48 protein-coding genes and 3 pseudogenes (1 of these 51 cut by a window edge) are annotated in these 57671 nt (G+C 43.5%); 37 read left to right on the plus strand and 14 right to left on the minus strand.

The features are described from left to right. The 8 genes and pseudogenes from QMK20_RS07870 to QMK20_RS07900 all read left to right on the plus strand — a co-directional run. On the plus strand, positions 1-689 hold the 3' portion of the coding sequence (locus tag QMK20_RS07870; protein WP_283655281.1) for a Cof-type HAD-IIB family hydrolase. The gene continues 133 nt to the left of window position 1, outside the view; only the last 689 of its 822 coding nucleotides appear in the window; its start codon lies off the left edge, out of view; its stop codon occupies positions 687-689. Between the two features lie 49 nt (positions 690-738). Further along, positions 739-3519 carry a sigma-54-dependent transcriptional regulator gene (locus QMK20_RS07875; protein ID WP_283655282.1) on the plus strand — a complete coding sequence of 927 codons (2781 nt, stop codon included), beginning with the start codon at positions 739-741 and terminating at the stop codon, positions 3517-3519. 200 nt (positions 3520-3719) lie between these two features. Next, entirely contained in the window at positions 3720-4139 is a 420-nt protein-coding gene (locus tag QMK20_RS07880; protein WP_283655283.1) for a PTS sugar transporter subunit IIA, read from the plus strand. A gap of 1 nt (position 4140) precedes the next feature. Beyond that, positions 4141-4623: a mannose/fructose/sorbose PTS transporter subunit IIB gene (locus QMK20_RS07885; protein WP_044647966.1), complete on the plus strand. Its 483-nt coding sequence runs from the start codon at positions 4141-4143 to the stop codon at positions 4621-4623. A 39-nt stretch (positions 4624-4662) separates the two neighbouring features. Continuing rightward, on the plus strand, positions 4663-5433 hold the full coding sequence (locus QMK20_RS07890; protein ID WP_044647965.1) for a PTS mannose/fructose/sorbose transporter subunit IIC: 771 nt from the start codon (positions 4663-4665) through the stop codon (positions 5431-5433). A gap of 28 nt (positions 5434-5461) precedes the next feature. Further along, complete coding sequence (gene manZ / locus QMK20_RS07895; protein WP_283655284.1) at positions 5462-6286, plus strand: PTS mannose transporter subunit IID; 825 nt, start codon at positions 5462-5464, stop codon at positions 6284-6286. A gap of 159 nt (positions 6287-6445) precedes the next feature. After that, positions 6446-7087 (plus strand): annotated as a pseudogene (locus QMK20_RS27605) (glycoside hydrolase family 32 protein); the annotation flags it as partial. A gap of 482 nt (positions 7088-7569) precedes the next feature. Continuing rightward, positions 7570-10056, plus strand: a complete 2487-nt coding sequence (locus QMK20_RS07900; protein WP_283657763.1) for a glycoside hydrolase family 32 protein — start codon at positions 7570-7572, stop codon at positions 10054-10056. Between the two features lie 496 nt (positions 10057-10552). Here QMK20_RS07900 and QMK20_RS07905 read toward each other — a convergent pair. The 3 genes and pseudogenes from QMK20_RS07905 to QMK20_RS07915 all read right to left on the minus strand — a co-directional run. Next, positions 10553-10678 (minus strand): annotated as a pseudogene (locus QMK20_RS07905) (transposase); the annotation flags it as partial. Then, complete coding sequence (locus QMK20_RS07910) at positions 10627-10845, minus strand: hypothetical protein (RefSeq protein WP_283655285.1); 219 nt, start codon at positions 10843-10845, stop codon at positions 10627-10629. The gene QMK20_RS07910 and the pseudogene QMK20_RS07905, both read right to left, overlap by 52 nt. Before the next feature lie 168 nt (positions 10846-11013). Further along, positions 11014-11577: a TetR/AcrR family transcriptional regulator gene (locus tag QMK20_RS07915; protein ID WP_283655286.1), complete on the minus strand. Its 564-nt coding sequence runs from the start codon at positions 11575-11577 to the stop codon at positions 11014-11016. Positions 11578-11796: 219 nt separating this feature from the next. Here QMK20_RS07915 and QMK20_RS07920 point away from each other — a divergent pair, with 219 nt between their 5' ends. Together QMK20_RS07920 and QMK20_RS07925 are read left to right on the plus strand one after the other, a co-directional pair. Continuing rightward, positions 11797-12444, plus strand: coding sequence for an NAD(P)-dependent oxidoreductase (locus tag QMK20_RS07920; protein WP_283655287.1), 648 nt, complete (start codon positions 11797-11799; stop codon positions 12442-12444). A gap of 43 nt (positions 12445-12487) precedes the next feature. After that, positions 12488-13210 carry a DsbA family oxidoreductase gene (locus QMK20_RS07925; RefSeq protein ID WP_044647961.1) on the plus strand — a complete coding sequence of 241 codons (723 nt, stop codon included), beginning with the start codon at positions 12488-12490 and terminating at the stop codon, positions 13208-13210. Between the two features lie 79 nt (positions 13211-13289). Here the strand turns inward: QMK20_RS07925 and QMK20_RS07930 are convergent, their stop codons facing one another. Together QMK20_RS07930 and QMK20_RS07935 are read right to left on the minus strand one after the other, a co-directional pair. Next, the gene (locus QMK20_RS07930; RefSeq protein ID WP_283655288.1) at positions 13290-13880 is read right to left on the minus strand and encodes a TetR/AcrR family transcriptional regulator; all 591 of its coding nucleotides are present in this window, start codon (positions 13878-13880) and stop codon (positions 13290-13292) included. A 146-nt stretch (positions 13881-14026) separates the two neighbouring features. Then, on the minus strand, positions 14027-14935 hold the full coding sequence (locus QMK20_RS07935) for an arginase family protein (RefSeq protein WP_283655289.1): 909 nt from the start codon (positions 14933-14935) through the stop codon (positions 14027-14029). Between the two features lie 1573 nt (positions 14936-16508). On the opposite strand from QMK20_RS07935, the gene QMK20_RS07940 reads away from it, so the two are divergent. From QMK20_RS07940 to QMK20_RS07980, 10 genes are all read left to right on the plus strand, one after another. Continuing rightward, positions 16509-16811 carry a PTS sugar transporter subunit IIB gene (locus QMK20_RS07940; RefSeq protein WP_049828419.1) on the plus strand — a complete coding sequence of 101 codons (303 nt, stop codon included), beginning with the start codon at positions 16509-16511 and terminating at the stop codon, positions 16809-16811. 14 nt (positions 16812-16825) lie between these two features. Then, a complete protein-coding gene (locus QMK20_RS07945; RefSeq protein WP_283655290.1) occupies positions 16826-18079 on the plus strand; it encodes a PTS transporter subunit IIC in 1254 nt (417 codons plus the stop codon). Between the two features lie 22 nt (positions 18080-18101). Further along, positions 18102-18767: a ribulose-phosphate 3-epimerase gene (gene rpe, locus QMK20_RS07950; protein ID WP_023988789.1), complete on the plus strand. Its 666-nt coding sequence runs from the start codon at positions 18102-18104 to the stop codon at positions 18765-18767. After that, complete coding sequence (locus QMK20_RS07955; RefSeq protein WP_023988788.1) at positions 18764-19816, plus strand: galactitol-1-phosphate 5-dehydrogenase; 1053 nt, start codon at positions 18764-18766, stop codon at positions 19814-19816. Before rpe ends, QMK20_RS07955 begins: the two co-directional genes overlap by 4 nt. A 10-nt stretch (positions 19817-19826) precedes the next feature. Beyond that, a complete protein-coding gene (locus QMK20_RS07960) occupies positions 19827-20201 on the plus strand; it encodes an SIS domain-containing protein (RefSeq protein WP_283655291.1) in 375 nt (124 codons plus the stop codon). 4 nt (positions 20202-20205) lie between these two features. Further along, a complete protein-coding gene (locus tag QMK20_RS07965) occupies positions 20206-20391 on the plus strand; it encodes a phosphoheptose isomerase family protein (protein WP_283655292.1) in 186 nt (61 codons plus the stop codon). Positions 20392-20553: 162 nt separating this feature from the next. Next, complete coding sequence (locus QMK20_RS27340; protein ID WP_349362250.1) at positions 20554-21039, plus strand: helix-turn-helix domain-containing protein; 486 nt, start codon at positions 20554-20556, stop codon at positions 21037-21039. Beyond that, entirely contained in the window at positions 21036-22610 is a 1575-nt protein-coding gene (locus QMK20_RS07970) for a BglG family transcription antiterminator (RefSeq protein WP_349361929.1), read from the plus strand. The genes QMK20_RS27340 and QMK20_RS07970 overlap by 4 nt, the downstream gene beginning before the upstream one ends. A gap of 48 nt (positions 22611-22658) precedes the next feature. Further along, a complete protein-coding gene (locus QMK20_RS07975) occupies positions 22659-23132 on the plus strand; it encodes a PTS sugar transporter subunit IIA (protein WP_044647955.1) in 474 nt (157 codons plus the stop codon). 327 nt (positions 23133-23459) lie between these two features. Next, positions 23460-23717 (plus strand): hypothetical protein, encoded by a 258-nt coding sequence (locus QMK20_RS07980; protein WP_283655293.1) that lies wholly within the window; start codon positions 23460-23462, stop codon positions 23715-23717. A gap of 252 nt (positions 23718-23969) precedes the next feature. Here the strand turns inward: QMK20_RS07980 and QMK20_RS07985 are convergent, their stop codons facing one another. Continuing rightward, complete coding sequence (locus QMK20_RS07985; RefSeq protein ID WP_349362251.1) at positions 23970-26297, minus strand: GH36-type glycosyl hydrolase domain-containing protein; 2328 nt, start codon at positions 26295-26297, stop codon at positions 23970-23972. Positions 26298-26810: 513 nt separating this feature from the next. On the opposite strand from QMK20_RS07985, the gene QMK20_RS07990 reads away from it, so the two are divergent. The 9 genes from QMK20_RS07990 to QMK20_RS08030 all read left to right on the plus strand — a co-directional run bounded on the left by QMK20_RS07990 (position 26811) and on the right by QMK20_RS08030 (position 40877). Next, positions 26811-28406: a response regulator transcription factor gene (locus QMK20_RS07990; RefSeq protein ID WP_283655295.1), complete on the plus strand. Its 1596-nt coding sequence runs from the start codon at positions 26811-26813 to the stop codon at positions 28404-28406. Next, positions 28403-30193: a sensor histidine kinase gene (locus tag QMK20_RS07995; protein WP_283655296.1), complete on the plus strand. Its 1791-nt coding sequence runs from the start codon at positions 28403-28405 to the stop codon at positions 30191-30193. Before QMK20_RS07990 ends, QMK20_RS07995 begins: the two co-directional genes overlap by 4 nt. Positions 30194-30304: 111 nt before the next feature. Then, the gene (locus tag QMK20_RS08000; RefSeq protein ID WP_283655297.1) at positions 30305-31270 is read left to right on the plus strand and encodes an ABC transporter permease; all 966 of its coding nucleotides are present in this window, start codon (positions 30305-30307) and stop codon (positions 31268-31270) included. Between the two features lie 28 nt (positions 31271-31298). After that, entirely contained in the window at positions 31299-32183 is an 885-nt protein-coding gene (locus tag QMK20_RS08005) for a carbohydrate ABC transporter permease (RefSeq protein ID WP_283655298.1), read from the plus strand. A 91-nt stretch (positions 32184-32274) separates the two neighbouring features. Then, complete coding sequence (locus QMK20_RS08010) at positions 32275-33867, plus strand: DUF3502 domain-containing protein (RefSeq protein WP_283655299.1); 1593 nt, start codon at positions 32275-32277, stop codon at positions 33865-33867. A 322-nt stretch (positions 33868-34189) separates the two neighbouring features. Next, the gene (gene bglX / locus QMK20_RS08015; protein WP_283655300.1) at positions 34190-36742 is read left to right on the plus strand and encodes a beta-glucosidase BglX; all 2553 of its coding nucleotides are present in this window, start codon (positions 34190-34192) and stop codon (positions 36740-36742) included. Further along, on the plus strand, positions 36739-39207 hold the full coding sequence (locus QMK20_RS08020; protein WP_283655301.1) for a glycoside hydrolase family 3 N-terminal domain-containing protein: 2469 nt from the start codon (positions 36739-36741) through the stop codon (positions 39205-39207). Before bglX ends, QMK20_RS08020 begins: the two co-directional genes overlap by 4 nt. Before the next feature lie 261 nt (positions 39208-39468). Further along, on the plus strand, positions 39469-39756 hold the full coding sequence (locus QMK20_RS08025; protein ID WP_283656228.1) for a glycoside hydrolase family protein: 288 nt from the start codon (positions 39469-39471) through the stop codon (positions 39754-39756). Beyond that, a complete protein-coding gene (locus QMK20_RS08030; protein WP_283656229.1) occupies positions 39753-40877 on the plus strand; it encodes a glycoside hydrolase family 32 protein in 1125 nt (374 codons plus the stop codon). The genes QMK20_RS08025 and QMK20_RS08030 overlap by 4 nt, the downstream gene beginning before the upstream one ends. 180 nt (positions 40878-41057) lie before the next feature. Here the strand turns inward: QMK20_RS08030 and QMK20_RS08035 are convergent. Further along, a pseudogene (locus QMK20_RS08035) lies at positions 41058-41256 on the minus strand (AraC family transcriptional regulator); the annotation flags it as partial. 158 nt (positions 41257-41414) lie between these two features. On the opposite strand from QMK20_RS08035, the gene QMK20_RS08040 reads away from it, so the two are divergent. From QMK20_RS08040 to QMK20_RS08060, 5 genes are all read left to right on the plus strand, one after another. Further along, positions 41415-42308 (plus strand): DMT family transporter, encoded by an 894-nt coding sequence (locus tag QMK20_RS08040; RefSeq protein ID WP_283655276.1) that lies wholly within the window; start codon positions 41415-41417, stop codon positions 42306-42308. 57 nt (positions 42309-42365) lie between these two features. After that, entirely contained in the window at positions 42366-42698 is a 333-nt protein-coding gene (csaA, locus tag QMK20_RS08045) for a chaperone CsaA (RefSeq protein WP_283655302.1), read from the plus strand. Positions 42699-43218: 520 nt separating this feature from the next. Continuing rightward, positions 43219-43767, plus strand: coding sequence for a helix-turn-helix domain-containing protein (locus tag QMK20_RS08050; RefSeq protein ID WP_283655303.1), 549 nt, complete (start codon positions 43219-43221; stop codon positions 43765-43767). A gap of 81 nt (positions 43768-43848) precedes the next feature. Beyond that, positions 43849-44364, plus strand: a complete 516-nt coding sequence (locus QMK20_RS08055; protein WP_014280639.1) for an acyl-CoA thioesterase — start codon at positions 43849-43851, stop codon at positions 44362-44364. Between the two features lie 125 nt (positions 44365-44489). After that, positions 44490-45806, plus strand: a complete 1317-nt coding sequence (locus tag QMK20_RS08060; RefSeq protein ID WP_283655304.1) for an MFS transporter — start codon at positions 44490-44492, stop codon at positions 45804-45806. A gap of 157 nt (positions 45807-45963) precedes the next feature. Here the strand turns inward: QMK20_RS08060 and QMK20_RS08065 are convergent, their stop codons facing one another. Beyond that, on the minus strand, positions 45964-47430 hold the full coding sequence (locus QMK20_RS08065; RefSeq protein WP_283655305.1) for an RICIN domain-containing protein: 1467 nt from the start codon (positions 47428-47430) through the stop codon (positions 45964-45966). Between the two features lie 264 nt (positions 47431-47694). On the opposite strand from QMK20_RS08065, the gene QMK20_RS08070 reads away from it, so the two are divergent. Both QMK20_RS08070 and QMK20_RS08075 read left to right on the plus strand, forming a co-directional pair. Continuing rightward, positions 47695-48393 (plus strand): 4'-phosphopantetheinyl transferase family protein, encoded by a 699-nt coding sequence (locus tag QMK20_RS08070; RefSeq protein WP_283655306.1) that lies wholly within the window; start codon positions 47695-47697, stop codon positions 48391-48393. Between the two features lie 60 nt (positions 48394-48453). Further along, positions 48454-50043, plus strand: a complete 1590-nt coding sequence (locus QMK20_RS08075; RefSeq protein WP_283655307.1) for an amidohydrolase — start codon at positions 48454-48456, stop codon at positions 50041-50043. A 70-nt stretch (positions 50044-50113) separates the two neighbouring features. On the opposite strand, the gene QMK20_RS08080 is transcribed toward QMK20_RS08075, so the two are convergent. From QMK20_RS08080 to QMK20_RS08090, 3 genes are all read right to left on the minus strand, one after another. Continuing rightward, on the minus strand, positions 50114-51736 hold the full coding sequence (locus QMK20_RS08080) for an S-layer homology domain-containing protein (protein WP_283655308.1): 1623 nt from the start codon (positions 51734-51736) through the stop codon (positions 50114-50116). A gap of 156 nt (positions 51737-51892) precedes the next feature. Continuing rightward, a complete protein-coding gene (locus tag QMK20_RS08085; protein ID WP_283655309.1) occupies positions 51893-52744 on the minus strand; it encodes a DegV family protein in 852 nt (283 codons plus the stop codon). Positions 52745-52776: 32 nt separating this feature from the next. Continuing rightward, complete coding sequence (locus QMK20_RS08090; RefSeq protein ID WP_283655310.1) at positions 52777-53250, minus strand: hypothetical protein; 474 nt, start codon at positions 53248-53250, stop codon at positions 52777-52779. Positions 53251-53469: 219 nt separating this feature from the next. On the opposite strand from QMK20_RS08090, the gene QMK20_RS08095 reads away from it, so the two are divergent. Next, positions 53470-53853 carry a DUF423 domain-containing protein gene (locus QMK20_RS08095; protein WP_283655311.1) on the plus strand — a complete coding sequence of 128 codons (384 nt, stop codon included), beginning with the start codon at positions 53470-53472 and terminating at the stop codon, positions 53851-53853. A 109-nt stretch (positions 53854-53962) separates the two neighbouring features. Here the strand turns inward: QMK20_RS08095 and QMK20_RS08100 are convergent, their stop codons facing one another. The 3 genes from QMK20_RS08100 to QMK20_RS08110 all read right to left on the minus strand — a co-directional run bounded on the left by QMK20_RS08100 (position 53963) and on the right by QMK20_RS08110 (position 57411). Continuing rightward, positions 53963-54514, minus strand: coding sequence for a hypothetical protein (locus QMK20_RS08100; RefSeq protein WP_283655312.1), 552 nt, complete (start codon positions 54512-54514; stop codon positions 53963-53965). A 738-nt stretch (positions 54515-55252) separates the two neighbouring features. Beyond that, complete coding sequence (nudK, locus tag QMK20_RS08105; RefSeq protein ID WP_283655313.1) at positions 55253-56224, minus strand: GDP-mannose pyrophosphatase NudK; 972 nt, start codon at positions 56222-56224, stop codon at positions 55253-55255. A 2-nt stretch (positions 56225-56226) separates the two neighbouring features. Continuing rightward, the gene (locus tag QMK20_RS08110) at positions 56227-57411 is read right to left on the minus strand and encodes a MerR family transcriptional regulator (protein ID WP_283655314.1); all 1185 of its coding nucleotides are present in this window, start codon (positions 57409-57411) and stop codon (positions 56227-56229) included. Between the last annotated feature and the right edge of the window lie 260 nt (positions 57412-57671).

A 57671-nucleotide genomic window follows, 5' to 3' on the forward strand; every position in this document is an offset into this window, starting at 1 on the left:
CTGCGCGAATGCCAAAAGGAATTATTCCATTGCAGAAGCATCTTGGTATTTCTGAGCCTCTCATATGCTACAGTGGGGCACTTGTTATAGATAGGCACGGGAACAAGCTGAACACCCGTTATATAGATACGAAAATGACACAGTGTTTGCTTGACAGCCTGGCTGCATATGATCTTCATGTAAGCCTGTATAAGGATGATGAGTGGTATATTGAGCAATTGGATGCATGGGCGCTTCAAGAACGTGACATCACCAATATCGAGCCTCGCATTTATAGTTTTTCTAAACTTACCAATGGTTGGAGGGAAGAGACTGATGGAACCAGTAAAATTTTGTGCATGGGTGATCCCGAAGAGATCAGCCGCGTCCTTCAAGTATTGCGACCCGTATACGGCGAAGAAGTAAATCTCTACTTATCCAAGCCTACGTATCTGGAAATCATGTCAAAAAAGGCTTCCAAAACCGCAGCCATTCAAATTCTGCTAAAAGAGTACCAACTGAAACAAAGCGATTGTCTGGCTATTGGTGACAACTACAATGATATGGACATGCTGGCCTTTGCGGGACTTGGCATTGCCATGGAAAATGCTCCCCTTGAGGTCAAAGCTGCTGCCAACACCGTTACTCTTTCGAATGACGAGGATGGAGTAGCTTATGCGCTGAAAAACAATATTCTGTTCCCTAAATAAGCAGGTTGAAATCAATTTCCAATGACTGATTCTGGCTGGAGGAATACAGATGAAACGAATAGATAAGATTTTAGAGTATATTGCCGAAAGCACCAAGAAAATTTCCAAAGAGGCTTTACTTGGGGGGAAAGGGATTACGGTTGCGGAAATTGCTGATGATCAAAAGATGCTGAGAAACAATGTGAGCAAAGAGTTGAATAATCTGCTGCGTGACGATCTAATCCTTAAAATCAAAGGAAGACCGGTCAGGTTTCTGCACAAGCAGATTATCGAGGACACCTTTCGGGTTCGGCTGAAAGAGAAACAAATTGAGGTCAAAAGTATCAAAGAGGTACTGCTGCCTGACGAACAGGTCGATCCGTTCCATGCCTTGATCGGTTTCAGGGGCAGCATGCGTAACCAGGTTGAGCAGGGGAAGGCAGCGATTCTGTATCCTCCTAGAGGTCTGCATACACTGATAGTCGGGCAGACTGGTGTTGGAAAAACTATGTTTGCCAGGTTGATGTACCATTATGGCAAGTATATGAAGCGGTTTTCAGAGCATGCGCCATTTATCGTTTTTAACTGCGCTGATTATTTCAATAACCCCCACTTGCTACTTTCCCACATCTTTGGTCACGTTAAAGGGGCGTTTACAGGCGCTGATCATGAAAAAGCAGGGCTGGTGGAGAAAGCTGACGGAGGCATCCTGTTTTTGGATGAGATTCACCGTTTACCCCCGGAAGGCCAGGAAATGATTTTCTATTTCATGGATACTCACACCTATAACAAATTGGGCGAAACGGATCGAAAAAGAGACGCGAGTGTGTTATTGATTGGAGCTACGACGGAGGATCCCGGATCATCCATGCTGAAAACCTTCATTAGGCGCATACCCATCACGATCAATATCCCTTCCCTTCAGGAACGTGCTATTGAGGAGCAAATGCTGATTTTGAAGCATTTGTTTGCTAACGAGGCCAATAGGGTAAACAAGCCGATTAGGATTGAACCAGAGGTAGTAAGAGCACTGATCGGCAGCGTCACTTACGGCAATATCGGCCAGTTAAAGTCGAACATCCAGCTGGTATGCGCTAAAGGGTTTTTAAACAGCATACATGAAAACAAAGAAGAAATAGGACTTGATTTTAAAAACCTGCCGGGAAATATCCGAGATGGTTTGTTTAATATTGATAAAACGCAATATAAGATGAAGGAAATGGGATGTATTTCCTCGTGCCTATACATTACTCCAGAAGGAAGAAAAGCTTTGGATGAAGAGGTTGTTTCCGAGCTGCCGTTTAACCTTTACAAACTAATTGAAGACAAGATTGGCATGCTGAAGGAAGAAGGGCTCGACGACGTCTACATCCACAGATTTATTGCTACGGATGTCAATATCCATATTAAAAGCTTTTATAACCGTTTTTATAACACCAAGGGGAGCAGGGAACGAATTCTGAAAATTGTGGACAAAGACATCCTTGAATTCTCCGAGCAGATTAAGGATATGGCCAAAAAAGAACTAAACCGAATTTACAGCGAGAGATTCGTGTATGCTTTCAGTCTTCATTTAAGCGCCTTTTTCAAGCGCACCAGAGAGAAAAAATACGGTGATGCACGAATCTATGAACCGATGAATGACCATGATGAAGAGTACAGACTGGCCCAGACTATCAAAAGTTTGATCGAGTCTAAGTTCGGTGTACATGTACCGGAGGCCGAAATAACTTATATGGCGATTCTTCTGAAATCTGTTGAGGAGGAACGACAGGGTAGTGTGGGAATTATTGTGGCGGCACACGGCACCAGTACAGCGAGCAGCATCGTCGGCGTCGTAGACAGCTTGCTGGGCAGTTCTAATCTTTGCGCTGTTGATATGCCCCTCGATGTCAGTCCTAGGGAAATTTTGGAGCTTATTATCGATAAAGTAAAGAGTATTGACCGTGGTAGAGGCGTGTTGCTGCTGGTTGATATGGGCTCTTTGCTCAATTTTGAAGAAACTATTATGGAACGTGTTGGAATCAATGTAAAGACCATTGATATGGTTTCAACTCCGCTCACGCTTGAGGCTGTCCGAAAGGCCAGCGTTTTTGACATGGGGATAGAGGAGATATACCAATCGCTAAAGGATTTCAGGGGATATAACAATAGCAGCGCCGCAGTGAAAGTAGTTCATAAGGCAATTGTGACGGTTTGCTCCTCTGGCAAAGGTGCAGCAGTCAAATTGAAAGAGTTTGTGGAGAAAATTGTCTGCGATTTGACGGATGAGGAAATACTGGTTGTCCCGGCAAACGTAAGGGAGTTGGATAAAGTGGTCCAGGATATGCGGTCTAAGCGAACAATTCTTGCCGTGATTGGAGTAAAACGGCCAAGCGAGCCGGAAATCCCGTTTATTCCCTTGGAAAAGCTGATTGAAGCAAGCGGTGAGCAGACATTGAGAGAGCTACTGCTGAATAACAAACAGATCCCTGCTGTGGATCAAAGCGTAGTCGTCAGGGAGTTATGCGAGGAAAGTCTGAAAGAATTTATGACTTATTTGAATCCCCACAAAATTCTGGGAATGGTGATGAGATTTGTGCAAGAGCTGGAACTTGGATTGGAAGTCAAATTTGATTATGCAACAAAAGTCCAAATTTCTACTCACACAGCTTATGCGCTGGAACGCATGGTTATTCGCGATGGACTTGTTTATCAGGGGGAAGTGAAACAGCTCGACCAGCGCATATTCGAGGTGGTAAACCGTTCATGCAGCATATTTGTTTCTGGTATGAATCTTATACTTTCTGATGACGAAAAATATTATATTTGCGATATGTTGAGCGAAGTATATAACTTTATTCCACAGTAATGACCAAAGAGTATAAAACGCTTTCATATGTGTATGAAAGCAGCGAGGATTGATAAATAATGATCTGTTCAGACTGGAAAAGACCTCCGACGCAACGGGGGTTTTTTGTTGTTTACAAAATTTCCTCTGATCTATACAGATGTTTGGCACAGAACTTGCATTATAGATATATATGGAGAGAAACAAAGGGGGTGAGACAGATGATCGGTGTAATTGTTGGGACACATGGGAAATTTTCTGAAGAAATACTGAGGTCAACGGAAATGGTTTTCGGCCAATTGGATAATGTGGCAGGTGTTACGTTTGAACCAGGTGAAAGTGTCAGCGGACTTGTAGAGAAATATAAGGCTGCGTTGGCATCGCTGGATTGGACGGACGGTGTTATCTTCCTTGTTGATCTATTCGGTGGCAGTCCTTATAATGCTGCCAGCCGAATTGTGGTTAACCATGAAAAAATGGATATTGTGACAGGAGTCAACCTGCCAATGATCGTTGACCTTCTTGCAAACAGAGGGATTGAACAAGTGGAGAATTTGGTAAATCTAGCGATCCATGCGGGGCACGATTCCATGATGTCTTTTCGTGCTATTCGAAACAGTCAATCAGAGGAGGAATTATAGAATGCAAATTGCATTAGTTCGTGTTGATGACCGTCTGATTCACGGTCAGGTGGCGACCGTTTGGGTGAAAGAAGCGAAGTGCAACAAGATCATCGCCGTTAGCGATGAAGTCGCAGCGGATACACTACGCAAAACCTTATTGCTTCAGGTGTCGCCGCCTGGAATTAAGGCGTATGTCGTAACGATTAACAAAGCGATAGAGGCTTATAATAACCCCAAATACAGTGATTTTAAAACATTGTTCCTCTTTACCAACCCTACGGATGTACTGCGGGTTGTGGAAGGGGGAGTACCCATCCGCTCGGTGAATGTAGGCGGAATGTGTTTTAAGGAAGGGAAGACACAGATTACCGGGGCGGTCTCCGTAAACCAACAGGATGTACACGCATTTCGTAAGCTGCATGAAAAAGGCATTGAGCTGGAAATCAGAAAAGTAGCCAGTGATCCGAAAATCAACTTAATTACCAAACTGCAGGATCTATGATCGTAAATACCAGGCGGCAACAAGAGAGGAGTTATAGAAATGACTGTTTTTCAAATTGTGATGGTAACACTGGTAGCGGCCATATGTGGCATGGGCAGCGTTCTGGATGAAGGGCAAACCCATCGTCCTCTGATTGCGTGTACGTTGATTGGCCTTGTCCTTGGCGATCTCAAAACTGGCATTATACTTGGCGGTACTCTGGAATTAATGGCTTTGGGATGGATGAATGTAGGAGCATCCATAGCACCAGACGCTGCTCTAGCCAGCGTAGTTTCCACCATTTTGGTCATCGTCGGCCATCAATCGATCGGCGCCGGAATTGCCGTTGCGATTCCAATTGCAGCCGCCGGACAAGTGCTTACCATTTTTGTCAGGACGATTACTGTCTTCTTCCAGCATTTAGCTGATAAGTATGCGGAATCTGCAAATTTCAAAGGAATTGAGCTATGTCACTTTACTGCCTTACTTTTGCAAGGTCTGCGCGTCGCTCTGCCCGCTGTTCTGGTGGCAGTTGCTGCAGAAACGGGTCTGGTGACTGCAATGCTTGACGCAATTCCGGAGGTTATCACAAGAGGACTACAAATTGCGGGCGGCTTTATCGTAGTCGTAGGGTATGCGATGGTCATTAATATGATGGCAGCCAAATACCTGATGCCATTCTTCTTTCTGGGCTTTGTCATTGCAGCTTTTACAAACATTAATCTGGTTGGTTTTGGGGTCATTGGCGCGGTTCTGGCTCTGCTTTACATCCAGTTGAGTCCAAAATACAACCAGCGTAATGAGAATATGGAAGAAATTGAAGAGTTATAGTAAATACCTGACGGAAGAGGAGAGCATTATGAAAGAAAAGAAGCTGACTAAAAGTGATTTAAATAAAATGTTTGTACGTTCATGCTTCCTGTTAGGCTCGTTCAATTTTGAGCGAATGCAGTCGATTGGTTTCTGTGTCACCTTGATCCCGGCGATTAAGCGGCTGTACAGCAAGAAAGAAGATCAAAAAGAGGCATTGAAAAGACATCTGGAATTTTTCAATACTCAACCGTTTATCTCGGCGCCTATTATGGGTGTAACGGCTGCGATGGAAGAACAGAAAGCGAGCGGCCAGCCGATTGACAATGCTACCATCAGTGGAGTCAAAGTCGGTCTAATGGGACCTCTTGCGGGAGTGGGTGACCCAATTTACTGGGGGACTTTACGTCCGGTTCTGGCTGCGCTGGGAGCCTCAATCGCCTTATCCGGCAGCCTTATCGGACCGTTTATTTTCTTCCTGCTCTTTAACATTGTACGCTTGGCAACGAAATGGTACGGTCTGAAATACGGTTATCACAAAGGTACGGAGATTGTCTCCGATATGTCGGGAAACCGGTTGCAAAAACTCACGGAGTCAGCCTCCATACTGGGGCTTTTCGTTATGGGCGCACTTGTTTCCAAATGGACCACCCTGAATGTGCCGCTGGTGGTATCAAGATATGTGGGGACGGATGGAAAAGAGGTTATTACGACCGTTCAGATGATTTTGGATCAATTGATGCCCGGACTTTTACCACTATTATTGACCTTTTTATGTATGAGGCTACTGAAAAAGAAAGTGAACGCAATCGCTCTGATTTTTGCTTTATTCGCAGTAGGCATTATTGGGTACGCATTTGGTGTTTTGGCCTAAAACGTGCCGGTCAGGGAGTCATCCTTGGCCGGACTTTGTCGGATTTTTGTGACCAAAACAGCGTAAACATATTGAGCTAAAGAGATAAATGTAAACGCTTTATTTGTAATGTTAAGAAATAACACTTGGTGTTCAAAATATTAAAAGAGGATGTGAAAGATGGTGAAGAGGAAGTTAAGTATGCTGCTTATTTGCTTTATGGTATTTAGTTTACCGTTAACTCCCGCCTTTGCAGCGGATCTTGGTTATTACGATGAAACTTACCGTAATCAGATTCATTTTTCGCCTGAGGCTAACTGGATGAACGACCCGAATGGAATGGTTTATTATAAGGGTGAATATCATCTTTTTTACCAGTATCATCCTTATGGAACGAAATGGGGACCGATTCATTGGGGGCATGCGGTGAGCAAAGATCTTATTCACTGGGAACATTTACCGATTGCATTATATCCAGATGAAAACGGTCAGATTTTCTCGGGAAGTGCCGTGATCGATTGGAACAATACAGCAGGGTTCGGAAAAGAAGCGATGGTTGCGATCTTTACTCATTCCGGGGATAACGGCCAGGTTCAAAGCATTGCGTACAGCTTAGATAGAGGCAGAACCTGGACTAAGTATGAAGGAAATCCGGTAATGCCGGATCCCCCGATATCGGATTGGCGAGACCCTAAAGTATTCTGGCATGAAGACTCCAGACAATGGGTGATGTCTTTGGCCGCAGCGAATAAAGTAATGTTTTATACTTCCCCCAATTTAAAACAGTGGACCTATGCAAGTGAATTTGGTGAAGATAACGGAATACAGGCCAACAGTCTGGATACCACTTCGTACGCTATGTCTTCACAGGAAGGCGGTTCATTCACCTATGAGGGAGATATTACCCTTAATAAAAAGAATGGCAGGGAAGGCTCAGGAGGTCTGGTTTTTCGTGCTGACAAGAATGCGAAAAACGGTTATGTCGTCAGCCTGGACGCCAAAAATGATGTCGTTACTTTAAATAAGAATGTCGATGGATCGATAACAGAAATTGCAAGCAAGTCTTTAACCCTGAGAACCTCATCAACTTACAACGTGCAGGTGGACGTATATGGTCATGACATTCATGTGTTTGTAGATAATCAGTCTGTAATTAAAGAAACGGATACTGAATTTGATTATGGTTATTACGGTCTGACCGCCTGGAATTCAACAGCTTCCGAAATGTAAATTTCAAGAACACCTCTAACTTTGCAACCAACCTATCTAATTGGGCGGCTGTAACCGGCCGGTGGGAAGATACCTTGGAGGGGAAAAGCGGTACATCAGCAGATGATGCTTTTATCATAAGTGGTAAGACTGGGGATAACTTTATATATAATGCGATTATTGATTTGTCAGAGGGAGGAGATGAAACAGGATCACTTATTTTCCGAGCGGATGCTGATGCGGAAAATGGATATATGGCGAATATCGATGCTTTAAACGATAAAGTGAAAATCGTGAAAATGGAAGACGGGAATAGAACGGTTCTGGCCGAAACCACAGTAACGCTGGATACTTATCAAAGCCATGATTTAAAAGTGAGCACATTAGGAACAAATATAAAGATGTATCTGGACGGAAATCTCATTCATGATATCGATGATGCAACCTTCCTGTCCGGCCATTTTGGATTACATCTTTTGCACTCTTCTGCGATATTTCAGGATGTTCAATTGGGTAGAAATATCATGACCGATGAGAAAGAAATCACCAATCATGATTTTGAAACAGGCGATTTAACCGGATGGACTGTGACCCAGGGTGATACTCTTTCGGATGATCATGTATCCAGTGAAGCGACTTATTGGGGTGGATCCTTCGGACATGAAGGGAATTATCACTTGTGGGGATATTCCAAGCTTCACGAGGGAGATGAAGCAACGGGTGAACTGCATTCCTCCTATTTTAAACTAGGCGGTTCCGGTGAAATCAATCTATTATTAGGAGCAGGCGATGATGGCGACAATACCTATGTATCATTGGTCAGAGCAGCCGACGATCAAGAATTGATCCGCCAGGCCAATATAAAATTTAATGAGGAAAAATATTCAAAATACGTATGGGACGCGTCCAAATATATTGGTGAAGTGTTATATATCAAGGTAGTAGACCATGCAAAAGATGGTTACGGTCATATAAATGTTGATGATGTTAATGTTTATAATGAAGGGATCATATCGGATAAAGTTGACCAGGTTGCAAAAGAGCCGGAGAAAACAGATATGAAACAAAGCGGACTCCTCACAGATTGGTCCGCTGTTTCTGGACAGTGGATTCCTTCCACAAACGGCAGCATCGGAGGAGTATGGGAATGTCCTACGTTAGTCGAATTGCCGGTTGATGGCGACCCTTCAAAAAGAAAGTGGGTCCTACAGGTAAGTATAAATGATGGTGCTCCGGCAGGCGGATCGGGCATGCAGTATTTTGTAGGCAGCTTTGACGGTAAAACGTTTAAAAATGAAAATACTTCCGATAAAGTGTTATGGACTGACTATGGCGCTGATTTTTATGCTGCTGTGGATTGGAGTGGAGTAGAAGGGAAGAAGGGTGAGAAATATTGGCTCGGCTGGATGAGTAATTGGAAGTATGCCAACGATACACCCACCTCAACGTGGAGAAGTTCAACAACACTGCCGCGGAAGATGGAGCTCACTCAAACCGCAAAGGGTCTACGTTTAAAACAAACCCCTATTTCGCTAAAAAGCATTCGTGACAGAGGGGATCGTATATCGTATACCAATAAAATGATAACGGGTAACAGCCATCTTCTTTCTAATTTATCAGAAGATACATTTGAACTGATCGCTTTGTTTGATGTATCGGATACTAAGGCAACAGAATTTGGCTTCAAGATCCGTGAAGGAAGTGAGCAATATACTACTGTCGGTTACGATGTCTACAACGAACAATTATTCGTAGACCGAACTCATTCAGGAGATTTCGATTACGGAAGTAATGTAGTTGGCAAGCATGAGGGACCATTACAGGCAAAAAACGGTACGGTTAAATTGCAGGTTATTGTTGATAGATCAGCTGTAGAGGTGTTCGGCAATGATGGTACGACAGTGATTACCGATCAGATATTTGCGGATTCTGCAAGCAAAGGACTAAAGATCTATAGTAAGGGCGGAAATGTAAAGCTGAAATCTTTGGACCTATATCCTCTAAAGAGTGTATGGAAAGAAAAGAACTCTTCTTTTAAATCCAACTTATCAGGTTGGACCACCGTTAACGGGAAGTGGGCGGACACCATTCATGGAAAACAGGGACAGAGTAAGGGAGATGCTTTTATAGTATCAAAAGTGACCGGCAGGAATTTTGTATATGAAGCCAATATAAACGTGCCAGATACAGATTCCCACCCCGGTAATTCTGAAAAAGATTTGATAGATAACTCCATTGGAGCGGGTTCATTGGTTTTTCGTTCTGACTTAACAGCAAAGAATTCGTATGCAGCAAATGTTGATATAAAAAATAATATTGTAAAATTAATTAAATTTGTTGATGGGACCGGATATGAAATTGCGACATATAACAATGATGGAAAACTGGATTTACAGCCAAATACAGATTATCATCTCAAAGTAGAAGCTCAAGGCAATATCACTAAGGTTTATTTGAACAATAAATTAGTTATCGACACAAAAGATCAAACTTATAAAGAAGGATACTTTGGTCTCAATGTATGGGATACAACGGCTTTTTTTAAAGAAGTTAAAGTGAAACTAAAACATAAAGATGAATGATTAAGAAAAGTTAGATAATGATATTTGTATCTCTATGGATTTAGTTTGTGTCGCCGCACAGCGATACAAACTTTTTTTAATTATTTGGTCCATTTTCAGAGACAGAATACTTAATCCTGTTTGGTTCAATGTACATCGACACAAAGTTTCCAATCAAAACTACCCTATGTTTGGTTTGTTCAATTCGATTAAATACGAACAAAAATTGCTCTTCCAACTTTATGCCTTTCCCACTTGATATTTTGCTTACAATGTATTCTTCAACCCATATATAGAAGGTATCGTCTTCAATCATAACCGCTTCTGCAAATTTCCTGCTTAAGCTTGGATTTTATAACTTAATGATGGGGGCATTATCAATGAATAAGGATGATGAGAAATTACTGCAATATTATCTGGAACTCAAAGGTCCGAATGCGGGAGAATGGAACTCCTCTCCACAGTGCATTCACACACAGTTGGTGACAAGGGATTACGTAGAGAAGACATTCGATATTTTTGTCACGACCAGCGGCTCCAATTCACCCAACCGGTCCCGAGGGACGCTGAGCTCCTGTTCGCCGTATTCACTCACCACCGTTTTCTTGCTTTTTCCGTTACGGCTGTTGCGGTCGTTTTGGCTTGGACTTCATGTTTCTCATAGCCCAGATGGGTATCCAGCTCGGCCTCCAACATCTCTTGCAAAGTTTCAGCAAATAACTCTTTTAAAGCCTTCTGTGCATCTTGAGCCGTCACCAGCTTATTCTCTTTGATGAACGCTCTCAGTTGCTGTTTCGTCCAAAGTCCCATGTGCGCTCCCCCAACCTTTCTTGATTACCAGTTTAATGGTTTGGGGAGTTTACACAATCTATTTTACAGACTCAATTTTTCATACTCGTTGAGAACATCGTGTAATACATGATGTTCTCAAATAACTTGTTTTCGCTAATCTATAAGTTAAAGAACGGGTTATCTCGCTTATGAAGGGGATACCTGATTCCTTTTAAACAATCCCCATACCTGTTCGGCCATGTATTTCGGTGAATGTGGCATGTTATTTATAATCCACCATTCGATTACCCCAATGAATGCAAAGGCCATAAAGTGCGTGATCAATAGCTTGTCATACCCCTTATTAAGGTCCTCCATATTGACTTGGTCTTTTATGTTCCCTGTCACGATCTCTAACATATGCTCCCGAAATGCAGGGATTCCTTTATTCGAAAGCATGGAAGCGAAAAACGTATGGTTCTGCTCAAAGTATTGAAAAACAGGTAACAAAGAATGAATAAAATCAACCTTTCCCTGATTTGGATCGATGCAAACGGAGATCATTCTGCTCAAATGCTCATCGATGCATTTGTTAAGAAGATCGTATTTATCGGTGTAGTGAAAATAAATGGTTCCCCTGTTAACATTCGCCCGATCCGCAATCTCATTAATAGTTATTTCTTCAAAATCCTTCTCCGAGATCAAACCTATAAATGCATTAAATATGGCTGCCTTTGTTTTTAGGATTCTACGATCAATTTTAACTCCCATAATGTATAGCCTCCAGAAGATATTTAACAAATTATTTGAATCCGTTGAATATAAAACAAAAATCACTTTTTTAGCGATTGAAGAAATCAACATAATCCATATAATAATAACCAACGAACGTTATATATTCAACGAAAGTTCGATTAAGTTTTGTTATAACCTAAATGCTCATTGAGTTATCAGCACATTCTTGCAATATAATATCGAGGTGATCGACTAATGAACATAACGCTTTTTGGTGGTAGTGGTGCAATTGGGAAAATTTTGACTGAGGTAGCAATTCAAAACGGGGATAACGTTACCCTTTATGCTAGAAATGCGGGGAAAATTGGACAGAAACATGAGAAGCTAAATGTTGTCGAGGGTCAATTATCTAATCAAGACTTGGTGGAACAAGCAATATCGAATGCTGATGTCGTCATTAGCACATTGGGACCCGCACTCGATACGTCCAGAAAATTAAAAGGTACCCCTGTTGCAGATGGTCATGAGGTTATTGTAAATGCGATGAGGAAGTTAAATAAGAAACGACTCATTACACTTGCTACTCCAACCTTGAAATCTGATAAGGATCGGAATTCGATTGCCACAGTTGTACCAGGAATTATGGCCAAGGTGATGTTTCCGAATGGTTATCACGAAATGAAAAAGCTTGAGAAAATCATCAAGCGATCTTCTTTAGACTGGACAGTAGTTCGGATTATTAATCCAAATGTAAGGCATAAGGAAAACGTTCATTATGCTTACTCGCTAGGCGATCAGCCAGCCAAGATGGGGGTATCCCGAGAAAATATCGCTAAATTTATGTATCATGCAGCTTCCGAGCCATCCTTAATTCATCAAATGCCGATTGTATACAACAGTTGAGAAATGATTCGATCTGTTTATCAAGTGAAGGGAGAGGAACGAAATGAAAGTAGAGATTTGGTCGGACATTGGCTGCCCATTTTGTTATATCGGAAAACAGCGTTTCGAGGACGGGCTGGGGCGGTTTGCATCCAAAGATAAAGTGAATGTGGAGTACCGGAGCTTCCAGCTAGATCCTTATGCCGAGAAATACCCTGCTTACGATGTACATGACTTGTACGTTTCAAAGCATGGTGGCAGCAGAGAAGAAGCCAAGGCCATGCATAAACAATTTGCCCAACAAGCGAAGAGCGATGGAGTGGATTTTCGATTTGACCGAATAATCCCTACTAATTCGCTCGATGCGCATCGATTGATCAAGTTTGCGGGTACCTATGGCAAGAGTGCGGAAGTGTTGGAGCTTTTGTATAAAGCGTATTTCACAGATTCCAAGCATATCGGCGACGCGGACACACTGGCCGACATAGCGGCGGAAGCCGGTATGGATCGCGAGAAAACGATCAACGTGCTGGAAAGCACGCAATATGCGGATGAAGTTCGTGCAGATGGGCGCGAAGCAAGCAACCTTGGAGCTAAAGGTGTACCTTTCTTTGTCATCAACCGCAAATATACGATTTCAGGCGCAGCACAATCAAGCGAAGTATTTCTGGAGGCGCTGCAAAAAGCATGGGACGAGGAACATCCGCTGATGACGTTAGATACGACTCTAAACCAAGAATCAGGCAATGTTTGCGAGGATGGTTATTGTACGCCAAAAAACAGTTGACGGAGGCGCCATTAAAGTAATCGTAAAACAGCGGCAGTCCAGGACTTTATTTTCTCGTCCATAGCTGCCGCTGTTTCTTTTATTGGAACTCTTTGGGTTTTAATGCTTGGCGAATCAGTTGATTGAATTGACTCATATGGTGATCAAAACTGAATTGTTCGTCAGTGGCTGTACGTGCAATAAGGCCGTCAATCAGCGCATACAACCAGAGAGAAAGGGTCTCCACATCATAATCTGGATCTACTTGTTTTTCATGAATAGCACTTGTAAGCAGATTTTTGAATGATTCACGCATGATGATATCACTTTGATTGAAGACATGTCGCACACCCTTATTGCGTGAAGCTTCAGCCAAAATTTCGATCCATAATCTCTGGTCCATAGGATATACGGGATTACTGACACAACTAGTTATAATCGTCAGAATCTGTCCGAGAGGATCTTTTTCGGTTTCTTTAAATTCCATTTTGGACAAGGCATGGCGCTGTTCTTCTTCCACCAGTGCAATAATAAATGCATCTTTACTTGGAAAGTGGCGGTACAGATTCCCTGCACTCATTCCTGCTTCTTTTGCAATTTCGACAATGCCTGTTTTGTGAAATCCATTGCGTGAAAAACATCGAACAGCAGCCTCGATGAGCAAGCGTCTGCTATCGTCTTTTTGTTTCATTCGTTTCGATTTAGGCGGTTCAGAGTTATTCATTGTATTTCAAATGTACAGGGATACCTTCTTGGCTCTTATCCCTGCAACCTCCTTGTTTCGCGAAATAATGTACATCCATCATACCATGTACATTACCATAGTCTGCATTTGGATTAAAGTGTATTAAAGACTGGACGCTCTTTGTTATCAATATCTCCAAGCAGAGGTAAACGAGACAGCATGTTCGCCAAGAAATAAGAGTCCCAAGGGAAATGTTCAGTGATCCCTAGACCGACTACATCATAGGATTTGGCTACATCTTGCAAAACTCGGATAATGGTTTCCATACTTGGTCCTTGTGGGAAGCTCTTGGTGTATTCTTCGTATGTTCCCGGATAAGCAACCAGAAGAGAACGGAATTCTTTCATATCCAGTACATCCAGATCAAAATGAATAATAATCTTGGACGGTTTTTTCTCAGCTAGCCATTGGAGCACTTTAGAACTATCCTGCTTAATTTCATCGGGACCTACAATATCTAATTTCATGTTTTTCATGGGCTCTGAGTGAAGAGCATCGATCATGTCGTTCAATCCTACATATAGGATTTGTTCAGGTTTAAAAAGATGAGGAACCTCTGCAACAAATTCCTGATCACCTACACCAAGCAAATTGGCAAGAACATGAGCATGATGATTTTCAAAGTCTTCAGGGATCGAGACATCAGGGTGAGCATCTACCCATAACAGAGCAACATCTCCATCATATTTCTCATTCAAATAAGAAAAAGGAGCAAGTTCTACACTGCAATCCCCTCCAAGGACAACGATACGTTCAGGGTTATGTTTATGAATTAGACTTTTGGCTGATCTAGCTTGTTGCAATACGGTACTTTTGGCAATTATACCTTGTTCTTTTTCTACATTAGGGTTCAGATCGACGGGTACTTCTTCAAAAGGACCATTAGACTTGGGAGCAAGCCAGTTTAACAAGTGAGCTCCCAGAACGTAAGGAGGGTTGTTCCCTCCTTGCCATTGAGGGAATAACAAACGCAGTGTACGGCTTGTATCCATTTCATTCATAAGAAATTTCTCCTTTTATTTAAGTTAGTGAACGTTCATTCACTTAAAATGATACAAGATTACTTTTTATATTGCAAACCCTAAATAACAGGGAATGCCTATTTGAAATTATGCTGATTATACAATGAAAATCATGAAATTCTAAAGGAAGCTTTTTATCTTTTATTATTTTTGACACTCTTGGTCAATACTATAAAGATAACAAAAAGAAGTGTATAGCAAATGAGAAAAATTCTTTTTGATAAAGAAGGAGCAAGCCGATGGCAGTTAAGACAAAGAGTAAAGGAAAGATAGAAACACTCATATACTAAAGGCAATTTGACACTTTTTTATATTGGATAAGATAATAAGTTTGTGTAATTTATATAAGTTGAACTAAAGATTAGAAAACTAGGATCAGGAATTTCAACCCTGCTTGTCGAATAGTTAAGAAACCATATTTGGATAGGTAGGGAATGAGGATGAACAAATCATTAGAGTGGAATGAAGTCATGCAAGCGATGAAAAATACGAAAGATCGCCGCATGTATGATCGATTTTTAATTAAAATTTCATGCTTTTGAGTAAAGGAAAATAAGTAAAGACTTGATGTAAACATGATGAACTAAAACACATGAGAGAATACTTTGTTTTGTTTCCTTCCATTATCGTATATTTCATCTGGCAGCATTATTTCATCGAAGGAATTATACTAACTGATTTGATCGTTATCTAACCACAGTAGAATGTGGGAAAATGTGGGATAATCATGATTGCTTTCAGCAGCGATATACATAGGACGGGAAGTGGGAAATCCGAGTGAGACTTTTCCTAAGAATTTTAGTAACGAGGTTTTACTGATATAGAGCATCAAGTACGGGTACGCAACGAACGCGGACAATTCTCAGCACATTTTCAGTTATTTCGCAAGGAGCTGCAGAGAGGGGATATCCAGCAAGCGGATATACTCGTACTGCCCACATTAGCATGGAGATTCCCCCCCCAATGGATACGATTCCAATACCAGAACTGGCGAGGTACAGAAATCCTAGCGTGGACGGACAGGAATTAATGAAGAAAAGAAAAACCGAGGTAGTTCAGCAAACCTGGAGCTGTCATATATACGAGTGAGACAAAATGGAATCAACCCGGGCAATACCAAATCTGCGCTGCTAAGTGTCATTTCCTCCGTTGTGGCAGATGTGGGTTCCTCTCCATAGGACGTCATGTACCAGGATTCATCATCTCTCACGTCTACATGTTGCAGCTCAGCCTCATCTACCGTTGTACCCGTACCGGAACTCGTTGATACGATTGAATTCATTGGAATAGATGGATTTTAACCTGAAAAATATCGAGGGGAAATCATTTTTTTCATCACTATATTGTACAACCGGTTGTCTATAAAGTGGGATGTAAACGAATACAACAATTGAATTCATCATGTTATTATGAATCCACAGCAAGAAAGAAGTTAATCCTGCTGAGTAAAAGGAAATATAAAACAATTTGCAAGGAGGATTTTTTCAACCCTTTGGGGTTGGAAATGGATTTAAACCTAGCTTCGAAAACTAACATACCAGGAGGAATTAACATGTCAAATTCAAAAATTAAAATCGCCGTAGCTTGTGGAAGCGGAGTAGCAACTTCTACTATCGCAGCAGATGGAGTGAAAGAGGTATTAAAAGAAGCAGGAATTGAACATTACGATATCATTAAAACGAGTATGGCGGAATTACCGAATATTATTGACAACGTCGATATTGTTCTGACAACTAATAATTTTAAAACCGATGAAAAGCCATATATGAACATCATGGGATTTGTAACAGGGCTTAATGAAGAAAAATTGAAAAATCAATTGGCTGAAAAACTGCTGGATTTAAAAAATAGTTAAGGTGGTAGATCATAATGGATACTGTGCATAATATTATTAAATCTATTACTGATATGGGAGCAACAGCGATTTTACCAATAATAATCACCGTATTAGGTCTAGTTTTTCGAATGAAAATTGGAAACGCTATCAAATCCGGTCTTTTAGTTGGGGTAGGCTTCTTAGGTTTAACATTAGTTGTTGGCTTGCTCAATTCCTCCCTAAAACCGGCAGTTGATTATTATGCAAAAATCGGTTCTGGATTTACAATTGCAGATATTGGATGGCTAGCTGTAGGGGCGGCATCTTGGGTGCCTCCTTTTGCAGCATTAGCAATCCCTCTTGGTTTAATTATTAATCTAGTATTAGTTCGACTTAGATGGACAAAAACGTTAAATGTGGATATATGGAATTACATGCATTTTCTAATCCCAGGAGCTTTGGCTTACTTTCTTTTTGACAGTTTCTGGTTAGGGTTGGTAGTAACATTGGTGATGTCTGTTATTGCTCTATTCGTTGGTGATTTAATTGCTTCAAAATGGCAAGAATACTTTGGTTTAGAAGGTACAACCTGCACAACTATTATTTATTCAGCTTGGGGTTATCCGATTGCCTGGCTGGTAAATAGAATCATTGATTTCATTCCTGGTTTAAATAAATTGGAGTTTTCTCTGAGTAAAATTAATAAAAAAATAGGCGTTCTCGGGGACCCAGTTATTATTGGATTTATTGTTGGGTTAGTTTTAGGGGCAATTACTAAAAGACCTGTTACAGAGATAGTGACTATGGCCACAGGGATAGCTGGAGTTATGGTATTAATGCCTAAAGTTGTTGGAGTGATGATGGATGGGCTATCTCCAATTGGGAAATCGGCAAAAGACTTTATGATTAAACGCATGGGGAATAACTCCAATCTAAATGTGGGGATGGATATTGCGCTAGGCTTAGGCGATCCGACTACTATTACAACTACAGTCGTTTCTATTCCAATTGTTATGTTATTGGCACTCATTTTACCTGGAGTTCAGTTCTTTCCAATAGGACTGTTAATGTCTGTTACCTATATTTCTGTAATGTGTACGTTAACAAGTAAAGGAAATCTATTCCGTTCTATTGTGTCGACAGTAGTATTTTGTATTATCACATTTTATTTGGCAGGATTTGTTGCACCAGGTGCAACACAGATGCTTAACAGTGCAGGTGTCGAGTTAAAAGGTTTAGGGACAGATGTTACTTTTTCTGAGATATGGAACTTATTAATTTATTGGGCAAGCACTTTAGTTAAATAAAGACTAGAGAAGAGGAAAAATAATGAATCTGATTTTACCTTCAATATTTGCAGCAGATTTAATGAACTTAAAAAGTGAATGCGATGTTTTATATGAAGAAGGATTTCAAGTACTTCATGTAGATATGATGGACGGAAACTTCGTCCCTCATATCGCATTTGGACCAGAACAAATTAAAAATATAAAAAAACAAGTGAATATGAAATTAGATGTTCACATGATGGTATCAGCCCCAGAGCAGCATATAGCGAGTGTGTTGGACACTGGAGCAGAAATGATATCAGTTCACTATGAATCAACTCCTCATATTCGTTTTGTCATTGATCAGATTAAGCAACATGGAAGGAAAGCAGGGATCGTCATTAATCCTGGGACGGACACCTTTATATTGAAACCTTTTCTAAACATCATTGACTATGTTCTAGTTATGTCGATCAATCCAGGAAGACCTAATCAAGTTTTTATGGAAGAAACGATTGATAGAATAAGAGAACTGAAAGTAATGATAGGTCAACGAGATATTCAGATCGAAGTTGATGGTGGAGTCGATGAGAGTATAGCTAGTCAATGTATCGAAGCTGGAGCATCTTTGGTTGTCATCGGATCATATTTATTTTCGAATAACAAAGCACATGTGAAGAATTTGAAAAGTCTAGAACATGGAGAGAGAAAGGATGAGAGAAAATGAAATCATTAAAACTGTATGGTGCCAGAGACATACGTTTTGGAGGAGCGGAAAAACCTCAAATACTGGATGGAAAAGATGTCATTGTAAAAATAAAAGCATGTGGCATTTGTGGATCTGATATCTCTCGATATAAAAAATTGGGTGCAGTCACACCTGGTCAGGTATGGGGACATGAATTTGCAGGTGTTGTAGAACAAGTTGGCGATCAAGTAACAGATCTAAAAGTTGGAGACCATGTTGCTGGATGTCCAGCACTAATTGAAGAAGATGATTATTATTATCGAGCAGGTCAACCAGCTAGAGCGAATTCATTGCATGCAATAGGTGCTAAGGAACCTGGTGGATTCGCCGAATACATTAAACTCCCAGAGAAGAATTTAGTTAAAGTACCTGATGATTTGGATTTCGAATCAGCTTCTATGGTAGAACCTTCTACTGTAGTTTTACATGGGTATTATCGAACCAATCTATCGGTGGGCGACGATGTGGTCATTGTTGGAGCAGGGGGAACCATTGGGTTGTTTGCTGTTCAATGGGCAAAAATATTTGGCGCGAAAAAAGTAATTGCGGTTGATATTGATGATGAAAAACTTCAAATTGCGAAGGAATTAGGCGCCGATTATACGATAAATTCTCTGAATGAAGATGTTCTGACAAAGGTCGCTGAATATACGGATGGCATGAATGCAGATATTGTAGTTGAAGCAGCTGGAACGCCCCATACAGCAGCAACTGTGTTTGGTTACGCCAAAAAAGGCGGCGGAGTTGTGTTCCTAGGTATCCCTTATGCAGACGTTGCGATGGAAAGATTTTATTTTGAAAAAATCCTAAGAAGTGAGTTAACCGTGTGGGGATCATGGAGTTGTGTATCCGCACCATTCCCAGGTAAGGAATGGGCAACGACTGTTCACTTTATGCACAATAACAGATTAAATACTAAAAAAATGATTACACATCGTATACCGCTTGAAGAAGGTTCAGAAATGTTTGAACGATTAATGGAAAGAAAAGAACTTATCGGCAAGGTAATCATGTATCCAGAAAGCTGAAGGTGAACTTATGGACAAATTAATTAAACAAATGGAAGTCATTATGAAAGAATTAGAAAGAAGTATTTCCTTAATGAATGTTGGTGAAAGTGAACAAATTCTGCAAGTCTTGTATAATACAAAGCGGATTTTCCTTGCTGGTTCAGGGAGATCAGGTTTAGCGATCCGTGCTTTCGCTAATCGACTGTTGCACTTAGGTAAAACGGTTTATATTGTTGGTGATATTACTACTCCAAGCATTCAAGCAGAGGATATTTTATTTATTGGTTCTGGTTCAGGAGAAACCGCTGGTCTAATAGTAAATGCAAAAAAAGCAAAGCAATCAGGAGCAAAGGTAATTCTTAATACAACGAATTCGCAGTTCGACTTTGGGGAAACTAGCTGATTACATGCTTTTAATTAATGTTGACAATAAAGAAACGGATACTGATTTAATGGAATCTTCTATTCAACCCATGGGATCGGCATTTGAGCAATTAAGTCTTCTCTTGTATGATGCGATTGTTTTGGAATGGGTAGCTAATTTTAATGAAACCTATGATGACATGAAATTAAGACATGCTAATTTGGAATAAACGTTTGATTTGGAGGCAGAACAAAATTTCGATTCTTCACAGAGCGCCTCCAAGAGCAAAGATTAAATTGAGTAATTTGAATATGACCTAAACTTGAAGCCTCTTATATAATCCTCTGGAGCTGTCAATATTATTATTAACAAGGAAGGAGGAGAGAGAGCCATGCAGCTTGATGATAGAAGCAGCAGCTTGCTGCAAGAATTGTTATCAAATCCAAGTGTGAAGAGTAAGAACTTGGAACATAAGTATGGTTTAAGCCGTAGGCAAATCAGTTACAGCCTTGAAAAAATCAATGACTGGTTAGAGGGCCAACGCCTACCAAAAATTGAACGGAATAAACAGGGTGTTTTTATTGTTGATGCTACTCTCTTCTCTGCTGTGCCTAATGAAGTAAACAAGCCTTCGACAAAAAAGTATACTTTTTCTGAAGCAGAGCGAGTGGAACTTATTATTCTGATCCTACTGAGTCGTAGTGAAGAATTATCTTTATTTCATTTTACCAGTTCCATTTATGTAAGCAAGAATACCATACTAAATGATCTAAAAGCAGCACAAGAATTAGTCGAACCTTATGATCTTAGTATCCGTTATTCTCGGTTATCTGGTTACTCAATTGAGGGTGTTGAATTTCAAAAAGAAAGTTATTGATTGATGTCGTTAACAAAATTCATCACATGTACAATGGGGAAAAATGGGTTCAACAGTTAGCAGAGATCACTGAAAAAGAAGTGCAACAGATTCATGAACGTCTTGAAAAGATTGAAAGCCATCTGAGCTTGAAATTTACAGACGATAAGATGAAAACTTTGCCGCATATCCTACTGATCTTGCTGCGAAGAATCAAACTTGGGAAAACAATAAATTCCTTTCATATTAGCTATGAAGAATTATCGGATACCAAGGAGTACCAAGCGGTTCAAGAACTACTATCGGATTTGGAGCATATACCGACCGAGGAAAGATTATTCATAACATTGCAAATTCTTACGACGAATGTTTCCTCATCTGAGCTCCTTGGGGAAGATATCGTATCAGATTTAAATCAGGCATTGAAAAAGATGCTGGAGCGATTCGAGAAAATGTCCTGCATCCTCTTACAAGACAAAAAGCAGTTGTTGCATATGATCATGCTGCATATAAAACCTGCATATTATCGCATTAAATATAAACTTACTATTACTAATCCACTACAAGAAACAATTAACAGTGAATTCATAGAACTGCACCACCTTGTAAAAAAGTCAGCAAAACCTTTAGCTGATTACATTGGCTGTGATATTCCAGATAGTGAATGCACTTATTTAACGATGCTGATAGGCGGTTGGTTAACAAAGCAAGGAGACAGCATTCTGAGTAAAACAAAAGCAGTAGTGGTTTGCGCTAACGGAGTATCCGTTTCTAAGCTTTTACTCATTACCTTGAATGATTTATTTCCTGAATTCATTTTTCTGGATTCCTTATCTGTGAGAGAATTCAAGATGTATGATTTGGAATATGACATTGTTTTTTCTTCCGTATATCTGCAAACGAACAAACGACTATTTATAGTCAAGCCAATATTACAAAAGGAAGAAAAAATCTCTCTACGAAAACAAGTGATGGAATTATTGCATGGATTCACTCCATCTGAATTAAGTTTGAAAAATATTCTAGAGATCGTTGAGAAATATGCAACCGTTCAGAACAGGCAACTTCTTGCAAAGGAATTACAACAATACTTTACAAGCCATCACTCGTTGTCTTTCAAAACACAACCCGAATTACAAAAGACAAATTTGCATGACCTGATAACGCCGGAGAATATTACATTGCTTCCTTCAGTATCATCTTGGGAAGAGGCTATACGATTAGGGGCGCTACCGCTGCTGCTTCAAGGGAGTATCCAACCTTCTTATGTAGAAGCTATGATCCAACATTACGATGTGGAAGATCCGTATATCATTATTAGCCCAAATGTGGCAATTCCTCATGATAGTCCCGAAAGTGGCGTAAACGAAGTAGCTATGAGCTTGCTCCGTTTAGAGCAAGGCGTTGAATTTGCAAGAAATAGGCCGATAAACATCGTTATTATTATAGCCGCTGTCGATAAACAACAGCACTTAAGGGCATTGGTTCAGTTAATGAAACTTGTTGAAAGTAAAGACGATTGTGAAGCTATCATTCAAGCCCAAAGTGCAATGGATATCCATAGTATCATCAAAAAATATGGTACGGATTAATAAAAAGATATCTATGTTTTCCGATTTTTATAAAAGGGAGTAATTATTATGAGCGCAAAAACGATAAATGGACTCGTGTTTGATCAGGATTTAATTCAACTGCACGCACGTTACGATTCGAGGGAAGAGCTTATCAAAAGCTTTGGAAAAATGATAGAAGAGAAAAATTATGCCAAAAAAGGATATACAGAATCATTGCTTCAACGTGAAATCGAATATCCGACCGGAATCAACATGGGGACAATTGGTATAGCAATTCCACATACAAATAAAGAATTCGTTAACGAAACTGCTATTGCCGTTGCAGTTTTAGATAATAGCATAGAGTTCGAGGATATGGGGGGATCAGATGAAACTGTCAACGCAGAAATCGTGATGGTACTTGTAGTGAAAAATCCTAAGATGCACATCTCATTTTTAAAGAACTTAACAAGTTTGTTTCAAGAAGAAAAATTCGTTAAACGTTTTCAAAATGCAACTAATCCTGACGAGATCGAGGAAATACTCTTGAAGTTGCTTTAATAGAGACACATAAAATAATGTTGTAAAATTAATTAAATTTGTTGATGGGACCGGATATGAAATTGCAACATGTAACAATGATGGAAAACTGGATTTACAGCCAAATAGTTTGAACAATAAATTAGTTATTGACACAAAAGATAAACTTATAAAGAAGGATACTTTGGGCTCAATGTATGGGATACAACGGCTTTTTTTAATTATTTGGTCCATTTTCAGAGACAGAATACTTAATCCTGTTTGGTTCAATGTACATCGACACAAAGTTTCCAATCAAAACTACCTTTATAAAATCCAAGCTTAAGCAGGAAATTTGCAGAGGCGGTTATGATTGAAGACGATACCTTCTATATATGGGGTGAAGAATACATTATAAGCAAAATATCAAGTGGGAAAGGCATAAAGTTGGAAGAGCAATTTTTGTTTGTATTTAATCGAATTGAACAAACCAAACATACCTTAATGATGGGGGCATTATCAATGAATAAGGATGAGGAGAAATTACTGCAATATTATCTGGAACTCAAAGGTCCGAATGCGAGGGATGGAACTCCTCTTCACAGTGCATTCACACACAGTTGGTGACAAGAGATTACGATTCGATATTTTTATGAAATCCAAGTATGTAATGTGGGTATCGGAACTGGAGATTGGGACGATTACCTTGGATATTGGCTTAAGGGAAGAGGCATTTTAACAAAAGACCATGACGATAAAACTCCGTGCAGTGCATGAATAAACAACAAGCACTGCACGGAGTTATTGTTCTGAGGTGGGTGTCAGCTCACTTTATAAATTAGGTTTTTAAAAAATTCCGCACTTTCTCATCCTATCTATTTAAGGTATTAACGTTATCTCAACTTGGTGCAGCAGCCCGTCATCAAATAACGGCAGTATGTTACCAGAAATCAAGCGACCATCTACATGGATTTCTACATTTCCTTTGGATAGATGGGAAGGGTTATTAATGGAAATCTGATATTGATTGCCGCGGAATTCGCGGTACACTTCAGCTGAATCCCATTCCGGAGGGAAACAAGGATCTATTCGCAATCCAGCGTAATCCCGCTTAATACCCAGTATGCCTTCGTACAGGCTCATGAGTCCCCAGGCAGAAGTTCCGGTTGTCCAGGATTGATAGGATTTTCCGTAAAACTTAGGATGTATGGAATAACAATTGGTAAAGACATACGGCTCTGCCCCAGATCGAGTGGAAGGGTTTGCTTCACTGTCAGGGATGATTTTCTTCAACGTACGAATCGCTGATTCTCCACGTCCCACCTTACAATCTGCAATTATCTTGAAGCCTGTGGCATGACAGTAAACCCCACCATTCTCAAATAACCCCGGTAGCATACCAGACATTCTCCCAACATTAGGGGAGTATTCCGGATAAGGAGGCATGTTGATTGGGAAACCAAATTCATGCTCCATACTGTCAATCGACTCCAACACTTTTGGAAGCTTTTCCTCATTCGGAATGTCCGCAAGAATAGCCCATGATTGGGCATTGATATAAATTTTGCTGCCTTCACTGTCTTTGGAACCGATATTTTCTATTTTGCTCAGCGCACGCATATACCAGTTTCCATCCCAGGCTGACTCATTAATCGCCCGACGGAGCAGATCGTACTGTTCTGTTAAGTAACTGGCATAGTCACTATCTCCGACAATTTGCATCAGTTGGCTCAATTCTCGCAGGCCGTAGCAGAACTGCTCTGAGAGCATGACTGACTCTGCTTCAGGGTCAGTTGTAATATTCAGAGCATCATTCCAATCTGCAAACATGATACGTACCAAGCCATTTGTCCCTTTATCCTCAATCAAGCGATTGACAGCTGCCTTCATATGCTCAAGTATCGTTCCAGAGCCACCATCCTGATATTCGATCTCTAGATCAAGGAGCGAATAATCTCCAGTTTCCTTAATCAGCTCAATTACCGCCCATATAATCCAGAAGGGTTGGTCCGAGTAGCGAGTGTCGTCATAGGGGAACCAAGTAAGTACGGCATGACCTTCCTTGAACTGATGTCTCAAGCATTCGATAATTTCTTCTTTGGCCCGATCCTGTCGATAATTCAGCAGAGCAACAGCTATTTGAAGATTATCCCGAACTCCTTTCTTGCCGACTATGCAAAAATCAATCTGCTTCTTTACCCATTCGTTCATAATGATGTTGAGCTTATCATCAGGTGTATTTACACTTAAGCTTTTATACTTGGATTTATAATGTACCTGGGTCTCAAGCAATGATTCCTCGAGTCGGTTCTTATCGAAATATTTGTCCGCAGTCTGAACAGCTTCCTTCAGGGTCTCACTGACTCCCATAACAAAATAGAGCTCTTTCTCCTCACCAGGTGCCAAAGATAGTTTATTCTGCAGCACGCCTCCCAAATTGGAAAGTGTAGTTGTGGAATTTGTACAGTCCCGGCCTTTGATAACAACATCAGGCCGCTGGAATAAGGGAGCAGGTATGGAGTCGAGCTTGGTGATGGATCCCAATGGACCCAAAAATTCTCCAAGGTCACCATCGTAGGCATGTACGGTTTCTGAACAGGAGATATAGCCGTTATAACGGGCATGGGGTGCAAAAGGATGCTTGGACTGACAGTAAACACCGTTGAGATCGGAATCAAACATTGTTTCGCAGCTTCTATACATTTCATAATAGCGGGGGTATTTAAAACCTTCGAGCTCAAAGCTCACTGCAGAAAAAAGACTGATATTTTTCACGCGATTTGTGGAGTTTTTGACTTTTACCACCCATACCTCATTATAGCCCTGATGCGGTACAAACAGTTTCCAGGAAGCGTGAATACCATTCTTCTGGGACTGAACAACAGAATAGCCAATACTGTGTTCACAAGTAAAGTCATCTATAGCCTCATTGAGTGGCCCTTCACCGATGTTCCAGTATGTGTTCGTGTCATCATCTCTCAGATAAATATATTTTGCATCCTGGTTATTAATCATACACATATCTGCTTTGGTGTTAATGTAATAGCTGCGGCCGTGTCCAATTTGAGATACCTGTGTACAATATCCTTGTTCACTCCACAAATAATTGTACCAGTACCGAGGGGGCCTAGGGTCTGTGATAACGCATGAGTTTCCGTGATCTTTGAAATAATGAATTTTGCCTGTTTTCATTATTAATCCCTCCATTATAAATTAATGTCCTTTATGAGATGAGTTCTAGCCGTCACCTGCTGAAAATGCAACGTTCATCTTCATGTCCATTTTTTACAGAATAATATTAACTTCATTTGTTAGGAGATGATACCAGTCAATCTTTCGATTTTGTAGGAGAATCTTCTTTGCCCTTTCTTCATTTTAGGTGCTGCTTGCTTAATGAAAGAATAACTTGAAGTATAAGGAATACCACAATCACAAACTTTCAAAGAAAATCACAAGTTTCTCTGGTAGGTCTGGGGAAGGGAATGCTCTATGATATAGGAGGGGGAATTCATACCAGTGGATTCTTAATTGAATATTATTTATTATGAAACCGTTATCAATACATGTTAATGAACTGCCTCCTGCAGTTTATTATGTAGCTTAAAGTCACCATCCTGTACAATTACTGTATATTGAAGATTAATCGCAGTCCGATTAAACGGTCTGCTTTTGTTGTTTTCAAGAAGATCCCAGCACTAAACATCTCAAAGGGGGAGCATCATGAAATTGCTGATCGTAGATGATGAAGAGAGAACCAGAGAAATGCTTCGCAAGCATATTGCTTGGGAGGAAATAGGTATTCATGAGGTTGAAACAGCACGTAATGGTATAATTGCCCTGGAACTTTGCCGGAGCTTTCGCCCCGATGTTGTGCTCTGTGATATCCGGATGCCGAAGATGGACGGTATAGAATTTGCACAACGACTACGTGAAAGCGAAGTTTCATGCAAGCTGTTGTTTCTGAGCGGATTCTCAGACAAAGAATATCTGATGTCAGCGATCCGGTTGAACGCTTTGGACTATATCGAGAAGCCGATCAATCCGGATCAGGTCCGAAAGGCCGTTCAAGCTGCAGTGGAGTCCAGAAAGCATGATGAGAAGAAACGTATGGAGGAACGCCAACTGCAGGATGCCTATGATGAAGGTCTGCCTTACCTGAGACAAGAGATGATCCGCAAGCTGATCTCGCTTCCCGGTTCTCCCAATGTGACAAAAGCTCTAGAGAGCAGGGAAACTTTTCTTCTGCCTTTAGAAGGACCCTTCACCGTAATCGCATCTTCCTTGTACTGGTATCCGACGCAATACCTGGAGAATCCGAAGGTTGTGCAGGAAGAAGTGCTTCAGAAGATAAATATGAGCAGCAGACTGGCTTCACTACAGGGCATTTGTGGTTTTGATTACCATCAGTTTTTGATCTTCATTCTGCCGGGAGCCTTCGGCAGCAGCTACCGGGAACATCGCAACGTGCTGGAAGAACTGTATTCGGAGTTAGCTAAGACCATAGGAGATGATATCCGTTTTCGCATGGGGGTCGGTGAGCCAGTGGTAGAAAGGATGCAGATTCCTGATTCGTACAGATCTGCCGTGGATGCGTGCAATCTGCATTATTACAGCGAAGGTAGCCAATTGATCTTTGCTGGTGCCATTGGCGGTAACCGGGAGCTTGCTACAGATTGGAACATGGTTCGTAGTCTGCGCGGACTGCTAAAGCAGGGCGAACTGGAGGATGCTCGCAGTCTTATTGTGAATTGGACGGAAGAGGCCAGGGCAGCACGCGATCTGGATATTTCCCGGCTCAAGAATTCCTATTTCCAGTTTTTGTTTGTGATTCTGGATGTAGCGGTACAGCTTGGATTCACAGATACGGATGAAGACACGGAGAGACGCTATATCTTGAAGGAGATTGACCGTATTCAAGATTTGGCAAGTATAGAGAAATATATTCTTTCCTTTCTTGACTTGTTTCAGATTTCGCAGGATCCAAGCGGAATAACACCCAAGATGAGGGATATTATTCATTATATTCACAAAAACTATCGAGAAAAGGGGTTCACAATTCTAGACATTGCGAATCATGTGTCGCTGAGTGAGGCCTATCTCTGTTCCCTGTTTAAGAAGCAAAGTGGAGGCACGATTAAGGAATATATTTCTTCGCTGCGAGTGGAAAAGGCCAAGGAGCTGCTGCTAGACAAGGAACTGAAACTGTACGAGGTTGCGGATCGGACAGGCTTCACGGACGCCAATTACTTCACTACCTTTTTCAAAAAATATGCGGGCTGTACGCCTTCGGAGTATCGGGAGAAGATGGCCAAATGAGATTAAAACCCCCAAAACCGTTCGCTGATTTCAGCATCCGCCACAAGCTGTTTGCTTCCTATATGATGGTAATAATTATTCCCTTTGTCGTGCTGCTTTTTCTGCATTTACATCTAACCGCTAATGAAAATGAGAAGCAGGCATTGTATACGGCCCAAAAGATGCTGGAGGAAACGAAATCCTACTTGCAGTACCGTGCAGAAACAGTCAGAGAGGTACTGAACTTTATTGCCTTCAATGATACAGTGCAGACGATGGTAGCAGAAGACCCAAGTAGATATGAAGATGTCAATCTTTGGGGAACCGACGCTAATAGACTGGCCAGGGTACTGGGGAAATTTCGTTACAATTCAGATATTGAAACCGTTCAACTCTACATGAAGAAGGGGCTTGCTTCAGCTACAGAAAATTTCGACTATTTAAACATGGGCAAGGTAGAGCAGAGCCACTGGTTCAAGGAGTTTATCGCATCCCATTCTGTTCTCACCTGGCTACCCTCTTCCGCCTTTGGAGAGAAAGAAGAGGGCGACGAGGTATCGGTTCTGCGCCTCATTCCAAATGTTCACAATATACAGGAGAACGATGGTATTGTTCGCGCCCAGATCTCCCAGAGCACATTGCGCTCCGTGCTGGACCATGCCATTGCTACTCCATATACCTCTGTGGTCTTGTTCAATGACCGCGGAGATATTCTCAGCACTGCAGGCAGATTTCAACATACCTCCAGAGAGTTTCTAGATATGTTGTCACAGGCTTCAACTGGTAGAGAGCAGGATAACTACTGGGCGGATCATTTGGAGTTCAATGGAAAACGAATTCTGCTCGGACTGCAGGCTATCCCTGACACAGATATGAATATAGCGATGATTGTACCCTACTCCGACATTCAGAAATCCAGCAATAAGATGCGTAACCGGCTGATCCTTATTTTTTCACTTATCATCCCGCTCACCTTCATTCTGTCCTATATCGTTGCCGGTTCCGCAACCAAACGTCTGCGTCAGCTCATTCGGCATGTGCGTAAGGTGAAAGACGGAAATTTTCAAATCTCCCCTCTTCCGAGTAACCAGGATGAAATCGGTGAACTGACCACGAACTTTAATGTGATGGTAGAGAATATATCAAGGTTAATTGAGGAGACGTATACTCTTGGGCGGGAAGTGAAAAACAAGGAACTAAAGGCGTTGCAGGCTCAAATCAACCCGCATTTTCTGTACAACACGCTGGATCTGATCAATATTATGGCTATTGAATCCGGTAATGGGGAAATATCCAAAGTAGTAGGTCAGTTGGCGTTATTCTACCGCTTGAGCTTGTCGAACGGGAGTGAGATTGTCACCCTGGAGAGTGAACTGCGGCATATTGAATCCTATGTGTCAATTCAGAATATGCGTTTCAGCAATGTGATTACATTAATCCTCGAAGTATCGCCAATTCTGCTGAGCTGCGAGGTGCCGAAAATTATGCTGCAACCCCTGATTGAGAACGCGATTCTGCATGGCATTATGGAGAAGGAAGTGGAGACGGGGATAATTCATGTATCTGCTATGGAGGAAAAGGGTGATCTGGTCGTGGATATTAGCGATGACGGTATCGGCATGGAGGAAGAGGTGTTGTCGACTTTACTGACTAAGGCCATAAGCAAACGGACGGGCGGCTTCGGCATCCGGAATATTCAAGAGCGGTTACAGCTGAATTATGGACTGAAGTATGGATTGTCTTTTACAAGTCGCCCAGGTGAAGGGACCAGTGTCCGGATACGTCTTCCCAAATCAGTAAAAATGTAAGCGTTATCACAAACTTTCAAAGAAGAACGAAACTTTGCCCCGTAGGTATAGGCTTTAAAGCCAATTACAATAAATGAGGAGAAAGAGAAAAGATACTGAAGGAGGCTACTTATGGGTACCAAGGTAGAGCAAGTCGCGGATCACAAGCATAAACCGGCCAAAAGTCTGTCGCTGCTGCGGGAGCTTAGGAGGAACTGGGTGCTGTATGCGATGTTTGTGCCGATTGCTATTTATTTCATCATCTTTGCCTATATTCCGATGACGGGTGTCGTTATGGCATTTAAAGAGTTTAACTACAGAGATGGTATTTTTATGAGTCCATGGAACGGTATTGAAAATTTTGAATATTTTTTTCAGTCTGGGAAGGCATGGCTTGTGACGAAGAATACCATCCTGTACAATCTGGTGTTTCTGGGAGCATATACTTTTTTCTCGATACTGGCTGCGGTGCTGATCTCGGAAACGTATAACAAATTTTTCAAAAAAACCGCTCAGACGTTTATGTTCCTGCCTTACTTCATTTCCTGGGTTACAGTGTCCGCGTTCGTCTACAATTTTCTGAATTATGAGTTCGGAATTGTAAACGTGTTCCTACGGAATATGGGGCTTGAGGCCATTGATATCTACTCGACCAGCAGCTACTGGTATCTTCTGCTTCCGCTGCTCTATGTGTGGAAGTGGGTCGGGTTTGGCTGTGTCCTTTATCTGGCGGCGATTGTCGGGATCGACCAGGAAATTTATGAAGCGGCGACGATTGACGGTGCTACCCGTTTTCAAAAGATCATGAGAATCACCCTGCCCTTACTCAAGCCGACAGTAGTGGTACTGATTTTGTTGGGGCTGGGAAGAATCATGCGCGGCGAATTCGATATGTTCTACCAATTGATTGGCAACAACGGCGCGCTGATGAATGCCACGGATATCATTGATACACTAGTGTTCCGCTCGCTAGTTGGTACACAGGACTTTGGCATGGCTTCCTCAGTGGGACTTTATCAATCCGTTTTGACGCTGATAATCGTCTTGTTCGCAAACTATTTAGTCCGCCGTTATGACAAGGGCAACGCGCTGTTCTAACTTGATTGCATGAAAGGGGAATTTAACCATGGAGAAAAATAAATTGAACTCAGCGCCTGTCTTTCAGGCTTTCTCGTATATTGTGGTATCGCTGATTGCTATTTTATGTCTGCTTCCTTTTATTTTCCTGATATCCGGCTCTGTCTCGGATGAAGGGCAGGTTCTGGCGAAGGGTTATTCCTTTCTGCCACGAGGATTCTCGTTGGATGCCTACACCTTTATTTTTCGAAATCCCGGCGATATTCTCTCTGGCTATCGCGTGTCGGTGATTGTGGCAGCGGTTGGAACGGTACTCTCACTGCTGATTTCCACGATGGCTGCTTATGTCATGTACCGTAAGGAAGTGAAATACCGTAACCAATTGGCATTCTTCCTGTTCTTTACCACATTGTTCAACGGTGGACTTGCCCCGTATTTCATTTGGATTACCAGCTATTTGCATCTGAAGAACACGCTTGCGGTGCTGATTCTGCTCCCCATGTTCAATGTGATGTACGTGCTGATTCTGCGCAGCTTCATACAGGGCTCCGTGCCTGAGCCGCTGGTGGAATCCGCCAAAATTGATGGAGCAGGGGATTTCCGGATCTTCTGGCAGATGGTTTTGCCACTCTGCAAGCCCGCGCTCGCTTCCATCGGTTTGTTCACTATTTTGGCCTATTGGAATGACTGGTGGACCCCGATGATGTTCACCGACAAGGAGCAGTATGTACCGCTGCAGTACTTGCTCTATAAAATGCTGTCCTCGATGAACATGTCTGCGGCAATGGCCCAGCATATGACGTCTCTCGACACACCGAAGGAAACATTCAAACTCGCTATGACAGTGATTGCCACCGGACCCATTGTAATTCTGTTTCCATTTCTCCAGCAGTATTTCGTCAAAGGCATCACTATTGGTGCAGTAAAGGGTTAAACCCTTCTGTGCAGATGTAGAACCGTTTCGTTATAAATCCTGCAAGATGGAGGATTTATATAAAATTTCCATTACCAAAGGGGGAAAAAGAGTGAGAAAACCAAAGGAAAAATCTATGTTCATCTTGACGCTGCTTCTGTCTCTGGCCATGCTATTGTCTGCCTGTGCCGGCAGCAACAACCAAACGGATAACGCAAACGGAAACAAGCCGGATGGAGGCAACACCAGTTCGCCGGCCAATCAGAAAGAGGTTGTGTTGAAGGGATATCTGCTTGGCGAAGCGCCGAAAGGGATGCCGGAGGTGCTTGCGGCACTCAATAAAAAGCTAAAAAAGGACATCAATACCACCATTGAGTTGAATTACATCGGCTGGGGCGACGTGCAGTCAAAATACCCGCTTTTGTTGGCTGCAGGCGAAGATGTGGATTTTATCTTTTCTGCTGAATGGAATTATTATGCTGAACAGGCGAATAAAGGGGCGTTTTATGAGCTGAAAGCTGAGGATATTGCCAAAAATATGCCGAAGAAATCGGCTATCCTCGATCCAACTGCCTGGGATGCCGTCAAGATTGAGGATAAAATCTTTATGATCCCGGGCTCCTCCGCGGATCGTTCGGTTTTTGTAGCTGTGCTCCGCAAGGATATTATGGCGGAAGCGGGCCTGACCGAGGTGAAACGGTTCTCCGAGCTTGGCCCTTATCTGGAAGCCGTGAAGAAAAACCATCCGGATATGATCGGCCTGAACTTGGACTCACAGGTTGACCTGCCGACGCCTTATCAACAACTGATGCGCGATAAAATTGGCTACACGGGCACTCCTTTTGGCGGTGGTCCTCTGGCCCAGGGCGTAGCTTACGATTTCGGAGATCCGACCGGCAAGATCTACAGTATGGTGGATGAGCCTTACCTCAGCGCGCAGAAATATGCTGCAGGTATTATGAAGGATTGGTACGACAAAGGTTATATCAATAAAAATCCGTATTCGAATAAAATCCGCTCCAAGGATAATTTTGTGGAAGGCAAATCTGCGGTAGCATTTGGTAACACCATAGATATTGCTGCCACCATGGAAGCTGCTGAATCGAAAGGGATTGAAACCTATTTGGTCCCATCATTGATGACAAACGGTAAAGCACCTTTTAGCCCCTGGGTTACTCAAGGGATCTCCATCGCGGCTAATTCAAAAAATCCCGATCGTGTCATGCAGGCCTTCGACCTTATCATGGAAGATCCATCTTATGCGTATCTAGCTTATTATGGTATTGAAGGACAAAACTACATCATCACTGGAGATGGTAAAATCGGCCTGCCGAAAGGTGTAACGGCTGCTAACAATACCTATCCGCCGGATGCTGCGGGCTTCTGGTTCCTGAACAAGGATTTGTTCAAGCCAATGAGCACCTGGCCGCAGTCTTATATTGACCACCGGGAGAAGGTGAAGGATTATGTAACTGATGACTTTGTATACAACGGGTTCACTTTCGACTCAGACAAAGTCAAGACACAGATCGCCAATCTGGCTAATGCTTCAACGCAATATGCCAATCCAATCTATATCGGTGCAGTCAAGAATGTCGACAAAGCATTTGAAGAATTAGCTGAAAACTTGAAAAGCGCTGGTCTTGATAAGGTGAAAGGGGAAGTGCAGGCCCAGGCTGAGGCGTTCTTAGCAAAGAAAAAATAAGATACTTCCGATCAAAATAGTTGGACTGACCGTTAAAGCTGTAAAGGATAAAGCACCCAGAAGCTCAGCAGCATATGCTGCTGAGCATTCTATTTATTCCGAGTTGACGTATGGTAGACAACCCAACTCCCACCAATCTGCTGGGCATTATTAAGAGGAGCTTCATCATTAGGTTCCAAAGCTATAATGATTGGATGGGATAAAGAAACTTCTTTCAAGTCTTCAAATTCTAAGTAAATGATAAGTTGGTCCGATGCGCTTACAAGGACCATACGTAATGTAAAGGATTAAACAAATAGTAATGAAAGTGAGATGAAGAGTTATGATAGGCACTTGGCATTTCCTACTGCAAACGCCTGAATCCACGATTAAATTGCAGTTCATCATTGAAAAAATGGAAGCTTATGCATTGTCCGTCATTGCGGAGCCTTTTCCATTTCCTATTGAGATTCACACCGTGACAGTGGACGGGGATATGCTGCAAGCCAAAGGCTCATCCCGTTACGTAGCGGATGAACCGATTGAATTTGATTTGACCTTCGAAGACGATGAATTCCACGGCAGAGTGAAGCTGCCCTATCAGGAAGCCTTCTTCGTGCAAGGTGCCAAAGGGCCTGGCCCTTCCCTTCAGGATATGCTGATTACCGAGCTTCAACCCTACCGCAAGCATGAGGTGAGGCAGCGAAACGAGGAAGAAATCCGTCAAGCGGTGGAGATACTTCTGGCGAAGATGTCCGTTGCCGATAAGATCGGCCAAATGAGCCAGTGTATGTCGACTAACATTTCTCTCGGATCAGAGGTGGCGTCTGACTCGCCGGAGAAGTTAATTGCAGCAGGCCGGGTAGGCTCGGTCCTCTCGGCTATTACCAGTCGGCGTGTGTTCGAATTGCAAAAAATTGCGGTCGAGCAGTCTCCACACGGGATTCCCTTACTTTTTAACTTTGACGTCATTCACGGGTTTCAAACGGTGTTTCCGGTACCGCTTGCGGGGTCCTGTAGCTGGGATATAGCGGCCATTCGAGAAGCCAGTGCGATCGCGGCGAAAGAAGCTAGTGCCTCTGGCAATACGTATAACCATGGCCCGATGGTCGATATTACGCGAGACCCGCGTTGGGGCCGGGTTGTGGAAGGCGCCGGCGAAGACCCATATTTGGGAAGTCTGATCGCCAAAGCCCAGGTCGAAGGCTTGCAGGGGGACAACTTATTTGATCCAGAGACGCTTATTGCTTGCTTGAAGCATTTCGTCGCTTATGGAGCCGCTGAAGCCGGCCGGGATTACAATACGGTGGACATTTCAGAAGGCACGCTTCGCAATGTGTACTTGCCGCCGTTCCAGGCGGGGATTGAAGCTGGCGCAGGGTCGGTCATGAATGCTTTTAATACTTATCAGGGTGTGCCGGTGGCAGGAAATCGTTACCTCCTTAACGATGTACTGCGGATGGAACTGGGCTTCGACGGGGTCCTGATTTCTGATTATGGTTCCATAGATGAAATTGTTGCACATGGGAATGCCAAGGACAGTAAGGAAGCGGCGAGAAAGGCTCTGGATGCCACGATGGATATTGAGATGGTAACCCGATCTTACGATCAGCTGCAGGAATTGATTGAAGAAGGTCTGGTGGCGGAGAAACAACTCGATGAATCCGTGCGGCGCATCCTGACTCTAAAATACAAGATCGGCATTATGGACGACCCGTTCCGTTATGTGCGTCCAGAGAAAGAAAAGGAGTATCATTTCCATACGCAGCATCTGGAAGTCAGCCGGAGTTTGGCACGGAAATCGATTGTGCTGCTGAAGAATAACGGTGTTCTCCCGCTGGCAAGCAAGGCACAGAAGATAGCCATTATCGGACCTTTTGGTGACAGCAAAGATCTTCTAGGACCATGGCAGTGGTCCCGGTTCACAAAGGAGACCGTTACGCTCAGAGAAGGTATGGAAGAAAAAGGGGTTTCAGAAACACATCTATTGCTTGAAGAAGGTTGTAAGGTTGAAGAAGCAGTGGATGGGGGAGTAGAGCGGGCGGTTGCCGCAGCGGAGCAAGCGGATATCGTTCTTCTGGCGCTAGGAGAGAGCAGTGAAATGTCCGGAGAAGCGGCTTCCCGCTTGGACATTCATTTACCTAAGGTACAGCAGGAGCTTGCAGAGGCCGTTGTTCGGGTAGGGAAACCGACCATTCTGGTATTAACCAATGGCCGCCCACTGGTACTGGACGGGTTCGCACGCCAGGTTGATGCGATCATTGAAACCTGGTTCTTGGGATCTGAGGCCGGGCATGCCATCGCCGATGTACTCTTCGGCGATTATAATCCGTCCGGCAAGCTGACGATGAGTTTCCCGGCCCATTCTGGGCAAGTGCCGGTATATTATAATCATTTCCACACCGGAAGACCTGTAACAGAGAACAATCAAGGACAGAAATTCTTCTCGCGGTATATCGATGGGCCAAATGAGCCGCTGTATCCGTTCGGTTACGGATTAAGCTATACAACGTTTGAGTATTCGGATATCCAGTTGTCTCACACCCAAATGACGGCTTCGGAAACGCTCATTGCCAGCGTCACGGTAACCAATACAGGAAAGGTTTCGGGAGAGGAGACCGTTCAGCTGTACATTCAGGATCTGTATGGCCGTGTGGTTCGTCCAGTAAAAGAACTGAAAGGATTTCAAAAGGTGATTCTGGCTGCAGGCGAAGCACAGGACGTTCATTTCAGCATTACTGAAGCTGATTTGGAGTATTGGAACCTGGAGAAGAAGAACGAAGCAGAGCTGGGGGAGTTCAAGGTATATATCGGATCGAGCTCCTGTGATGTGAAGGAAGCATCTTTCGAGCTTAGCCCAAACTCAAATATAAATTGGCAGGAGGCAGAAAAATGACTTATAAAGATGCAAGCAAATCTATTCCGGAAAGAGTCGAGGATTTACTTGGAAGAATGACCCTCAAGGAAAAGGTAGCCCAGTTATATTGTGCTTCCGTTTCAGATGCCGACGATAGTGTAGCACCGCTGAAAGAAGCGATGAAAGACGGTATCGGGACGTTGAGTTGTCTGAACTCTTCGTTAACCGGGGACAACAAGAAGGATATCGAAAAATTAAAAAGCCTTCAGAAATATCTTTTGGAGGAAACCAGATTAGGGATTCCGGTAATTATTCATAACGAAGGGATCGCTGGAGCGCAGATCCCGGGAGCGACGACTTTTCCGCAGTCGCTGAACCTTGCGTCCACCTGGGAGCCCGAATTAGCGCTAAAAATGGGTGAAGCTGTAAAAAAACAACTAATTGCCTATGGATTCAGGGCAGTACATTCTCCACTGTTTGACTTGGGCAGAGATCCAAGGTGGGGAAGAATTGGCGAAACCTATGGTGAAGATCCTTATTTAGTTGCGCAGATGGGCGTAGCATACGTCAAGGGGATACAGGGTGACCATGAAGTAATGGCGGCCGCCAAGCACTTTGTCGGGTATGGCAACGCCGAAGGAGGAAGAAACGGTGGAGAACAGCAAATCGCGGACAGAAAATTATTCGATACCTATTGTTTTCCTTTTGAGGCGGCCATCCATGATGCCCGGTTGCTGGCTGTGATGAACAGCTACGGCATCTTGAATGAGCAGGCCGTGTCCACTTCAAAATGGCTGCTGACAGACGTACTAAGAGACAAAATGGGTTTCGATGGCTTGGTGGTCGCGGATTATGGCAGCATAAACCATGCGTTTTCACGATATCGGGTGGCCAAGGATCAGAAAGAAACTGCAGTTCTGGCCCTTCGTGCCGGCATGGATGTGGAGCAGCCAAATAACAATTGTTATAAGTACTTAGTGGAAGCGGTCGAATCCGGAGAATTGGAAGAGTTCTATATTGACCGTTCTGTCAGACGGGTGCTGGAAACCAAGTTCAAAATGGGTCTATTTGAGAATCCTTTTGAAATCGGTGATTTCTTTGCGGAAATTTCCAAAGTTGAACCTGCGGAATTATCACAGGAAATTGCTGAGAAATCCATCGTACTGGTTAAAAATGAAGACAACTTTTTACCGCTCCAAAAGAAGCTGAAAATCGCGCTTATCGGCCCTACCGCAGACGAAAGAACGAACTTTTTCGGAGGATATTCCTCTGTGAATTCGGCGAGTACTCAAAGCAGTGACTTCGACAAATCCGAAGAGGATAATTTTTTGAAAATGATTTATGCCGGCGCGATTTCCGAACACAAGGAGACCTATAAAGCTTTAGGACTAGAATTTGATGATAAGCCCACTCCAGAGCAAAAAGTGAAAATTATCAATATGATCAAGCAAAGCTTGAGCTCAGGCAGCAACGCCAACAAAGTATATGACACGACAGAAGAATTTGCCCGGAAATACTATCCGGATTGCAAATCGATAAAGGAAGTCATGGAAGAAGAGTTTGGGTTGGATCAGATCCTGTATGCCAAAGGCTGCACTATTTTTGAGGCTATAGATGGGGGAATCGAAGCCGTAAAGGCAGCTGTTCAGGAAGCAGATATTGTGATTGCTGTATTAGGCGGCAAGGAAAGCATGATTGATCCTCAGGCGACCTGCGGAGAAAACAGGGATAATATCAATATCCAGCTTGAGCAACCGCAATTGGAAATGATGGACGAAGTATTTAAGCTGAACAAACCTGTTATCTCAATTATCGTAGATGGTCGGCCTCTGGCCACGCCTTCGATTAGCGAGCACAGTAAGGCGGTGCTATATTCCTGGCTGCCGGCACAGTTCGGTGCGAAAGCCATTGTGAATATCCTTGCCGGTCGAAGGAACCCGAGTGGAAAGCTGCCGGTGACCATTGTAAGAGAGGTCGGGCAGATTCCGATGTACAACAGCAGATTGCCGCTCTATGTCGACATTAATGATTGGGCGGAATATATCGGGCACGATAAGACTACCCCGCTATATCCGTTTGGACACGGTTTGAGTTATACGAAATTTGAATACAGTGAATTGAATTGGAACCGCACCGTTCAGCCCAATGGAGAATTGAATCTGAGTTTCAAGCTGCAGAATACAGGTTCATATGCGGGAGACGAGGTGGTTCAAGTCTATATAAGAGATAGTGTTGGCAGTGTCGCCCGACCCGTTAAGCAGCTTGTTGGATTTGTAAAAGTAACCCTAGATCCTAATGAAACGAAGGATATTACCTTCAAGGTAAATATGAAACAACTGGCATTCCATGACCTGAACATGGAGCAAGTGGTTGAACCAGGGATGATGGAAGTGTTTATCGGGGCTTCCTCCCAGGATATTCGCTTACAAGGATCCTTTGAAATTGCCGGAGAAAAACTTATTGTAGACAGAAAGGCATTTGCCTCGCAAGTAATTATTAATTAATACGTCTGAAGATAATGGAGGCCGGCGATTGCACGAATGCTTCCTATTACGACCGATATCTTATAGATCAAGGCTGAAACAGATATTCAGAGGAGAGTTGATACCATTAAAGACATGTACCTAACGGACGACAGTAGCAGCAGAAAAGGATCACGAAACAGTTATTATAGGGAGACATACAGGCCTCAATTCCATTATTCACCTGAGAAAAATTGGATGAACGATCCCAACGGCTTGGTTTAATATGAAGGAGAGTACCACCTGTTCTACCAGCATACGCCCCATGATACGCAGCCTGACTTTGGCCGCATGCATTGGGGGCATGCGGTAAGCAAGGATCTAGTACATTGGGACGAACTCCCACCGACAATTCCGCCTGGAGAGGACGGAGCGATCTTCTCGGGAAGTGCGGTGGTGGGTAAGAACAATACAAGCGGATTTTTCAACGAAGAAGGATCAGGATTGGTTGCAATTTATACGAATGAGGGCAACAGGGCTCAACCCGGCAAGCCATTGCTTATAGCAAGGACAAAGGTCGAACCTGGATAAAATATGAAGGTAATCCGGTCTTATTCCCAACGGAAACGCTAGATTTTCGTGATCCGAAGGTGTTTTGGCATGATGAATCGTCGATGTGGATCATGGTCCTTGCTGTAAGAGAACGTGTAGAATTTTACACATCTCCAAACCTGAAAGAATGGTCGTTTGCAAGCGAGTTCGGTTCCGACATTCCGTGTATACACCGAGGGATATTTGAATGTCCTGATGTATTTCGAATCCGAGTAGATGGGGATGAGAATACCACGAAGTGGATACTAATGCTAAGCGTGGGGGATAGAAATGGTGTGAATCCAGACGATCCGGAACCACCGGCAGGGGGTTCTGGCATGATGTATTTCATTGGCAACTTTGACGGTAAGACATTTACTCTGGATGAAGCGCTGGAAACTTTCGATGCTATTAAATGGGTAGACTACGGATCAGACTTTTACGCGGCTGTGACCTGGAATGGCATTCCGAACGAGGACGGACGAAAGATTTGGATCGGCTGGATGAACAATTGGCGTTATGGTACCACGCTACCTTCAGAGGAATGGCGTGGCAAGATGTCAATTCCTCGTGAGCTACAGCTTAGGACTTATCCAGAGGGACTTCAATTAATCCAAACACCCATAAATGAATTAAGTCAGCTAAGAAAACCGATTTTGTCTCTGCAAGATTTGATGATTAAGCCAGGTATGAACGTGTTGTCTGATATTTCCGCAGCCAAGGCAGAAATTATTGTAGAATTTGAAATCGGTACTGCTGTGGAATTCGGGTTTAAAGTACGGAAGTCCGCCAATCAGGAGACGATTATCGGATATAATATCTCGAATGAGGAATTGTTCGTCGATCGGACGAAGTCGAGCGCCACTGATTTTCATTCCGATTTCACAGCAATACACAAGGCCACTATGAAGCCAGAGCATGAGAGGATACAGTTGAGCATTTATCTGGATTGGTCAAGTGTTGAAGTCTTCGGAAATCATGGAAAAACAATCATTTCAGACATGATTTTCCCGGATTTCGAAAGTAAGGGTCTAGAACTCTACGCCATTGGTGGAGAACTAAGGGTCGAGTCGCTTCAGATCAATGATCTAGTAAGCATTTGGGGAAATGAGACTGTTTAGACTTTAGTTACCGTTATCATTCAAATTAAAATTATCTCACGACAGAACTCGTTAAGCAGCGGCTTGATTTGACGAAGTGTTACAGCCCGGCTGCGTGCATCAATATCTGAACTTGGTCCCCAAAACTAATTAAAGTAACATTTTTCTGCCTTGACACGTAACACCCGATCGGTTCACAACCGTATCGGGTATTTTCATATCCTTGTTTTCCATCGCACTATCTACATAAAAGGCCCGCAGCTTCTCTGGGAAATTAAAACTGACATATTGACCGTTATGTGTAAGGAGTAAGGGATAATTTCTTGAGCAGCAGCCTGTACATGATGTATGGGAATGAAACATCGGGATATAAAATGGTTTCGTGCAACTGTTTTTCCATTTAAGAGAAGGTCCTTTCTTCTGACGATATTTCTATATAAATAAAAGATATAATTACACAAAATAAACAGAAGTGGTGATATTATTATATTCAGTTTGGTTTATCATTCAATTATTCTGTGCACAGACAATTGGCAAAAACATCTTAGAGGGGTCAGTATGAAAATAAATAAACCGTTTCATCCGTATATTTTGCTATTCATTGCCATATTATCTGTTTCTATCTCTTCCATCATGATAAAATCCTCAGATACGCCAACCTCTGTGGCTGGAATGTACAGACTGTATATATCAGTAATAATAATGCTTCCTTTTGTACCCTGGAAAATGCTTCGATCCTTAGAGATGAACAAAAAAGATTGGAGTACCGTTTTCTTAGCTGGTCTTTTTCTCGGATTATATTTCTTATTTTGGATGGAATCTTTAGTATATACCTCAGTTGCGAGCTCCATGGTCATCTTATCATTACAGCCTTTATTTGTAATGATGGGTTCATACTTTATGTTCAGAGAACGAGCAAACATATTAACCATTCTTTGTTTGATCGCTGCTCTTTTCGGTTCAATCATTATAGCTTGGGGAGACATTGGGGTTTCCAAAGAGGCATTAATCGGAGATGGGTTATCTTTGTTAGGAACAATCTTGGTTTCAGCATATATGTTGGCAGGACAGAAAGTAAGTCACAAAATAGATGCAAATTTATATAGTGTTATTGTTTTTTTTCTGGGTGGCAGCGTCATGTTAATCTACAATTTGTTGAATAATTATTCCTTGATCGAATATGACTCGTCGGATTGGATGTATTTCTTTTTACTTGCAGTAATCCCAACTATTTTTGGACAATATATTTTTAATCTGTTGTTGAAATCAATGGGTGCAACTACTGTTTCAGTGGGCATTATTGGAGAACCTGTTCTCGCCATAATTCTCGCTTACTTATTCTTGGGAGAAATAATCTCTGTATTTCAATTCATAGGTGGAATGATAACTTTATTCGGTATGGGGATGTATTTTTGGGCAAAATCTTTAAAGTATACAGTTGCAAAATATTAAAATTTGTAACTGTATATCGCGAAATTTGAGAAAATAATAGATGAGGAGAATGTTTAAATGGCAACGATTGATGATTTTTTGGAACTGGATATTCGAGTTGGAACAATAATTAAAGCTGAGTTTTTTGCAGAAGCAAAAATACCTGCTATTAAACTTGAGATTGATTTTGGACAAGATATTGGAATAAAAACATCAAGTGCACAAATTACAAAAAGATATGTGGCTGAAGATATTATAGGAGAACAAATAATAGGTGTAGTCAACTTTCCTCCTCGACGGATAGCAGGCTTTAATTCAGAGGTATTAGTCCTTGGAGGAATACCCGAAAAAGGGGATGTGGTTCTGTTGAAACCAGATATTAAACTACCTGATGGAACACCTATTGGGTGATACATCGTTCTTGTTTAATCAGTGTAAAAAATACAACTTTACAAAAGGCAAGGCACGAACCTTCAAATGATAAATATAGTTTAATTAACCACAGGGATTACTCTGGTAATTCACGACGTGTAGAAAAAGTGTCAAATTGATTTTTCAATTTGACACTTTTTTATATTGGATAAGATAATGAGTTTGTGCAGATAGCAAAAGGTCTGTTAAGACTTATGTGTAGATTATTTTCGAATGGATCTCTCCCGAGTGAATTTTTTTATTTTTTAGTGTAGGTGGTTGCCAATTAAGGATTTGACCTCAATTTTAGACACGTAAGTTTCCGTTAAGTCGCAAAATTAACAAATGACATTTTACAATACAGTCTATATAAGAAGTGACAAATGATAATACAGAAAGTGTCATTTTCATAGTACAGAAAGTGGCGTTTATAGGCTGTATTAATGACAAAACTAATTACAGCCGACACTTTTGTGTATTCTTCTTGTATAGACTTTTTGGATACGAGGAGGCAGGGTCTGTGGATTCAATGCAGTATATTATCGGCTCAAATTTGGCTCAAATCAGGAAGACTAGAGGACTTAGTCTGGATAAAGTGGCTGAACTGACAGGGGTCAGCAAAGGAATGCTGGCCCAGATTGAGAAGGGAAAATCCAATCCTACGGTTACCACACTTTGGAAAATTGCCGACGGTTTGCATGTGTCCTTTTCCACATTCCTCAAAGAGGACTCCCCGCAAATCACTAAAATCAGCAGGGAAGACCTGTATCCGGTGATTGATGAGAACGGCAACTATTTTGTTTACCCTATCTTCCCGTATCATTCGGAAAAGAAGTTTGAGGTGTTCACGGTAAGTCTGAAGCCGGGCTTTACACATCAGGCAGAGAAGCATCTGGGAGAAGAATCGATACTCATGATCCGTGGGGAAATGTACTTTGAAATGCAGGGACAACAGCTTAAACTGAGCGCAGGGGATGCTGTGCAATTTCAAGTAACTGACCTTCATACGTACCGTAATGAGTCGGATGAGGATGCGGATTTTTATGTATTGATTTATTATGCGGATTAGTGGGATGATTAGCACAGTCTAAAACAGGCTTCCACCACTATATAAAAAGATAGCTACGAGGAAAAGAGAGGAAGAGAACCCATGGAAAGCAAGTACATCCGAGAAACCTACTGCTTCAAGACGTCCCGTGTATTTCCCAACGATATCAACAATCATAACACGCTCTTCGGAGGCCGATTGATGTCGTATATCGACGATATTGCGTCTATCGCAGCCTCCAAGCTATGCCGCACGAATACGGTCACGGCATCTACGGATTCGGTGGATTTTTTGCTGCCCATCCATCCGAGCGATTCCGTTACGCTGGAGGCGTTTGTAACCTGGACAGGCCGTAGCTCTATGGAGGTCTTCGTGAAGGTCATCCGCGAAGGACTGATGACTGGCGACCGGAAAATCGCAGCCACCGCCTTCCTGACCTTTGTGGCGCTGGACGAGAACAACCGTAAAGTGATCGTGCCGCAGGTCATTCCAGAGACAGAAGAGGAATTACAACTGCACCAGACCGCGCCGTCACGTGCAGCGATACGACGTCAGCGCAGGGAGGAAAGCAAGCAACTGGCGAGCTTCCTGACGACAGATTATCCGTGGGAACTGTAACGTCCTGTCATGTGGGTTGCCAGAGCACCGCAGGTTTACAAACATCGCGACCTTGTGTCATGGATTACTGATACAATAAATGACAATGGTCCTGAGATGAGTTCAATGTAAAGGGCGGGAGCGATGTGAATCGAAAAGCAGTGCGTGCGTGGATTACTTACGATTGGGCCAATTCAGGCTATGCAACGACGATACTGGCAGCAGTGCTGCCTATTTTCTACAGCTCTGTTGCAGCTTCGACGCTGGATGCGACAACCGCATCCTCCTATCTGGGGTACACACATGCAATCGGTATGTTATGTGTAGCGTTATTGTCCCCTGTGCTCGGGGCAGTTGCCGATCTGACAGGCAGCAAGCTGTCTTTCCTGCGAATTTTTACGGGGACTGGCATCGTCGCCACATTGGGCTTTAGCCTGGTAGGAGAAGGAGACTGGCTGCTGGCTTCCGCGCTGCTGGTCTTGTCGACCATCGGATTTGCGGGCGGCAATACCTTTTATGATGCGATGCTCCCCGATCTGGTGCCTTCCGGTAAGCGGGAAACTGTATCGGCCAAAGGCTACGCTTATGGCTACATTGGTGGAGGGATCTTGTTGGCGGTCAACATGCTGATGATCCAAAAGCCTCAATGGTTCGGATTAGGAAACACACTGGAGGGAACACGTCTTGCGTTTGTTTCGGTAGCGGTATGGTGGTTGGTGTTTTCTTTGCCTTTATTGCTTCAAGGTCGCCAGCGGCACTGGAGCGGTGAAGGGGAAAGACAAGACCAAGAAAGGCAAACAGGCAGCCTTTTATTCCAAACTGCTTACTGGAAGGCCGGATTTCGGCGGATTCAGGGCACGATGCGCCAAATTCGGCGTTTTCCACAATTGCTTAAATTGCTGCTATCTTTTTGGTTTTTCAATGACGGGATTAATACGATTATATTAATGGCTGCTATTTACGGAACGGGGATTGGGATTGGCACGACGGATCTGATTGCGGCGCTGTTGATAACCCAATTTATTGGCTTTCCCTGTACGCTGCTGCTTGGCAAATGGGCCGAACGCTGGGGATCGCGCCGGATGCTCATGTTCTCGCTCGGGATTTACATGCTGATCGTCATTCTTGGATTTTTCATGACTCAGGCGCTACATTTTTATGTGCTGGCGGCTATGGTCGGTCTGGTACAGGGGAGCAGTCAGTCCATTTCCCGGTCTTTATTCAGCGATCTGATGCCAGCCAGCCGGACGGGTGAATTTTTTGGTTTCGTGAACATTACGGGCAAGTTTTCATCCATTTTCGGCCCGTTTATCTTTGGCTTGGTCGGTCAGCTAACCGGTTCCTCGCGCTGGGGTATTTTATCGCTGTTTGCCTTTTTCGCTATCGGTATACTGATGCTGTGGACTGTGGATATCGCGAAGGGGAAGGCAGACGTGCTTCAAGCCGATCTGGACAAGGGATAGCCCAGATACAGGTTCAACTATCATTTTCCCGCAAAAAGAAGCCGTTCTTCCGTTAGCAGTGATCTGCTGGGAAGACGGCTTTTTGGAAATAACTGAATCACTTGAAGGAAGCTACTGCTTCAATGACGATGATGATGTACGTTCGACGTTGAACGAACTAATCTACTTTCACTACACGAAAATGCTGATTCGTTCCGCCGTTATCCCCCCATTGAATCGCTTTGGCACCATCGGCGGTAGTGCCTTCGGAAATGTCGATCAGTTTGCCCGTTGCCCGGTTTTTCAGTTTGTAATAACCTCCGGTTACAGAAACCAGTTGCCATTGCTGGCTAGACCAGCCTCCGTCGCTCCATTGCTCGATGACCGCACCGTCCGTCGTCGCTCCGTTTTCAACGCCGATCAGCTTGCCACTGTTGCGGTTGACGATTTTGTAATATCCGCCGCCCGCATCCTTGAGCTGCCATTGCTGGCTGGGTGCTCCTGAATTTGCACGCTGCTCCAGATCCGCGCCGTCTGTTGTTGCACCGTCAATTACATTCAGCGGCTTGTTGCTCTTGCGGCTTACCAACTGATAGTATCCGTCCGGGTCAATGACGATTGGCGTGGTTACACCTTGAACCACACCGCTGGCGGTGTCGATGTTCATACTGTCGAACCAGTCCATAGCCAGGGAAGTCCCGGTTGGAAAACGCAGCGGTAGCCATACATATTGTGAATCCTGCACAGGCCCGCTCCATGCTCCCGCCCAGCGGTCCCCCAAATACAGGTACGAGGTCGTTTGGGTACCTTCTACCGGAATGACGTAGGCCGATTGTGAACCGTAGGTCGTACTGTCTCCAAAGTTAATCGTGTTGCTCCACGTTCCCTCAATGCTGGATGCCGTAGCATATTTGGCCTGGTTGGGGTTCCAGCCTGTTGCCCCGGATGTGATCAGGAAGTAGACGTCTCCTTTTTTGAACATCGCCGGAGCTTCACGATATTGTCCCGGCCAGAGCGTGGTCACCAGCGATTCTACTTGCAGGAAATCCGGTGTCAGACGATAAATGTTCAAATCGGCATTCACACGGGTAGCAGAAACCAGGTAAGCCGTACCATTGTCGTTGTACACAGTCATATCCCGTGAATCGTAATCCAGAGGACGGAAGCTGCCCTGATAGGTGTAATCGCCGTCCACAGTATCGGAAGAGGCAACTGCCACCTGGGCTTCGTTGTAATTAACTCCATTTTCCTTGTGCATCCACAATACGTATTTGCGTGTTTTCTCATTGTAAATGACTTTTGGACGTTCAATATTCGAAACATTCAGCTCTACTGCGGAACTGCTAGTTAGCACGTTTTTGCGGAACTCCCAGTTTTTTAAATCAGAGGAACGGTAGGCGGATACAGCCTTGAACGTGCCGTTGGGGTTGCGATTTTCACCAAACCAGTAGTAGTAACCGTCTACCTTAATCATACCGCCCCCATGAGCATGAACCACGTTTCCAGCTGTATCTTTAAACTGAATGCCATTCACAACATTCGCTGGGGCCGCTGAAGCAATCTTCGGTGAAAACATCTGGAAAATGCTCAACGACAGCAAAACAGCGAGCATAATACACAGTAAGACGGCAAAATCATATTTCATTGTTTCGTCCTCCTCTGTATGTTTTTAAAGCGCTTACAAAAATGATTTGTACTGAATAGCTATCTATGCTAATGCCTATCACCTGTCTGATGATGCGATGTGAGCAACAAGAGGGTTCTATCCCAATTGTATCCATATTGAATTGAAAGTGCTAGAGTAGTATATTGACCATGTACACCGCAGACGATAAACTTTCAATGAATTTCCAATAGAGCGGTGAAGTTATGAATGGGCTGATATTTATTACGTCATAGGGGGCCAACCATGGAAATATACGCGATTGACATGAGCAAGCCGGAGGCAGTCGGTCATTACGAGTCACTGCTAAACCGGGTTTCGACTGAAAAGCGACAGAAGCTGGATCGTTTTTTACATCGGGAAGATGCTTTAAGGGGCTTATACGCCGATGTGTTGTTAAGGTGGTTGGCCTGTCGGCAATTGAAGGTTTCCAACTCCAGTCTTCAATTTACATATAATGCTTTCGGCAAGCCTTCCTTGTTGAATGCACCCGCATTCCATTTTAATGTTTCTCACTCGGGAAAATGGGTGGTATGCGCCGTGGATGATCATTCGCTCGGAATCGACATTGAACAGCTTCGTCCTATTGATTTTGAGGTGGGAAGGGTGTGCTTTTCAGACACGGAGTATGATACGTTGATGCGTCAGGAGGCGGAGAGCCGCTTATCCTATTTTTACGATCTGTGGACGCTCAAGGAAAGCTTTGTGAAGGCCGAAGGGCAGGGATTAACGCTGCCGCTAAAGTCATTTTCATTCGATTTAAGTGAGCGTCCGTTGATCGGTTTTACGACGGAAGGCTTTACCACCGAGTATTGTCATTTTAAACAGTATGAGATCGATGAACACTATAAAATGGCTGTCTGTGCAATGCATGACCGCTTTGCGCATCTGGTGCAGCAGCTAGATATACATACACTATGCCTGGAATCGGCAGCACAGGCGTGATATGAAGCTAAAAAAATGGCGGAACAAGTAGTCTAGTTGAAAAAAGGGAGATGAGCTGCGTTGACGCTAACATTGTTCAAGCATGGCAAGCTGTATGGGGAATGGGCTGCCAAGGGAAATTCAATCATTGTACAAAATGGCATCATACAGGCCATTGGACAAGCGCGGGAGCTTGAATTGCAATTGTCGGGTAAGGAATATGACACGGTGGATTGGGAGGACGCTTATGTGTTGCCGGGCTTGGCCGATTCACATATGCATTTGTCCATGCATGGCATGAAGCTGGCGATGCTGGATTTTACGTCGGCTACCTCGAAGGATGAGATGCTTGATATGCTGCGCAAACGGGTTGCGCTCACACCGCCGGGAGAATGGATTTTAGGGCTGAACTGGAACGAAAATGCGTTTATTCCTGTTGAGATTCCGACCATCTCAGAGCTGGATGCCATTACGGATCAGCACCCGGTATATTTGACTCGTACATGCTTTCATACGTTTCTGGCGAATTCAGAAGCGTATCGGCGTGCAGGTATTGGCGAGAACACTCCTGATCCCGCTTCGGGAGCCTACGGAAGAAATGCGGATGGACAGTTGAACGGATTGATTTATGAGGAAGCGTCCACTGCCTTTACAAGTGTTCAGCCAGAGCCGGATTATTCGGTTAAAAAAGATGCAATCCGCCGAGCTTGTCTGGATGCACTACGACTCGGCCTGACGGCTGCACACACGGAGGATTTGCGTTTTCTGGGCAGCGTGGACACCATGCAGCGGATTTACAGGGAGCTGAGGGAGGAAGGCATTGCTTTTCGCACGCATCAGCTCATCTATCATCCGTTCATGGAGGAAGTGAAAGCGAAAGGGCTGCGTGCTGGTAACGGAAATGAGTGGTTTAAAATCGGTGCGGTAAAAATGTTTGCCGATGGTGCGATTGGTGGAAGAACTGCGCTATTGTCTGCGCCCTATAGCGATGCTCCACATACCAGTGGCATGGCGATTCAACCGCAGCCAGAGCTGAACCAGATGGTGGCGGCTGTCAGAGCCGCAGGTTTTCCGGTCGCTGTACATGCGATAGGGGATGGGGCGGCGCATATGATTTTGACAGCGATGGAAGCCCATGCGCTAACGGAGGAAAGTGGCTTGCCGGATCGTCTGATCCATGGACAGGTGCTGACTGCCGATTTGGTCAAGAGAATGGCGAAGCTGCCGCTGATTGCGGACATCCAGCCGCGTTTTGTAGCAAGTGATTTCCCGTGGGTGCTGGATCGGGTTGGCGAGGGACGTACCGAATATTTGTATGCCTGGAAGAAGCTGCTGGACGCAGGTATTCCATGTGCTGGCGGCAGTGACGCGCCTATTGAGCCGTTGGACCCTTTTCTCGGTATGCATGCCGCTGTGACCCGCACCAAGCCGGAAGAGACGCATGAGGGTTATCTTCCAGATGAAAAGCTGGACATTCACGAAGCTATTCATCTGTTTACCTTCGGAAGTGCAGTTGCTGCGGGAGAAGCGGATGAACGGGGTTCGATGGCTGTAGGGAAAGCCGCTGATTTTACGGTTATTGACCGGGATTTATCGGAGCGCCCTCAGGCTTTGCTTGACGTTAAAGCACGTATGACGGTTGTGAACGGAATCGTTGCATATCAGGCATAGGTGGACGATAATATGTATGCAAAAAACCTCCAACCTCACGCTAATAGTGGAGTTGAAGGTTTTTTTGTTTTTACAAACCACGCTGTGCGAAACGGTCTGCATTTTTCACACTGGACCATAGATCAGAGCTTGCCCCGCCTGCATACCAGTAGGCGAAGCCTGCAACCCCTTTGTCCTGTCCCAAACGGTATTTACGGATGAAGGATCGCCCTTCCTCCAACCATAGCTTATGAAGCTGAGTATCCCTGTAGGAAACCGTATACTGCTGAATATCATCATGCCAGATCGGTTTGGAGGTGGAACGGGATACAAGCTGATTTTGCTCAATCAGTGAAATATCAGACGAAGCGACCGATTGACCACTGGCATTGAGAGTCCAGTTCCGTGTGAATAAAGGCAATGCCAATATCGCTTTATCCGGGTCGGTGGTTAGTAGAAAGCGCCGTACGCTTTCACGAAGCCAAGGTAATGAGGATACGGAGCCGGGGGTCGAGCTGCCTCCCCAATGTTCGTCATATCCCATCAGAATCAAATAGTCTGCCGCAGCGCCAAGTTGCTTATAATCAAAGGCGGCTGTCCAGTCTGTACCGTAATCAGGAGATACACAGATCGCCAGCACAGCATTCAGGCTTTTTAACTTGGCTTTTAATTGTTGGATGAACAGCGTGAGCTGGGTACGATCCTGACCATCTACATTTTCAAAATCAATCACAAGCCCATCCAGATGATGTGTAGATACGGCATTCGCAAGCTGAGTTATGGTTTTGTTCCGTAAAACTTCACTGGACAGGATTTGGTGCGTCATCGTTAGATTCGAACGGTTGCCTACCATCGCCCAGACTTTTTTTTGATGCTGTTTGGACCAGGTGAGGAGCGAGGTGTTTGTAAGATCACTAATATTACCCGTTTCGTTTAGAAAAAACCAGCGTGGTGATAGGGTGTTGATGTTAGATTGAAGCACGGAGCTTTCAAACTGTTGAACGCTCTGATCATATTGCCAGCCTAGTCGGATGGAAGATGCCGTGGACGCTGTTTTGGAGGCATGCTGTGTTGAATACGTCAGTAGCCGTTCCAGAAGTGCTGCTGTTTCTTCGCGGGTCAGGGAAGACGTGGGGCGAAATTGGTTGTCTTCCCCTTTCATAAAGCCGTAACGGTTCACGGTAGTTACAGCTTCAACAGCCCAATCTGCAATCTGGTCGGTGTCTGTAAAAGTGGAAACCGCTGCTCCTGATCCCGTCGAGCGTATGAGGCGCGCGATCATCAAGGCTGCTTCTTGCCGGGTTACAGGGCTGTTGGGTTGAAACGTGGCGGATGTCCCTCCCTGCACCACGTCAAGCTGGGAGGCTGCTTCAATCCATCCGTAATACCAGGCTTGTTTGGATACATCCCGATAGGAGGAGACCGATGCTTGTACAGGTTCCAGACCGAGTGTGCGATCCAGCGCGGTAACCCATTCGGCTCTCGTAACCGGCTTTTTGGGAGAAAAGTAGCCGGGTCGTGTACCTGCCAAAATTCCTTTGGCGTGCAGTGAGGTGATCGATTGATAAGCATAGCTGTCTGAAATATCCTGAAACACCACACCGACTGCGGCTGCGGGAACGGTTAAACATGAAGCGGATGTAGTTATTATCGTCATGACGGCAGTCGCCAACAGAGTAAGTTTGGTTAGCAAGCGTGATCGTATGGGGCTCATTCACTATAACCTTCTTTTTTTATGATAGATTGTCAGACGAATCGTTCGTCACATGACGATTAATACTATCAAAAATAGTAAAGTTATTCATTGCTAAATTGTTGGAAAACACAAAAAAGCCCTTACCTGTAGAGGCAAGGAGCTTCACAATCGAAACTATTCTTTTTTGGCATACATTATACCAATCGTCTGTGGACCACAATGACTGGAAATGACACATCCGGCTGTTGCCAGCAGCACCTTTTGCGCTCCCGTCTCTTCCTGTAAACGGGCTTGCAGCATCAGCGCATCTTCCTCAGCCAAAGCATGTACGACAATAATGATATCGTTATCCATATGTCCCCGCTGGTTCAGGGCATTTTGCAGCATCTGATCCAGCGCCTTTTCACGTTTGCCGCGGACTTTGTACGCAGGTGTCATTTTTCCGTCTATTACTTTGATCACCGGACGAATTTTGAGCAGACTACCGATCAGATTTTGCATCCCTGAGCATCTTCCGCCCTTGTACAGATACTCGAGCGTATCAATCACGAATTCCGTGTCTATCAGGGGGCGGGTTCTCGTCAACATGTCCACAATCTGTTCCATTGTACTGTTGTTGGCTGCGGCGCGTGCGGCCTTCATCACGAGCATGCCAAAGCCGCACGACAGATTCAGGGAATCAAAGACGGTAACACGGCCTTTCGGGAACTCGGAAGCAGCGAGCAGCGCATTTTGATAGGTTGAGGACAGCTCGGAAGACAGACTGATATATAAAATGTCGTCCCCTTGTTCTATGTAGGGAGCAAAGGCTTGAATAAAGTCCGATGGAGAAGGTGCGGCGGTTCGTGGCAAATGTCCCTCACGACTTACGCGCTGAAATAACTGTTCTGGCTGGATATCCACACCATCCCTTAATGATTCATCCCCAAACACCGTATACAATGGTACAATGCCAATCTCGTACTGTTCGCGCCATTGGACTGGAATATCACTGGTACTGTCCGCAAAAATTTTGATTTTGTTCATACATTGAATCCTCTCTGTGTGATGCGGAGAAATTATAAGGATTGCACAGAGGAAGGATAGATATCCGCTGTGTTACTCGGAACGGCAAGACCCATGGCCAGAAGTGCAATGAAGCCCAAAATAATGAACGCATTAATGATTAACCCTGCAATGGCAAATCCTTTCTTACGGTTCTTCAACGCAATTCCAATAATGCCGACCACAAGCCCGGCGCAATTCAATAACAGACTGCCTAAAAATACAAAAGGAAGCAGGACGGTTCCGGTTTGTTGCAGAACAACTTCCGGGTCCAGGGTTTGGTATTGGCTGAAATGAGCCAACAGATTAATGACCATAACAGCCAGAATGATATACCCGATCAGGCTGACGAGCGACATAATAAAAGAAGCAATACCGGGACCGGAATGCTTGAGCTTGACTGGAGGCTGGAAGACGGGAGCTTCTGAAAAAACAGGATGCTCCTCAGACGCGACAGGCTTTTGCAGATTAGGATCTTGGTTACTCATCTTTTCAACTCCTTGAACATTATCCGAACAGGTACTAATTTTCCACAAAATGAACAAAAAAGCAAGGGACCTTACACATTACCCTCCAAAAGACAGGGTTTAATCATGGAATTCTGTAGGGTTTAAATTTAAATGGAGTGGCTGGCAAACTTCATATAGATTCGATAAAATAAGGAGATAGCTTGGATTAGAGGATGAGATGAAAAGGGGTACACAAACATGCAACGCAGATGGATAATTGTAGGATCTATAATGATGCTGCTGGCGGTAGCTATTGGAGCGTTTGGGGCTCATATTGTGAAAACACGGATCGACGCAGACGCTTTGGCCGTGTATGAAACTGGTGTGAAATATCATATGATTCACGCTGTCGGTTTGCTGATCATTGCATTGGCTGCGGGACAGTGGGGAGCGTCGACTCGTTTAAAATGGGCAGCGCGACTGCTGTTTACGGGAATCATTTTGTTTTCCGGCAGCTTGTATGTGCTGAGCTTGACCGGGATTCGTGTGCTAGGTGCCATTACCCCGCTGGGGGGCGTGTGTTTTATCGCAGGTTGGCTTTTGGTGGCATTAGCTGCCTGGAGTCTGAAGAAAGAGGATTAATTTAACTTTCCAGATCATATCACAAAAAAGAGAATCGCTTGGAAAGACATAACGTTTTTCCGGCGGTTCTCTTTTTGCGTGTTTATTTCATGTTGTAAGGGCTTTACATTTACGATGTGATTTCATCGATTTCATTCATTTTAAAGGAGTATACTTGCTTCTCATCTACATGGTACACACTCAGTAAGTTATTCTCATGATCCAAATTAAGGATGCGACATGGGATGCTTCGTTGTCCGCCATAGCGATTTACGATTAGCCGTACAAGCGTATTATCATGTATATAGCGTTTGATCCAATCATAGGTGCTAAGTTCTTGTTGTGGTGCAGGCTTCGGCTGTATGTGGGATTGTTTGATCTCTTGAGCGACAGGTGGCTTGTTCGTAGGAGCGACATTAGATTTCTTTTTGGAAAACTTCTCTGCTAGCGCAGTAGCAGCATCAGACGAGCCGTTAGCGGCTGATTGTTTTTTTAAGTGTAATGCAGCCTCAATCAAATTACCAAGCTCAATACCGGACTGAACCCGACTATCTGCAATTTGTTCATGTTGAGTCAAGAGGTTAAGCAGGAAATGAAGGGCCTCTACATTGGAACGACCTTTAACTAATACATCTACATTAAATAAATAACTGGTTTCATCTTGATTTGATTCTTTTTTCATACATCCTCCAGCCCAAGCCCTGGGTAATTAGTCTTTTATAGTACCTATCAATATATCATTAAAACGTAATCTGTCATAGTACCTTAGGCTCTGTTATGGAGATTAACAAAAATAGGTCCTGTATAAACTGTATATCAATGGTGTGTTCACATTTATTCACCTACACAAACGCGAAAATACTGTATACAATATCCCAGACGAAAAATGAGGAGGTGCATGGTTGAACGAAGATACACAAGGACCCCGTCGGATAAAGTTTTGTGAAGTCCTGCAAGTGATCACCAATTGATGAAAATACCAACTTGTACTATACATATACAGAGAATAAACGAGAGTGAGAGCGAAATCAAGCAGTTTGAATTTTAAATATTTCCTTTTGATTTTTTCGGTTTAAGCGAAGACAACAAAATAGTAAGGAATTAATGTAGTTATTTGTAAATACATTTCAAAATCTATACCGTCTCTTTACATTCAGAAAACATGTTCTAAAGGAACTTAATGGTAATATGTATGGAAAGTGGAGAAAAGTGGATAACATAAGACTCCGTTAGCGGCTTCATCTGCGCTGATGAGTGATTTCAGGGAAGGGGCATTCTGTCGGGATGCTCTTTTTCACTTGCCGTTATAGATAGCTCGGTGGAACCCTAGCATAAATAACGGCAAGCTCATTTGAATGGTAAGTGTTGGAGCATGTAAAGTGTTCAGAGTGATTTAGGTTTAGCAATAGATGGACTAAGTCTAGGGCTGGGTTACTGGTGGGAGATCCTCAAGATGTTCGAAAATAAGCAGTTGCTTCTCTCTTGCGACCTTTACCATTTCATCAGCACCCTGCGAGGGCCCTCCAATTCGAAGCACTGCATCGCAGTGATCTAGCAGGCGAATGGAGGACGGATGGAAAATGCGGTTGAAAACCTCATCTCCCAAAGAAGTGGAACCAGCTGTGGCGATTAGGGGCAATGCATACCACTCCCCTAGAACCGGTAAATGCCCAGTTTCATAAACTTGAAGAGCAATTTCATTCATGAACTGAACATTTTTCTCGATCAGCACGGGATCATCTGACGTTCCGGAACGATAAGGTCCCGCTATAAGAATATGCAACGAATTTGTTTTTTCCTTTAAAAGACCATGGATTTGAGCGTATTGGAGCAGCAAAATCGTCTTGGCATCACGAATTTCTCCGCTTTTGACCAAATTGAGCGCCTGAATAAAAGGAAGCTCTACCACTTCAATGTTTTCTTGATCATCCTCGAGTCCACCACCCAGTCCTGTTGCCATATCTTCGTTATACTCTGCTACAAAAAAGTACAGGATTTCGGTAACCGATCCGGGCGACATGTAGGCCTCACCAACCTTTTGTACACAGTCCACACGGTACCCTGTCTCTTCCTCCGTTTCCCGCAGGATACTTTCCTCCGGTGTCTCTTTATCGAGCAGACCTGCACAGGTTTCGATAAGCATTCCCGTCTCATTACCGTTCTGGTAGGTTGGCATTCGGAACTGTCTGGTCAATACTACGGTTTGTTTTTTTCGATTATAGAGAAGGATTGTTGCTCCGTTGCCGCGGTCGTACACTTCACGGGATTGTGTCTCCCATTGACCACTGTTTTTTTCATACTCGAACGTGACTTTCTTTAAGATGTACCAGTTATCCGATAAAAGCTCCTCTTTGACGATCCGTATTCTTGGTTGTTGCCCCGTTGCTTTCATGTTCATTTCCTCCCTAGAAATATTCCATTTTCTTTCGTCAGTTGAAGGACACCAGTCTGCTTCAGGTTTTGGTTGACATGGATACGAAACATATCGATGGCCTTTCCTACAAGTCGTTCCCTTGCATTCATCGGAGTCGAAATCATATAATCGATCAGGGGTTCCGCTTCGTCTACCATCAGGCGGTCGTCGTAATGGAGCAACAGAAGATTAGAAAAGCATGAAGACAGCAAGTCCATTCCGTTACCTAGGTGGAACCGATGAATCGCTTGGTCTAATACGCGAAGATCGGGGTCGAAGGAAGCCGCCAAGTCCTCAAGCTCCTGAAGGTGTTGCGTACTCATCGTCGACGTGCAAACTAGTCCACCTGGCTTTAGAACACGGTGCATTTCCTCGATCGCTCTGGGGATGTCCGAGACGTGATAAAGCATATTGTTAGCAAGCACTACATCGAATTGCTCATCGTGAAAAGGGAGCTGCTGGGCGTCAGCCGACAAAAATTTAAACATTGCATTGCTGCTTCCTAAGCGGCAACGTGCTTCCTCCACCATTCCGCTGGAGATATCGGTAAGCGTAATGCGCCAGCTATTGGGAATTCGTTCGGCATTTCTTAACCAAAAGGTCCCGTCACCGCAACCCAACTCGAGAATATGGGCTTCCGGTGTCACCTCCAGCTGATCAAAAACCCAACGATGCCAGCCTTGAGGATTCGTACTGAACTTGTCGTAAAGATTGATCCGTGCTTGCAAACGGGTGGCCGTCCGATATTGATCCCCCCAATTCTCTTCCTTCTGTACGGCTTGTATAAGCTCCGCGAAGCGATCCAAATCGGCTCCATCGGCCAACTTTTCCAAAGCTTTTCGAATAGCATGGACGATATGTTCCGTATGAGCGATCTTCTTCTGGAGAATATCGAGCTGTGCTTCCAACGAAAGTCTGATGTCCCCATCGGATATCAACTCTGCGTTTAAGATGTCTTTAATTTCTTGAAGAGATAGCCCGACATACTTCAACGTCTGAATCCGCTGCAGTCGTTTCAGTTCCTTCACCGTATACTTGCGAGCAGAGCCAGAATGATGGTCTTCCGGGGTCAATAGTCCAATCTGATCGTAATATCGCAAAGTTCGGAGTGTCATACCTGTACTTTTGGCAAGCTGCCCAGTCGATAAATAATCTCCTTTGCTCAACAGGTTCTCCCTCCTTCCCATGCATTGATTTTCCAGTATAACCAACTAGGTTAGTATACTTGGTGACGTAACGTCACCAGCAAGTTAAATTTTTCGATAATTGAGTGTGTGGAAAACAGGGACCCTGCTGTATGGTTATCACTATGATTTTGATGAGGAAGGTGGAAGGGGTTATTGAAGGTATAGATAAACGGTTATCAATAGAAAGAAGGGGGCCGAAAACGGCCCCCCTCTTCATTCTGTGTAAACAGCCTGTTTTT

This window comes from Paenibacillus sp. RC334, assembly GCF_030034735.1.
Classification (GTDB): domain Bacteria; phylum Bacillota; class Bacilli; order Paenibacillales; family Paenibacillaceae; genus Paenibacillus; species Paenibacillus terrae_A.

Bases quoted from the DNA above. Each gene is read 5' to 3' on its own strand.
- QMK20_RS07875 (WP_283655282.1), top strand. From the start codon at position 739: ATGAAACGAATAGATAAGATTTTAGAGTATATTGCCGAAAGCACCAAG.
- QMK20_RS07880 (WP_283655283.1), top strand. From the start codon at position 3,720: ATGATCGGTGTAATTGTTGGGACACATGGGAAATTTTCTGAAGAAATA.
- QMK20_RS07885 (WP_044647966.1), top strand. From the start codon at position 4,141: ATGCAAATTGCATTAGTTCGTGTTGATGACCGTCTGATTCACGGTCAG.
- QMK20_RS07890 (WP_044647965.1), top strand. From the start codon at position 4,663: ATGACTGTTTTTCAAATTGTGATGGTAACACTGGTAGCGGCCATATGT.
- manZ (WP_283655284.1), top strand. From the start codon at position 5,462: ATGAAAGAAAAGAAGCTGACTAAAAGTGATTTAAATAAAATGTTTGTA.
- QMK20_RS07910 (WP_283655285.1), bottom strand. From the start codon at position 10,845: ATGGGACTTTGGACGAAACAGCAACTGAGAGCGTTCATCAAAGAGAAT.
- QMK20_RS07915 (WP_283655286.1), bottom strand. From the start codon at position 11,577: ATGGGAGTTAAAATTGATCGTAGAATCCTAAAAACAAAGGCAGCCATA.
- QMK20_RS07920 (WP_283655287.1), top strand. From the start codon at position 11,797: ATGAACATAACGCTTTTTGGTGGTAGTGGTGCAATTGGGAAAATTTTG.
- QMK20_RS07925 (WP_044647961.1), top strand. From the start codon at position 12,488: ATGAAAGTAGAGATTTGGTCGGACATTGGCTGCCCATTTTGTTATATC.
- QMK20_RS07930 (WP_283655288.1), bottom strand. From the start codon at position 13,880: ATGAAACAAAAAGACGATAGCAGACGCTTGCTCATCGAGGCTGCTGTT.
- QMK20_RS07935 (WP_283655289.1), bottom strand. From the start codon at position 14,935: ATGAATGAAATGGATACAAGCCGTACACTGCGTTTGTTATTCCCTCAA.
- QMK20_RS07940 (WP_049828419.1), top strand. From the start codon at position 16,509: ATGTCAAATTCAAAAATTAAAATCGCCGTAGCTTGTGGAAGCGGAGTA.
- QMK20_RS07945 (WP_283655290.1), top strand. From the start codon at position 16,826: ATGGATACTGTGCATAATATTATTAAATCTATTACTGATATGGGAGCA.
- rpe (WP_023988789.1), top strand. From the start codon at position 18,102: ATGAATCTGATTTTACCTTCAATATTTGCAGCAGATTTAATGAACTTA.
- QMK20_RS07955 (WP_023988788.1), top strand. From the start codon at position 18,764: ATGAAATCATTAAAACTGTATGGTGCCAGAGACATACGTTTTGGAGGA.
- QMK20_RS07960 (WP_283655291.1), top strand. From the start codon at position 19,827: ATGGACAAATTAATTAAACAAATGGAAGTCATTATGAAAGAATTAGAA.
- QMK20_RS07965 (WP_283655292.1), top strand. From the start codon at position 20,206: ATGCTTTTAATTAATGTTGACAATAAAGAAACGGATACTGATTTAATG.
- QMK20_RS27340 (WP_349362250.1), top strand. From the start codon at position 20,554: ATGCAGCTTGATGATAGAAGCAGCAGCTTGCTGCAAGAATTGTTATCA.
- QMK20_RS07975 (WP_044647955.1), top strand. From the start codon at position 22,659: ATGAGCGCAAAAACGATAAATGGACTCGTGTTTGATCAGGATTTAATT.
- QMK20_RS07980 (WP_283655293.1), top strand. From the start codon at position 23,460: ATGATTGAAGACGATACCTTCTATATATGGGGTGAAGAATACATTATA.
- QMK20_RS07985 (WP_349362251.1), bottom strand. From the start codon at position 26,297: ATGGAGGGATTAATAATGAAAACAGGCAAAATTCATTATTTCAAAGAT.
- QMK20_RS07990 (WP_283655295.1), top strand. From the start codon at position 26,811: ATGAAATTGCTGATCGTAGATGATGAAGAGAGAACCAGAGAAATGCTT.
- QMK20_RS07995 (WP_283655296.1), top strand. From the start codon at position 28,403: ATGAGATTAAAACCCCCAAAACCGTTCGCTGATTTCAGCATCCGCCAC.
- QMK20_RS08000 (WP_283655297.1), top strand. From the start codon at position 30,305: ATGGGTACCAAGGTAGAGCAAGTCGCGGATCACAAGCATAAACCGGCC.
- QMK20_RS08005 (WP_283655298.1), top strand. From the start codon at position 31,299: ATGGAGAAAAATAAATTGAACTCAGCGCCTGTCTTTCAGGCTTTCTCG.
- bglX (WP_283655300.1), top strand. From the start codon at position 34,190: ATGATAGGCACTTGGCATTTCCTACTGCAAACGCCTGAATCCACGATT.
- QMK20_RS08020 (WP_283655301.1), top strand. From the start codon at position 36,739: ATGACTTATAAAGATGCAAGCAAATCTATTCCGGAAAGAGTCGAGGAT.
- QMK20_RS08040 (WP_283655276.1), top strand. From the start codon at position 41,415: ATGAAAATAAATAAACCGTTTCATCCGTATATTTTGCTATTCATTGCC.
- csaA (WP_283655302.1), top strand. From the start codon at position 42,366: ATGGCAACGATTGATGATTTTTTGGAACTGGATATTCGAGTTGGAACA.
- QMK20_RS08055 (WP_014280639.1), top strand. From the start codon at position 43,849: ATGGAAAGCAAGTACATCCGAGAAACCTACTGCTTCAAGACGTCCCGT.
- QMK20_RS08065 (WP_283655305.1), bottom strand. From the start codon at position 47,430: ATGAAATATGATTTTGCCGTCTTACTGTGTATTATGCTCGCTGTTTTG.
- QMK20_RS08070 (WP_283655306.1), top strand. From the start codon at position 47,695: ATGGAAATATACGCGATTGACATGAGCAAGCCGGAGGCAGTCGGTCAT.
- QMK20_RS08080 (WP_283655308.1), bottom strand. From the start codon at position 51,736: ATGAGCCCCATACGATCACGCTTGCTAACCAAACTTACTCTGTTGGCG.
- QMK20_RS08085 (WP_283655309.1), bottom strand. From the start codon at position 52,744: ATGAACAAAATCAAAATTTTTGCGGACAGTACCAGTGATATTCCAGTC.
- QMK20_RS08090 (WP_283655310.1), bottom strand. From the start codon at position 53,250: ATGAGTAACCAAGATCCTAATCTGCAAAAGCCTGTCGCGTCTGAGGAG.
- QMK20_RS08095 (WP_283655311.1), top strand. From the start codon at position 53,470: ATGCAACGCAGATGGATAATTGTAGGATCTATAATGATGCTGCTGGCG.
- QMK20_RS08100 (WP_283655312.1), bottom strand. From the start codon at position 54,514: ATGAAAAAAGAATCAAATCAAGATGAAACCAGTTATTTATTTAATGTA.
- nudK (WP_283655313.1), bottom strand. From the start codon at position 56,224: ATGAAAGCAACGGGGCAACAACCAAGAATACGGATCGTCAAAGAGGAG.